Annotated in this window: 58 protein-coding genes and 1 pseudogene (2 of these 59 only partly in view); 31 read left to right on the top strand and 28 right to left on the bottom strand. The window is 38.2% G+C overall.

Annotated features, from left to right (window positions below; all coding sequences use genetic code 11):
- Positions 1–26 carry the 5' end (the start) of an ABC transporter ATP-binding protein gene (locus tag HJC33_RS03190; protein ID WP_171657349.1) on the bottom strand. It extends 1,726 nt beyond the left edge of the window, so 26 of the gene's 1,752 nt are visible here — the first part of the coding sequence; the start codon lies at positions 24–26; its stop codon lies off the left edge, out of view.
- A 176-nt stretch (positions 27–202) separates the two neighbouring features.
- On the opposite strand from HJC33_RS03190, the gene nusB reads away from it, so the two are divergent.
- From nusB to HJC33_RS03170, 4 genes are all read left to right on the top strand, one after another.
- Entirely contained in the window at positions 203–1,150 is a 948-nt protein-coding gene (gene nusB, locus HJC33_RS03185; RefSeq protein WP_171657348.1) for a transcription antitermination factor NusB, read from the top strand.
- 38 nt (positions 1,151–1,188) lie between these two features.
- Entirely contained in the window at positions 1,189–1,668 is a 480-nt protein-coding gene (locus HJC33_RS03180) for a DUF1573 domain-containing protein (RefSeq protein WP_171657347.1), read from the top strand.
- A 13-nt stretch (positions 1,669–1,681) separates the two neighbouring features.
- Complete coding sequence (yajC, locus tag HJC33_RS03175; protein WP_171657346.1) at positions 1,682–1,972, top strand: preprotein translocase subunit YajC; 291 nt, start codon at positions 1,682–1,684, stop codon at positions 1,970–1,972.
- A gap of 85 nt (positions 1,973–2,057) precedes the next feature.
- Positions 2,058–3,407 (top strand): Gfo/Idh/MocA family protein, encoded by a 1,350-nt coding sequence (locus HJC33_RS03170; RefSeq protein WP_171657345.1) that lies wholly within the window; start codon positions 2,058–2,060, stop codon positions 3,405–3,407.
- 87 nt (positions 3,408–3,494) lie between these two features.
- Here HJC33_RS03170 and HJC33_RS03165 read toward each other — a convergent pair whose 3' ends face one another.
- The 3 genes from HJC33_RS03165 to pepT all read right to left on the bottom strand — a co-directional run bounded on the left by HJC33_RS03165 (position 3,495) and on the right by pepT (position 6,550).
- Complete coding sequence (locus HJC33_RS03165; protein WP_171657344.1) at positions 3,495–4,571, bottom strand: toll/interleukin-1 receptor domain-containing protein; 1,077 nt, start codon at positions 4,569–4,571, stop codon at positions 3,495–3,497.
- Positions 4,572–4,728: 157 nt separating this feature from the next.
- A complete protein-coding gene (locus HJC33_RS03160) occupies positions 4,729–5,319 on the bottom strand; it encodes a YdeI/OmpD-associated family protein (protein ID WP_171657343.1) in 591 nt (196 codons plus the stop codon).
- A 1-nt stretch (position 5,320) separates the two neighbouring features.
- The gene (pepT, locus tag HJC33_RS03155) at positions 5,321–6,550 is read right to left on the bottom strand and encodes a peptidase T (protein WP_171657342.1); all 1,230 of its coding nucleotides are present in this window, start codon (positions 6,548–6,550) and stop codon (positions 5,321–5,323) included.
- 99 nt (positions 6,551–6,649) lie between these two features.
- Here pepT and HJC33_RS03150 point away from each other — a divergent pair, with 99 nt between their 5' ends.
- From HJC33_RS03150 to HJC33_RS03120, 7 genes are all read left to right on the top strand, one after another.
- The gene (locus HJC33_RS03150) at positions 6,650–7,069 is read left to right on the top strand and encodes a hypothetical protein (RefSeq protein WP_171657341.1); all 420 of its coding nucleotides are present in this window, start codon (positions 6,650–6,652) and stop codon (positions 7,067–7,069) included.
- 53 nt (positions 7,070–7,122) lie between these two features.
- The gene (locus tag HJC33_RS03145) at positions 7,123–8,163 is read left to right on the top strand and encodes a quinone-dependent dihydroorotate dehydrogenase (RefSeq protein WP_171657340.1); all 1,041 of its coding nucleotides are present in this window, start codon (positions 7,123–7,125) and stop codon (positions 8,161–8,163) included.
- A 4-nt stretch (positions 8,164–8,167) separates the two neighbouring features.
- A complete protein-coding gene (locus HJC33_RS03140; RefSeq protein WP_171657339.1) occupies positions 8,168–8,827 on the top strand; it encodes a LysE family translocator in 660 nt (219 codons plus the stop codon).
- A gap of 21 nt (positions 8,828–8,848) precedes the next feature.
- The gene (locus tag HJC33_RS03135; protein WP_171657338.1) at positions 8,849–9,712 is read left to right on the top strand and encodes a hydroxymethylglutaryl-CoA lyase; all 864 of its coding nucleotides are present in this window, start codon (positions 8,849–8,851) and stop codon (positions 9,710–9,712) included.
- Positions 9,713–9,849: 137 nt separating this feature from the next.
- Positions 9,850–11,028, top strand: coding sequence for a hypothetical protein (locus HJC33_RS03130; protein ID WP_171657337.1), 1,179 nt, complete (start codon positions 9,850–9,852; stop codon positions 11,026–11,028).
- A gap of 81 nt (positions 11,029–11,109) precedes the next feature.
- A complete protein-coding gene (locus tag HJC33_RS03125; protein WP_171657336.1) occupies positions 11,110–11,655 on the top strand; it encodes an FMN-binding protein in 546 nt (181 codons plus the stop codon).
- Positions 11,645–12,136: a hypothetical protein gene (locus HJC33_RS03120; RefSeq protein ID WP_171657335.1), complete on the top strand. Its 492-nt coding sequence runs from the start codon at positions 11,645–11,647 to the stop codon at positions 12,134–12,136. Before HJC33_RS03125 ends, HJC33_RS03120 begins: the two co-directional genes overlap by 11 nt.
- A 38-nt stretch (positions 12,137–12,174) precedes the next feature.
- Here the strand turns inward: HJC33_RS03120 and HJC33_RS03115 are convergent, their stop codons facing one another.
- Entirely contained in the window at positions 12,175–12,525 is a 351-nt protein-coding gene (locus HJC33_RS03115) for a DUF6686 family protein (protein WP_171657334.1), read from the bottom strand.
- Positions 12,526–12,679: 154 nt separating this feature from the next.
- Here HJC33_RS03115 and guaB point away from each other — a divergent pair, with 154 nt between their 5' ends.
- Entirely contained in the window at positions 12,680–14,152 is a 1,473-nt protein-coding gene (guaB, locus tag HJC33_RS03110) for an IMP dehydrogenase (protein ID WP_171657333.1), read from the top strand.
- Between the two features lie 6 nt (positions 14,153–14,158).
- On the opposite strand, the gene HJC33_RS03105 is transcribed toward guaB, so the two are convergent.
- The 3 genes from HJC33_RS03105 to lysA all read right to left on the bottom strand — a co-directional run bounded on the left by HJC33_RS03105 (position 14,159) and on the right by lysA (position 16,396).
- Positions 14,159–14,674, bottom strand: coding sequence for a thioredoxin family protein (locus HJC33_RS03105; protein ID WP_171657332.1), 516 nt, complete (start codon positions 14,672–14,674; stop codon positions 14,159–14,161).
- Positions 14,675–14,745: 71 nt separating this feature from the next.
- Entirely contained in the window at positions 14,746–15,156 is a 411-nt protein-coding gene (locus HJC33_RS03100) for a DUF3995 domain-containing protein (RefSeq protein ID WP_171657331.1), read from the bottom strand.
- A gap of 1 nt (position 15,157) precedes the next feature.
- Entirely contained in the window at positions 15,158–16,396 is a 1,239-nt protein-coding gene (gene lysA / locus HJC33_RS03095) for a diaminopimelate decarboxylase (protein ID WP_171657330.1), read from the bottom strand.
- 156 nt (positions 16,397–16,552) lie between these two features.
- Between lysA and HJC33_RS03090 the strand changes: the two genes are divergently transcribed.
- The 5 genes from HJC33_RS03090 (at position 16,553) to HJC33_RS03070 (ending at position 20,253) form a co-directional block, all read left to right on the top strand.
- Entirely contained in the window at positions 16,553–17,191 is a 639-nt protein-coding gene (locus tag HJC33_RS03090; RefSeq protein ID WP_171657329.1) for an LON peptidase substrate-binding domain-containing protein, read from the top strand.
- 133 nt (positions 17,192–17,324) lie between these two features.
- Complete coding sequence (sucC, locus tag HJC33_RS03085) at positions 17,325–18,518, top strand: ADP-forming succinate--CoA ligase subunit beta (RefSeq protein ID WP_171657328.1); 1,194 nt, start codon at positions 17,325–17,327, stop codon at positions 18,516–18,518.
- Positions 18,519–18,854: 336 nt separating this feature from the next.
- Positions 18,855–19,190, top strand: coding sequence for a hypothetical protein (locus HJC33_RS03080; RefSeq protein WP_171657327.1), 336 nt, complete (start codon positions 18,855–18,857; stop codon positions 19,188–19,190).
- 115 nt (positions 19,191–19,305) lie between these two features.
- On the top strand, positions 19,306–19,707 hold the full coding sequence (locus tag HJC33_RS03075) for a TerB family tellurite resistance protein (RefSeq protein ID WP_171657326.1): 402 nt from the start codon (positions 19,306–19,308) through the stop codon (positions 19,705–19,707).
- A 120-nt stretch (positions 19,708–19,827) separates the two neighbouring features.
- Entirely contained in the window at positions 19,828–20,253 is a 426-nt protein-coding gene (locus HJC33_RS03070; protein WP_171657325.1) for an Hsp20/alpha crystallin family protein, read from the top strand.
- 100 nt (positions 20,254–20,353) lie between these two features.
- Here HJC33_RS03070 and uvrB read toward each other — a convergent pair whose 3' ends face one another.
- Genes uvrB through HJC33_RS03045 form a run of 5 tightly spaced genes read right to left on the bottom strand, consistent with a single transcriptional unit; the run spans position 20,354 to position 28,650 of the window.
- Positions 20,354–22,342, bottom strand: coding sequence for an excinuclease ABC subunit UvrB (gene uvrB / locus HJC33_RS03065; protein WP_171657324.1), 1,989 nt, complete (start codon positions 22,340–22,342; stop codon positions 20,354–20,356).
- Between the two features lie 47 nt (positions 22,343–22,389).
- Positions 22,390–24,108, bottom strand: a complete 1,719-nt coding sequence (locus HJC33_RS03060) for a T9SS type B sorting domain-containing protein (RefSeq protein ID WP_171657323.1) — start codon at positions 24,106–24,108, stop codon at positions 22,390–22,392.
- A gap of 59 nt (positions 24,109–24,167) precedes the next feature.
- A complete protein-coding gene (locus HJC33_RS03055) occupies positions 24,168–26,879 on the bottom strand; it encodes a T9SS type B sorting domain-containing protein (RefSeq protein ID WP_171657322.1) in 2,712 nt (903 codons plus the stop codon).
- A 29-nt stretch (positions 26,880–26,908) separates the two neighbouring features.
- Complete coding sequence (locus tag HJC33_RS03050) at positions 26,909–27,742, bottom strand: ABC transporter permease (protein WP_171657321.1); 834 nt, start codon at positions 27,740–27,742, stop codon at positions 26,909–26,911.
- A gap of 11 nt (positions 27,743–27,753) precedes the next feature.
- On the bottom strand, positions 27,754–28,650 hold the full coding sequence (locus tag HJC33_RS03045) for an ABC transporter ATP-binding protein (protein ID WP_171657320.1): 897 nt from the start codon (positions 28,648–28,650) through the stop codon (positions 27,754–27,756).
- Between the two features lie 74 nt (positions 28,651–28,724).
- Here HJC33_RS03045 and HJC33_RS03040 point away from each other — a divergent pair, with 74 nt between their 5' ends.
- A complete protein-coding gene (locus tag HJC33_RS03040; protein ID WP_171657319.1) occupies positions 28,725–29,801 on the top strand; it encodes a hypothetical protein in 1,077 nt (358 codons plus the stop codon).
- On the opposite strand, the gene HJC33_RS03035 is transcribed toward HJC33_RS03040, so the two are convergent.
- The 5 genes and pseudogenes from HJC33_RS03035 to HJC33_RS17285 all read right to left on the bottom strand — a co-directional run.
- Positions 29,798–30,856: a nucleoid-associated protein gene (locus tag HJC33_RS03035; RefSeq protein WP_171657318.1), complete on the bottom strand. Its 1,059-nt coding sequence runs from the start codon at positions 30,854–30,856 to the stop codon at positions 29,798–29,800. The genes HJC33_RS03040 and HJC33_RS03035 overlap by 4 nt on opposite strands.
- Positions 30,857–30,892: 36 nt before the next feature.
- Positions 30,893–31,390, bottom strand: coding sequence for an IS1096 element passenger TnpR family protein (locus HJC33_RS03030; protein WP_171657317.1), 498 nt, complete (start codon positions 31,388–31,390; stop codon positions 30,893–30,895).
- Positions 31,391–31,434: 44 nt separating this feature from the next.
- Positions 31,435–32,448: a COX15/CtaA family protein gene (locus tag HJC33_RS03025; protein ID WP_171657316.1), complete on the bottom strand. Its 1,014-nt coding sequence runs from the start codon at positions 32,446–32,448 to the stop codon at positions 31,435–31,437.
- On the bottom strand, positions 32,445–33,875 hold the full coding sequence (locus HJC33_RS03020) for a CCA tRNA nucleotidyltransferase (protein ID WP_171657315.1): 1,431 nt from the start codon (positions 33,873–33,875) through the stop codon (positions 32,445–32,447). The genes HJC33_RS03025 and HJC33_RS03020 overlap by 4 nt, the downstream gene beginning before the upstream one ends.
- Positions 33,875–33,991: pseudogene (locus HJC33_RS17285) on the bottom strand (L-threonylcarbamoyladenylate synthase); the annotation flags it as partial. The pseudogene HJC33_RS17285 and the gene HJC33_RS03020, both read right to left, overlap by 1 nt.
- A 129-nt stretch (positions 33,992–34,120) precedes the next feature.
- On the opposite strand from HJC33_RS17285, the gene HJC33_RS03015 reads away from it, so the two are divergent.
- Entirely contained in the window at positions 34,121–34,915 is a 795-nt protein-coding gene (locus tag HJC33_RS03015) for a hypothetical protein (RefSeq protein WP_171657314.1), read from the top strand.
- A gap of 97 nt (positions 34,916–35,012) precedes the next feature.
- Here HJC33_RS03015 and HJC33_RS03010 read toward each other — a convergent pair whose 3' ends face one another.
- Genes HJC33_RS03010 through HJC33_RS02995 form a run of 4 tightly spaced genes read right to left on the bottom strand, consistent with a single transcriptional unit; the run spans position 35,013 to position 38,673 of the window.
- The gene (locus HJC33_RS03010) at positions 35,013–35,585 is read right to left on the bottom strand and encodes an L-threonylcarbamoyladenylate synthase (protein ID WP_171657313.1); all 573 of its coding nucleotides are present in this window, start codon (positions 35,583–35,585) and stop codon (positions 35,013–35,015) included.
- Positions 35,586–36,455, bottom strand: coding sequence for an N-acetylneuraminate synthase family protein (locus HJC33_RS03005; RefSeq protein ID WP_171657312.1), 870 nt, complete (start codon positions 36,453–36,455; stop codon positions 35,586–35,588).
- On the bottom strand, positions 36,455–37,618 hold the full coding sequence (locus HJC33_RS03000; RefSeq protein WP_171657311.1) for an acylneuraminate cytidylyltransferase: 1,164 nt from the start codon (positions 37,616–37,618) through the stop codon (positions 36,455–36,457). The genes HJC33_RS03005 and HJC33_RS03000 overlap by 1 nt, the downstream gene beginning before the upstream one ends.
- Before the next feature lie 11 nt (positions 37,619–37,629).
- Complete coding sequence (locus HJC33_RS02995; protein WP_171657310.1) at positions 37,630–38,673, bottom strand: glycosyltransferase family 52; 1,044 nt, start codon at positions 38,671–38,673, stop codon at positions 37,630–37,632.
- Between the two features lie 77 nt (positions 38,674–38,750).
- Here HJC33_RS02995 and HJC33_RS02990 point away from each other — a divergent pair, with 77 nt between their 5' ends.
- Positions 38,751–39,563: a glycosyltransferase family 2 protein gene (locus HJC33_RS02990; RefSeq protein WP_171657309.1), complete on the top strand. Its 813-nt coding sequence runs from the start codon at positions 38,751–38,753 to the stop codon at positions 39,561–39,563.
- On the opposite strand, the gene HJC33_RS02985 is transcribed toward HJC33_RS02990, so the two are convergent.
- Together HJC33_RS02985 and glf are read right to left on the bottom strand one after the other, a co-directional pair.
- Positions 39,545–40,348: a glycosyltransferase family 2 protein gene (locus tag HJC33_RS02985; RefSeq protein WP_171657308.1), complete on the bottom strand. Its 804-nt coding sequence runs from the start codon at positions 40,346–40,348 to the stop codon at positions 39,545–39,547. The genes HJC33_RS02990 and HJC33_RS02985 overlap by 19 nt on opposite strands.
- 129 nt (positions 40,349–40,477) lie before the next feature.
- Entirely contained in the window at positions 40,478–41,602 is a 1,125-nt protein-coding gene (gene glf, locus HJC33_RS02980) for a UDP-galactopyranose mutase (RefSeq protein ID WP_246245472.1), read from the bottom strand.
- A gap of 78 nt (positions 41,603–41,680) precedes the next feature.
- Here glf and HJC33_RS02975 point away from each other — a divergent pair, with 78 nt between their 5' ends.
- Positions 41,681–42,718, top strand: coding sequence for a glycosyltransferase (locus HJC33_RS02975; RefSeq protein WP_171657307.1), 1,038 nt, complete (start codon positions 41,681–41,683; stop codon positions 42,716–42,718).
- Here the strand turns inward: HJC33_RS02975 and HJC33_RS02970 are convergent.
- A complete protein-coding gene (locus tag HJC33_RS02970; protein ID WP_171657306.1) occupies positions 42,715–43,530 on the bottom strand; it encodes a 2,3,4,5-tetrahydropyridine-2,6-dicarboxylate N-succinyltransferase in 816 nt (271 codons plus the stop codon). The two genes, HJC33_RS02975 and HJC33_RS02970, sit on opposite strands and share 4 nt — an antisense overlap.
- Before the next feature lie 99 nt (positions 43,531–43,629).
- Here HJC33_RS02970 and ruvX point away from each other — a divergent pair, with 99 nt between their 5' ends.
- The 4 genes from ruvX (at position 43,630) to HJC33_RS02950 (ending at position 46,903) form a co-directional block, all read left to right on the top strand.
- Complete coding sequence (ruvX, locus tag HJC33_RS02965; protein ID WP_171657305.1) at positions 43,630–44,040, top strand: Holliday junction resolvase RuvX; 411 nt, start codon at positions 43,630–43,632, stop codon at positions 44,038–44,040.
- Between the two features lie 3 nt (positions 44,041–44,043).
- Positions 44,044–44,634, top strand: coding sequence for a peptide deformylase (gene def, locus HJC33_RS02960; protein ID WP_171657304.1), 591 nt, complete (start codon positions 44,044–44,046; stop codon positions 44,632–44,634).
- Positions 44,635–44,686: 52 nt separating this feature from the next.
- Positions 44,687–45,121 carry a DUF5606 family protein gene (locus tag HJC33_RS02955; RefSeq protein ID WP_171657303.1) on the top strand — a complete coding sequence of 145 codons (435 nt, stop codon included), beginning with the start codon at positions 44,687–44,689 and terminating at the stop codon, positions 45,119–45,121.
- A gap of 267 nt (positions 45,122–45,388) precedes the next feature.
- Positions 45,389–46,903, top strand: a complete 1,515-nt coding sequence (locus tag HJC33_RS02950) for an NADP-dependent isocitrate dehydrogenase (protein WP_216366642.1) — start codon at positions 45,389–45,391, stop codon at positions 46,901–46,903.
- 79 nt (positions 46,904–46,982) lie between these two features.
- Here HJC33_RS02950 and HJC33_RS02945 read toward each other — a convergent pair whose 3' ends face one another.
- From HJC33_RS02945 to bglX, 3 genes are read right to left on the bottom strand one after another with little or no spacing between them, the layout of a single operon-like run.
- Positions 46,983–48,563 carry a family 20 glycosylhydrolase gene (locus HJC33_RS02945; protein WP_171657302.1) on the bottom strand — a complete coding sequence of 527 codons (1,581 nt, stop codon included), beginning with the start codon at positions 48,561–48,563 and terminating at the stop codon, positions 46,983–46,985.
- A complete protein-coding gene (locus HJC33_RS02940) occupies positions 48,560–49,213 on the bottom strand; it encodes an SGNH/GDSL hydrolase family protein (RefSeq protein ID WP_171657301.1) in 654 nt (217 codons plus the stop codon). The genes HJC33_RS02945 and HJC33_RS02940 overlap by 4 nt, the downstream gene beginning before the upstream one ends.
- A gap of 4 nt (positions 49,214–49,217) precedes the next feature.
- Positions 49,218–51,473 (bottom strand): beta-glucosidase BglX, encoded by a 2,256-nt coding sequence (gene bglX / locus HJC33_RS02935; RefSeq protein ID WP_171657300.1) that lies wholly within the window; start codon positions 51,471–51,473, stop codon positions 49,218–49,220.
- 106 nt (positions 51,474–51,579) lie between these two features.
- Between bglX and mazG the strand changes: the two genes are divergently transcribed.
- The 6 genes from mazG to HJC33_RS02905 all read left to right on the top strand — a co-directional run.
- On the top strand, positions 51,580–52,353 hold the full coding sequence (mazG, locus tag HJC33_RS02930) for a nucleoside triphosphate pyrophosphohydrolase (RefSeq protein ID WP_171657299.1): 774 nt from the start codon (positions 51,580–51,582) through the stop codon (positions 52,351–52,353).
- Positions 52,354–52,378: 25 nt separating this feature from the next.
- Complete coding sequence (locus HJC33_RS02925; RefSeq protein ID WP_246245470.1) at positions 52,379–53,956, top strand: sulfatase family protein; 1,578 nt, start codon at positions 52,379–52,381, stop codon at positions 53,954–53,956.
- Between the two features lie 82 nt (positions 53,957–54,038).
- The gene (locus HJC33_RS02920) at positions 54,039–55,406 is read left to right on the top strand and encodes an MATE family efflux transporter (RefSeq protein ID WP_171657297.1); all 1,368 of its coding nucleotides are present in this window, start codon (positions 54,039–54,041) and stop codon (positions 55,404–55,406) included.
- Between the two features lie 9 nt (positions 55,407–55,415).
- Complete coding sequence (locus HJC33_RS02915; RefSeq protein ID WP_171657296.1) at positions 55,416–55,643, top strand: hypothetical protein; 228 nt, start codon at positions 55,416–55,418, stop codon at positions 55,641–55,643.
- Positions 55,643–56,212, top strand: a complete 570-nt coding sequence (locus HJC33_RS02910; protein ID WP_171657295.1) for a phosphatase PAP2 family protein — start codon at positions 55,643–55,645, stop codon at positions 56,210–56,212. Before HJC33_RS02915 ends, HJC33_RS02910 begins: the two co-directional genes overlap by 1 nt.
- On the top strand, positions 56,209–57,671 hold the 5' portion of the coding sequence (locus HJC33_RS02905) for an ArnT family glycosyltransferase (RefSeq protein ID WP_171657294.1). 196 nt of this gene lie beyond the right edge of the window; 1,463 of the gene's 1,659 nt are visible here — the first part of the coding sequence; it begins with the start codon at positions 56,209–56,211; its stop codon lies beyond the right edge, outside the window. The genes HJC33_RS02910 and HJC33_RS02905 overlap by 4 nt, the downstream gene beginning before the upstream one ends.

Raw genomic sequence — 57,671 nt, 5'->3', positions numbered from 1 at the left:
TTGTTAAGGTGCTTAAGTTCCTTCATGAAGGGAAAGATGGTTTCTAGGCGGTCTTTCTTAGATGATTGAACAAATATATATCATTGTCCACAAACTAAATGTTATAAAACTGATAAGAAAATCACTTTGATGGAATAGGAATGAAATATAAGATTACTTTTGCGCTGTGAAAGCCAACAACGACTTTAAAGTTCTTTAAAACATGCTTACTAGAAGGCATATCAGAATAAAAGTGATGCAATGTATATATGCATTGATCCAATCCAAGGATGATTCCTTGGAAAAACAGGAAAAATTCCTAAAAGTGAGTATAGAGAACATGTATGTACTCTATTTACTTGTCCTTAGCCTTTTGGTGGAACTCCATAAATTGGCCGAAAAGCATGCGAACCATGCTTCCAAGAAATATTTGGCCACTGATGAGGATAAGTACCCAGACCCCCAGAAGTTCATAAAGAACCGCTTACTTCTTCAAATTTCAAATAACGAAGCCCTTGCCAAGGAGCTTTCTAAAAGAAAGCTCAACAATTGGTATTTGAATGAGGAGTACATCAAAATCATCTATAAAGAAGTTGTCGCTAGTGATATTTACAAGGATTATATGTCCAATGGAAAGAACGGTTATGAAAATGATAAAGATGTGGTCCTAGATCTTTTTAAGAATATCATAGCACCTAATGAAAAGATTTACGAATACTTTGAAGATGATAAACTTACTTGGGTAGATGATTTTCCAATTGTGAATACTTTTTTGGTGAAGCGGTTGAAAAAAGCCGGTGAAAGTTCTGGTGCAGGATTCTTTTTGCCAGCATTGCTCAAAGATCAACAAGATATGCTTTATGCCAATGAACTATTGAAAAAGACTTTGTTGAATGATGCCAAATGGGAAAAAGAAATTGAAGGAAAAACCCCCAATTGGGATAATGACCGAATTGCAGAGATTGATTCCATCATTTTAAAAATGGCCATTTGCGAATTATTGAATTTCCCATCTATCCCAGAAAAAGTAACCCTGAATGAATATTTGGAAATAGCGAAGGAGTACTCCACTCCTAAAAGTAGCATCTTCATCAACGGAGTTTTAGATAAACTCGCAAAAGAATATAAATCTAATGGGAGACTGCAAAAAGTAGGCAGAGGACTACGATAAACAATATTTGTTTAATTTTGGAAAAATTAATTAAAACCATGAAAAGAATAACAACAGTATTAAGTTTGATCTTGACAGTTGCCTTGGTAAGCGTTTCTTGTAAGGAAAAAGCTTCTGATAAGGTAGTTGCCGACAATGTTGAAAATGCCACGGACAGGGATGCAGCCCAAAAAAGCCTTCCTGTAATGAGTTTTGAAAAATCTGAACACGATTTTGGTGCCATAGAAAAAGGCACGCCACAACAGACAATTTTTAAATTTACCAATACAGGTAATGCCCCTTTAATAATCACAGATGCAAAAAGTAGCTGTGGATGTACTGTTCCCGAGTATCCAAAGAATACCCCAATTGCTCCAGGAGAGTCTGGAGAATTATTGGTGAAGTTTAATGGTTCTGGGCAAAATCAAGTGACCAAGACCATCACCGTGACCGCAAATACAGAAAAAGGTTCTGAACTATTGAGAATCAAGGCCTTTGTTAACCCAAAGGATGCTGCACCAGTAGGCCCTACCAAGTAAGCTAAGCTTTAATATGGAAAATTTAGGACAGTTTTTACCACTGATATTGATTTTTGTTGTGGCGTATTTTTTCATGATTCGCCCACAGATCAAGCGTCAGAAGGATGAGAAAAAATTTACATCGGAATTAAAAAAAGGAGATCGCATCATTACCAAGAGCGGACTTCATGGCAAAATTGTGGATTTGAATGACAAGGACCTTTCCTGTGTTATTGAAACCATGGCAGGTCGTTTAAAGTTTGACCGTTCTGCAATTTCCATGGAAATGAGCAAGAAGTTGCAAGCTCCTGCCGACAAAAAATAATAACAACCAAATATATGGATGGGACATCCCTCACAATTTAAATTGTGAGGGATGTTTTTTTGTACCTTATTCAAAAATTAAAAGTATGGGTACAAGAAGACAATTCGTCAAAAAAACATCATTGTATATGGCAGGTTTGGGAACTTCATTAATGTTTCCTCCTGAAATTTTGGCTTCGGTCCGGAGAACAATCAGTCCAAATGATAAGATTCAAGTTGGATTGATTGGATGCAAAGGAATGGGATTTGCCAATTTGTTGTCCATACTAAAAAATAGTGAGGTAGAAGTAGTCGCCCTTTGCGATGTTGATGAAAATGTTCTCCGTGCAAAAACTGCAGAACTTACAAAAGCTGATATTAAAAAACCCAAGTGGTATTCCGATTACCGAAAATTGTTGGAGGATAAAGATGTTGATGTAGTAATCATTGGAACTCCTGATCATTGGCATTGCTTGCAGTTGGTTGATGCTGTGGATGCCGGTAAAGATGCCTATTGCGAGAAACCCATTGCAAATTCCATTGCTGAATGTGAAGTCATGCTTTCCAAAGTCAATTCTAGTGACCGCATGGTTCAGATAGGGCAGTGGCAGCGTAGCCAACCCCATTTTGTGGATGCGATTAACTATGTTCATTCAGGAAAATTGGGTCAAATACGATTGGCCAAGGCCTGGGCATACCAAGGTTGGATGAAACCTGTTCCAAAATTACCCGATGGCCCGGTGCCAGAAGGTGTTGATTATAAAATGTGGCTCGGTCCAGCTCCAGAACATGCATTTAACCCCAATAGGTTCCATTTTAATTTCAGATGGTTTTGGGATTATGCAGGTGGATTAATGACGGATTGGGGGGTACATTTAATTGATTATGCATTATATGGGATGAAGGCCTCCCTTCCAAAGTCAGTAATGGCGTTGGGAGGCAAATTTGCCTACCCTAATGATGCTTCTGAAACTCCCGACACGTTACAGACCGTTTATGAATTTGATGGTTTTTCCCTGCTATGGGAACACGCCACTGGCATTGATGGTGGAAATTATGGCAGAAACCATGGAATCGCATTTATAGGTAACAACGGGACACTTGTATTGGACCGCGGCGGATGGGAAGTGATTCCAGAAAACGATAGACCCGATTGGAGTCAGGACCTTGGTCCTAAAATAGAAGTTGTACCCGTACAGAAAGTTGAAGCCAATGGTTTGGATTTGCATACTACCAATTTTTTAGAAGCTGTTAAAAAACGAGACGAAACCATTCTAAATGCTCCAATTAAAATAGGATACGATGCCGCAATGGTCTGCCATATGGGTAATGCAGCGTACAAAACTGGGGAGCGATTGTTTTGGGATGCTGAAAAAGGAAGTTTTACGAATGCGGGGGCTAATGTACACTTAGGGAAAACGTATCACAACGGATGGGAGTTGCCAAGAACAGAGTAAGCTGTGCTTTGTAGTAAAGGAGTGTGGTTTTTTGGAGATTCACTTATCGATTGTTGTGTCTAGTTACTTATCAAGCAAAATTAACTTCTAATAGAATGAGGACCTGCCAGTTCCTATTTGGTGTTCTTCACTTATTATCCTAGGAAACTCAGAGTTTCTAGTGAAGTATGTGCTGTAACCAATAATTCCTTCAAAAACAGGTTCCTGAGTTTTAAAGAATGCGAATGCCTTTGAGATACTATCACTTTTTTTATTTTTTCCAGTGAGAACGTAAGACAATGTTTTGGGATGAATTCTTGAAGAAATATGTCTCATGTTTTTATGAAAAGTTTTGAAGCCTACGAATTGGTCTCTAACTATTCTTTGGCCATGGTTATATTCTTCGTTACTCCGATAAGCAGTTAGATCGATTGGAGTCATTTCAAAATTCATAAACCCAAATACGGTAACTGAATTTTTGGAATACCAAGATTCATCTACTTCAGATGCTTTTGTAAATGGAGAGTTTATCCACTCTGCAGGAAGTGCAAATAGAGGGTAATCCCCACCTCCTTCAGATTTTCTACCTCTAGGACCTATTTCCAAAGCCCAATTAAGTCCGTAAGAGTATGGAGGGAAGTCGTCAATTAACAAGTTGATATACACCTCATGCAAAACTTGAGAAACAGTTGTGAATCTAAAGCGATTTAAAAGAAGTCTTTTGTTATTCCATGAAATTTTATAGTGAGTCCAAAGTTGTTCAGTTGTCAACTGATTGTCCTGAAGTTTGGATAATTCCGTTTTCAAACTATCTATTATTAATTGAAACCCTTTCTGTCTATTCCTTTTTCTAAGGTCTATATATTGATTTAACGCTATGCTACTGGGGGAACATTCAATCCAATTTTCACCATCCACCCAAATTGGAATAATTCTCTTGTTCTTGGCCTTGGATAATTCTAATTCGATCCTTACATATTCCGAATCAGGGACATCCGGTGCACAAAGAACAAAAACAAAAAATGAATTGCTAATGGCTAACCTAATTTCATTATCCCAACCGCTTGTTCCAGGGGTTAAATCTCCAGTATCCATCCAGACTTTAATTCCAAGAGTATCCAGAACTAGACGGAGCGCTTCACAAGTATTTTGGTTTTTTCGAGAATAACTAAGGAAAATGTGCATTAACTAAGATTTAGAAAGTCTTATAATTGGACACAACTAAAAGGATATGAATCGTTTTAATGAGTTATATCCTACGATAAGTGAAGTTAGGGTTTTTTGGCTTAAAAATGCAGGTTTAATTGGTGAAGTAGCCCATTGGATTGATGGGTGTCCATATTTATCGATATGCATCATTAAGCCCAATCCCCTTTTTGATCATAGGGATGATTTTTGCTAATCTTTTGATTTTTGTTTGTTCTTGTTTGGCCGAAGCAATGTATTTGCTGAACTCTTTTTGTTTGTAGGGAGAAAAGCTTTCAAAAGCACTTTTTAAAGATTCATTTTGGACCAATTGGTCCTGAAGAAGTTGTGGTGTTTCAGTATTTGTGTCTTTTTTAATCTTAATTTCCTTGCCTTCTTTTTGGTTTTGTATGGATTCATGTATGTAATCCAATACGTCGTTTACTTCAATCTCTTCAATGCTATAGAACTTCCAGTGGCGCATGCCTTTGGTTTTTCCTTCTTGTGCATTTTGCAATACTTTTTTAGGGTCTTTCAGAAAAACTCCATTAAAAAACCAAAGACCAAAATGGTTTTTGAACCTGCAAATACCAAATACATTTTTATTGTCGACCGTGTAGACAGGGAAATTCCATTTGTAATCTTCCTTGCTTTCTGTTTTAAGGGCCAGACTTCTTAACAGTGCTATGCCATCCTTAAATGGATGCTCCTTTTGGTAATACGCTTCAAGTTTTGCTGTTTTTTCCATATTACTTTATTTGGGTGGCGGTGAGCTCACAGATTTTAACAATGACCTCAACCGCTTTTTGCATGCTTTCCAATGGAATATACTCATACTTTCCGTGAAAATTATGTCCTCCAGCAAAAATATTGGGACACGGTAATCCCATAAAACTTAACTGGGAACCGTCTGTGCCACCCCTTATAGGTTTTATGATTGGTTCAATACCCACAGCTTCCATGGCATCTTTGGCAATTTCAACAATATGGAAAACAGGTTCCACTTTCTCCCGCATGTTGCTATATTGATCTTTAATGTCTAGAACAAAGTAATCTCCATGTTTTTTGGTCAGTTTTTGAATGATGTCCTGTAAGAGCTGTTTTCTGGCTTCAAAGTGACCTGCATCGTGATCACGAATGATCAATTCAATTTCAGCTTTTTCAATTACCCCTTTAAGTTTGTGCACATGAAAAAAGCCTTCTCGACCGGAAGTTTTTTCAGGAACTTCTTGTTGGGGCAGCAAAGTCAAGAATTCATTGGCTATTCCAATAGCATTGACCATTTTTCCTTTAGCGTAGCCAGGATGTACACTTTTACCATGCACGGTTATTTTGGCACTGGCCGCATTAAAGTTCTCATATTCTAGTTCACCTATTTGGCTTCCGTCCATGGTATAGGCCCATTCAGCTCCAAATTTTTCAACGTCAAATTTGTGTGCCCCCCGACCAATTTCTTCATCCGGGGTAAAAGCAATTCTGATTTTACCGCGCTTTATTTCTGGGTGCTCTATCAAATATTCCATAGCAGATACGATTTCTGCGACTCCAGCTTTATCATCTGCACCCAAAAGTGTGGTTCCATCAGTGGTGATTAAAGTTTGACCTTGGTACTGTAACAAATCCTCAAAATAATCTGGAGAAAGTACAATATTCTTGGATTTGTTGAGTGTAATGTCCTTTCCGTTATAGTTTTCCACAATTTGTGGATTTACATTTTTTCCTGAAAAATCAGGAGAAGTGTCCATATGGGCAATAAATCCTATAACTGGAACTTTTTTATCCATGTTTGAGGGCAAGGTTGCCATGATATAGGCATTTTCATCTATAGAAACCTCTTGCATTCCTATTTGGTGAAGTTCCATGACCAATTTTTTGGCCAAAGACCATTGTTTATCGGTACTAGGAGTTGTTTTAGAGTAGGGGTCGCTTTGAGTATCCATAGCAACATATTCAAGAAAGCGGGGTAGTAGTTTTTCCATAAAAGTGCGTTTCATCAAAAATAATGCTTATTCGGTCGTGATTTTGTCTAAAACCAGTTTCGAAGGCATATATTTCGCTCGCGCCTAAAACCAACACTATTGAAAAAACCACTCCTCTGTTTATTCCTATGCTTTACTTATTTTGGATTCTCCCAAACCGAATGTCTTTTGGGTGTGGGAGGAACAAATGACGATACAATTGCTGAGGTATTTCAGCTAAGTGAAGAACAGAAGGAAAGTTTAAGGAACTGGAGTGCAGAGCTTAAGGTGCGAAATAATATTTTAAAAGATAAAGCCAACTATATGCTTAAGAAACATAAAGAAAGCTCTCCTGAAGTTTTAATGACATTTTCACGTGAGTATAAAAACATTTTGGATAGTATGAGACAAAATGCAAGAATGATTGACAAAAGAATGCTTTCCATTTTAAATGAAAAACAGTATGAATTCTATCTTAAACTTTGTGGACAACTTACATTGACCCCTATTTATGTAGATGGGTCAGTCAACGAAAAATAGTCAATTTCTTACATGCTGTATTAAGAGTTTATATTTTTGTCAAAATTTTTTGGATGTACAAATTCCTCATTCGCCCGCTTCTTTTTTTGCTTGATGCTGAAACTGCTCATCATTTTTCCTTTGAAGCTATAAGAACGTTTTCAAAATTTGGGTTGAATCGTCTTTTTCGCAAAGCTTTTGAAATCAATGATCCTAGATTGGAAAAAGAGGTTTTTGGAGTAAAATTTAAAAATCCAGTAGGTTTGGCTGCAGGATTTGATAAGGATGCCAAGTTGTACAATGAGTTTTCAGATTTTGGCTTCGGATTTGTGGAAATAGGAACTTTAACGCCTAAACCACAAGAGGGGAATCCCAAAAAGAGACTTTTTAGGTTGTTGGAAGATGAGGCTATCATCAACCGAATGGGATTCAATAACCAAGGGGTTTTTGAGGCGGTGGACCAACTGCAAAAAAAGCATCGTGTAATTGTAGGGGGAAATATTGGGAAAAATAAAATAACGTCCAATAAAGATGCCATCAAAGATTATCTTATTTGTTTTGAGGCACTGTTTGAGTATGTGGATTATTTTGTGGTCAATGTAAGTTCGCCCAATACGCCCGGACTCAGAGAGCTTCAGGATAAGGAGCCTTTGTCCAAGCTTTTGAAAAAACTTAAAAGCCAAAACGGGAAATTGGCCAAGAAACTGCAACTCAAGGAAAAGCCCATCTTGTTGAAAATTGCTCCGGATTTGAGCAATGATCAGCTGTTAGATATCATAAGTATAATAAAAGAAACAAAGATTGATGGTGTAATAGCCACCAATACCACCATTTCTAGAAAAGAATTGAAATCTCATCTCATTTTAACTGAGGAAAAGGGGGGTCTTAGTGGAAAACCTTTGAAGAATAGAAGTACAGAAGTTATTCGGTTTTTAGCTGAAAAAAGCAAAAAGGCCTTTCCAATCATTGGAGTAGGAGGTATACATACCCCTGAAGATGCTTTGGAAAAGTTGGATGCTGGTGCTGATTTGGTGCAATTGTACACAGGCTTCATTTATGAAGGACCGGGACTTATCAAAAAAATCAACAAGGCCATTTTAGCACGGATGTCCTAACAACATGCATATTTTATTTGTTCAACAAGCTGAAATCATCAATTACCCAGTGCTAGTTGGGTTTTTTGTTGCTTCAGCTGCATTGGCCATCTCTCCTGGACCCGATAATATTTTTGTATTGACCCAAAGTATTTCCAATGGGATAAAATCTGGATTGGCAACTGTTATGGGATTAGTGAGCGGTTGTTTGGTGCACACTACTTTACTGGCCTTTGGTGTTTCAGAAGTGATCAAAAGAAGTGATACCTTATTTTTTGCCATAAAATTGTTTGGAGCACTTTATCTGCTGTATTTAGCCTATAAGATTTACCAAAGTGATGCTTCCATTCTATTGGATAAAGAAAAAAGTCCCTCAAAAAGTGTATCTCAACTATTCCGGATAGGTTTTACCATGAATGTGCTTAATCCTAAGGTCACTATTTTCTTTCTAGCTTTCTTTCCTGGTTTTTTATTTAGCAAGGAAATAAGTACAGTTGCTCAGTTTTATGTGCTGGGCCTTATTTTTATGGTGACTGCCTTTGTGATTTTTGGGTTGATAGCTGTACTGGCGGGATACATTTCCAACTATCTTACAAAATACCCCAAAGCAGGATTGTATCTCAAATGGCTTCAAATATTTGTTTTTCTGGGGATTGCCGGTTACTTACTTCTATCGGAGAAATAATGGTAATTTTACGGTCAGTCTATGTCAAAAGTCAAACTAATAGAATGTCCCAGGGATGCCATGCAAGGCATAAAGACCTTTATTCCCACCAAGGAAAAAGTACGGTATATACAATCGCTTTTAGGATGCGGGTTTGATACTTTGGATTTTGGCAGTTTTGTGTCCCCTAAGGCTATCCCGCAAATGCAGGATACGGCAGATGTGCTCGCTCAATTGGATTTGTCCAAAACCAAAAGCAAACTATTGGCTATTGTGGCAAATATTAGAGGAGCTCAGGACGCTTGCCAGCATGGAGCCATTGATTATTTAGGGTTTCCTTTTTCTATTTCTGAAAACTTTCAAATGCGGAATACCCATAAAACTATTGCACAATCAGTGGATACCCTAAAGGGTATTTTGGAAATAGCAGATGCTAATGGAAAGGAAGTGGTTACCTATATTTCCATGGGGTTTGGTAATCCTTACGGGGACCCATGGGATGTGGATATAGTAGGGGAGTGGACGGAAAAATTGGCAGCTATGGGAACCAAGATTCTTTCCCTTTCTGATACCATTGGGAGCTCTACCCCTGAAGTGATAGATTATTTATTTTCAAATTTGATACCTAAATATCCTCACATAGAATTTGGGGCACATCTCCATACAACACCTGCCAAATGGCATGAAAAAGTAGATGTGGCCCATAAGGCTGGTTGTAGGCGTTTTGATGGAGCGGTGCAAGGTTTTGGAGGATGTCCCATGGCTAAGGATGAGCTGACTGGCAACATGCCAACAGAAAAAATGTTGTCCTATTTTACTTCTAACAAGGTGGATACTGGAGTTAACTGGATGGTATTTGAAGCTGCCTACAATAAAGCTACCGAACTTTTCACAGTTTATCATTAGACGTTTAACGGCAGATTACCTAAGTGTTAAATTTTAAATTGTATTTAAATCAAGTCTAAATAAATTTGGTGACTTACAAAGAGGGAAATATATTTGCGCGCCTTATTTAATCCTAATATAAATAGCATAGTTCGCTCATGAAGCATCTTTTTCTTTCTCTTGCATTACTTTTTTCAACGGTATTTTATGCACAGACCAAGACAGATTCAATCCAGTTAGATCCACAAAAACAGTTGAATGCTGCCCAACGGTTACTCTCTGGAAATTATGCCTCCGCTGTTACAGTGGGTGCATATGGGGAAATGCTCTACAATCAACCAGAAGGTGAAAATGGTGAATTGGATGTGCAAAGGCTGGTTGTTCTTTTTGGATATCGATTTGATGATCGGACACAGTTTGTTACTGAGATTGAATTTGAGCACGTAGAGGAAGTCTTTGTGGAGCAAGCTTTTGTCAATTATAATGCTGCACCAAATTTTAATATTCGAGGAGGATTGATGTTGGTTCCTATGGGAATCATCAATGAATTTCATGAACCCACTACGTTCAATGGTACAGAGAGACCTACCTTGGACAACGTAATTGTGCCTACCACTTGGAGGGAATTGGGGGTTGGTGTCACTGGAAGGTTCAATTCCATTTCCTTAGGATACCAAGCTTACCTTTTCAATGGTTTTAAATCTTCTGAATCTGATGGAGAAGGTGGTGTAACAGGGATTTTAAGAGGTTCAAATGGATTAAGAAGTGGAAGACAAAAAGGGATAAGATCTACCATAGACCAGCCAAACCTATCCACTAAGTTGGATTATTATGGCATTCCTGGACTTCGATTGGGCTTTTCCACTTATTTTGGTCGTACGCAGGCTGATGACGATGTTGAAGAATTTGACGGTGCTGATATCGGTATTGCCATGATTGGATTGGATGCTCGTTACGCCTACCAAAAATTTACCGCCAGAGGACAATTTATACATGCTTCTTTAGCTGATACGGAGGATTACAATAATTTGACGGGAAGAGATTTGGGCAGTGCCTTGCAAGGCTGGTATTTAGAAGGAGCCTATAATGTGCTTCCCGCTGGAAAAAGACAAAAATTATTTGCTTTCGCTAGATATGAAACCTATAACACTCATGCAGATACAGATGGAAGTTTAGTGGAAAATGAGGCTTATGACCGTACGGATGTTACCACTGGGTTAACCTACCATATTGCACCAGGGGTTGTCGTAAAAGGGGATTATCAGTTTAGAAGTAATGCTTTGGATAGTGGGGATGTGACAGACCGACTCAATTTTGGCATAGGAGTTTGGTTTTAATCAATGCTCAATTTTTGATTTGATAAGAGAAAATCAGAATTGTTTTTATTCCTAATAAGTCTAAATTAATATATTTGGAAGATGAAAATGGTAAAGCCATACAGCCTAGCTCTTGTTGCTCTTGTTTTTTTTGGGTTTGGAATCCCAAAAGGAGTTAACAAAAGAGTGCTGAAAGAAGTTGAAAAAACTTTTGAAGTGGCAGATTTTACCATGGATCCAATTCTTGTTTCTAAGGAAGTCAACGCACAACTGCCTACCAAAATTTCTGAAAATAATCTATTTCAGATTCTTCAAGGTGAATCTCTTCTGGGATATGCTTTTGTTGACCAAGCTCCTAGTAAAACAGCAAAGTTTGATTATTTGGTGTTATTTGATAAAAATCTTAAAGTAGTGAATACAAAGGTTTTGATTTATCGGGAAGAATATGGTGGTGAAATAGGAAGTAAGCGATGGTTAAAACAGTTTTTGGGAAAAACCGGAGGTGATCGCGTTAGCAGCGAGACAAATATAGATGCAATTTCCGGAGCAACTATTTCTGTAAATTCCATGACCAGAGCAATGGATAATCTTTTTCAGACTATAGGAATACTTCAGACTGAAGGACAATTCAGCAGCGATGGTCTATAACGGTTTATTGACCACCCTCCCCAAAGAAATACGGCTTTTTATAGCCACATTTGTAGTGATTCTTTCTGTTGGATTTTATACTGGACTACTCTTTGTAAAACAAACAGAGGCTACTTCCCCAGCAGGGGTAGAGGAAAATTATCTGGGGAATGAAGATGATGTGGAAGCTACTGTAATGAAATTTAAAAAAGGGGACAGGGAAATGCTAACCATTGTACACACACATATACTTTCCATGTCCTTAATCTTTTTTTTGTTGGGCGGATTGGTCTGGATAAGCAGGTTCCCTAAAAAATGGAAATATTTTTTGACCATAGAACCCTTCCTTTCGGTAATACTGACCTTTGGGGGAATTTATCTCATGTGGATGGGAATCACATGGTTCAAGTATGTCGTTGTTTTTTCAGGCATTCTCATGACCCTCACTTACACTTTTTCAGCAGCTTTGGTACTTTTGAATTGCTTCAAACCAACTAGATAGCATAAAAACCACTAGGTAAGTACTTTTATAATCAGAACCTAATTTTCTATAAAGCGGTAATTGATATCCTTGTGATTCAATAACTCAAAATTGAGGGTTTCAAAAGAAATGAGTTGCAGCATTTCGTAAATCTCTTCTTTATTTACCAATATGATGAAATGATCTTTACCGACAGATATTGGAATTTTACGCTTGTTGGTCCAGTCACTCATTTTTTGCTCCCAATAAGGAATGTCCAGTTTTTTCAGGTGTTCCGTAAATGCTTCCAATTCCCATTCGTACAGTTCAAAACAGAGGTTGTTAAAAATCAATTGAAAAAGCTTGCTGCGATTACAGAATGTTAAAACACCATTTCTGGATTGGTTGACAATAGTTAGTGGATTGCACATAATTATCTAATTCTAGCCCTAAAGATATTAATTATTTATAATAAGTCTAAATAAAAATAAATAACTTCTCATAGTAGTATTCAAAGAGTAATTGGTAATTGGATAATTGAATTAAAATAGTGGTATATTTGCACGCAATTAATCCGTAATTGCAATGGAAGCCCACCTCAATAAAATTGTCGGCGAAGGACTCACTTATGATGATGTACTTCTTGTGCCCGCTTATTCCGAAATACTTCCTAGAGAAGTCAGTATTCAATCAAAATTTACCCGAAACATTAGTATCAATGTGCCCATTGTATCAGCAGCGATGGATACCGTCACAGAGTCCCGGATGGCAATTGCCATGGCGCGTGAAGGCGGAATAGGGGTTTTGCATAAGAACATGACGATGGAACAACAGGCCATAAAAGTTAGAAAGGTGAAACGTGCTGAAAGTGGAATGATCATGGATCCTGTTACACTTCCTTTGGAATCTGTGGTACGAGATGCTAAGGCCAATATGAAAGAACATAGTATTGGTGGAATTCCTATCGTGGATGCAGATAAAAAATTGATTGGAATAGTTACCAATCGTGATTTGCGTTTCGAAAAAAATGATGATCGCCCCATTGAAGAGGTCATGACTTCTGAAAATCTAGTTACGGTTAGTGAAGGCACTTCCTTGACTGAGGCTGAAGTAATCCTTCAGAAAAACAAAATAGAAAAACTCCCTGTTGTTAATGACGATTATACCTTGGTAGGGTTGATTACATTTCGTGATATCACCAAACTTACCCAGAAACCCATCGCCAATAAAGATAAATATGGACGTTTGCGCGTTGCTGCTGCCATTGGAGTCACCCCAGATGCTGTGGAAAGGGCAGGGGCTTTGGTCAATGCAGGTGTTGATGCCATTGTTATTGATACTGCACATGGACACACCAAAGGAGTGGTTAGCATTTTGAAAGAGGTAAAAAAGAATTACCCCGATCTTGAAGTGGTTGTTGGAAACATAGCAACCGGTGAGGCTGCCAAATATTTGGTAGAAGCTGGTGCAGATGCGGTCAAGGTTGGTATCGGTCCTGGTTCCATTTGTACCACCCGAGTTGTGGCAGGTGTAGGTTTTCCCCAGTTTTCTGCTGTTTTAGAAGTGGCTGCAGCTATTAAAGGTTCTGGAGTTCCTGTTATTGCAGATGGTGGAATTAGATATACTGGTGATATTCCAAAAGCTATAGCTGCTGGAGCCGATACTGTAATGTTGGGGTCATTATTGGCGGGAACTAAAGAATCTCCAGGAGAAACCATCATATATGAAGGTAGAAAATTTAAATCTTATCGTGGAATGGGTTCCGTGGAGGCTATGAAAGAGGGGAGTAAGGACAGATACTTTCAAGATGTGGAAGATGACATTAAAAAATTGGTTCCAGAAGGAATTGTTGGTCGTGTACCTTATAAAGGAGAACTGTATGAAAGTATGCATCAGTTTATTGGAGGTCTCAGAGCAGGAATGGGTTATTGCGGAGCAAAAGACATTGAATCCCTAAAGGAAACCGGGCGTTTTGTAAAAATAACAGCGAGTGGAATCAACGAGAGCCACCCTCATGATGTTACAATTACCAAAGAAAGTCCAAATTATAGTAGGTAACTGAATTTATTTACCTGCGTAAGTCTCCCAGTCTTTGTCCTTATAGATATTATCTCCAAAGTATTTGGCAATCTGTAAAAAGGGCTTGACTTTTTGATAACCGGGAACAGGTGAAAGCATTTTGAGGTCTTCATCCAAGAAAACAACTGTTGGATAGCTCATTTTGCCTTGCAATAAGGCTGCTGCAAATTCATGGTAACCTCTTCTACCAGAAGGTACAAACTTGAAGGTTTTTCCTTGGAACTCAATAGGGTCTTTACCTTCAGCGTCCAACTTTACCATATAATAGTTGTCTTTCATATAAGCAGAAACCTCAGGATTTTGGAAAGTGTCTTTGTCCATTTTTTTGCACCATCCGCACCAATCCGTGTACACATCAATAAAAATTTTCTTGGGCTGGGCATCGGTCTTGGACAATTCTACGGCTTCTTCCCAAGTTAACCAATCAATATTTTGGGCTTGGGCCTGCAATCCAATCAAAAGAAGAAAAAGTAAGCTGATTTGGGTAATAATTGTGCGCATAGTTCCTGTTTTTATGACGATTTCGTCGTGCTGTCACTACAAAACTAACGAAAATTGTGCCAAAAAAGTATTTAGCCAAAATACTCTAAAATGATAATAAGTACACCAAATAAAAGACACAAAGGAGGATAATAACGAGGGTTTAAAGCGGTAAATTTACTGTTCTTGGCAGTTCTAAATGAACCAACATTTTTAAACCCCCCAAAAGCGCGTAGTATAAAAATGACACCTATACCTATGGATAGATACTTTAGCCATGGATGATTGGTATAGCCCATTACTTTGTTGATAAAGACAAAAGCGAAGAGAAATAAAATTACTCCAACCACTACCGCCACAAATTTATTTGGAGGCCTAACCGTTTTGTTGACACTGATTGATGAAGGTGAAGAGGGTTCTTTAATTCCGTAGATGGACCAGTAAAAATGAAGAGCCGCCAGAAAAATCATTACGATGAAGATAATGACGGCTAATACATCCATACTATTTTATAGTTTCCGCTTTCGGTTTTTTAAATAAATCTTTTACGTCCACCTGGTTTCTCAGAATATCATCAAATGTTTCACGTTCTCTGATCAAATGAGGCTTTCCTTTTAGCCATAGTACCTCTGCGGGTCTATAGCGTGAATTATAGTTGCTGGACATGGTAAAACAGTACGCCCCAGCATTGTTAAAACAAAGGATGTCCCCTTCTGATATTTCGTTGATTCTGCGATTACTGCCAAAGGTATCTGTTTCACAAATATAACCCACAACGGAATAATACCGTTCTTTCCCCTTGGGGTTTGAAATATTGATGATTTCGTGAGTGGCTCCATACAACATTGGACGAATCAAATGATTGAAACCAGAATCCACGCTTGCAAAAACTGTAGAAGTGGTTTGTTTTACCACATTGACTTTTGCCAAGAAATGCCCCGCCTCACTTACCAAAAATTTGCCCGGTTCAAAAGCAAGTGTAAGTTCTTTTCCGTACTCAACGCAAAATTCGTTGAAGCGAACAGTCAGTTTTTTTCCTAATTCCTCAATGTTGGTTTGAATGTCTCCCTCTTTGTAAGGTACCTTGAATCCGCTTCCAAAATCAATAAACTCTAAATTCTTAAAGTTTTTGGCAGTTTCAAATAAAATTTCCGAAGCATAAAGGAAAACATCAATATCCAAGATGTCGCTACCGGTATGCATATGGATGCCGTTAATGTTCATTTGCGTCAACTCCACTATCCGAAGTAAATGTGGAATTTGATGAATGCTAATGCCAAACTTGGAATCGATATGCCCGACAGAAATATTAGAGTTGCCCCCTGCCATCACATGAGGATTGATGCGTATACAAACAGGAATGTCTGGATGCTTACTTCCAAATTGTTCTAAAACAGAGAGGTTATCAATGTTGATTTGCACCCCTAATGCAGCAGCTTCTTCAATTTCTTCCAAGGATACTCCATTTGGAGTGTAGATAATGGATTCTGGTTTAAAACCAGCCATAAGGCCAAGTTTTACCTCTTGGATGGAAACGGTATCAAGTCCGCTTCCTAAATTGTTCATCAAACGAAGAATACTTATGTTGGACAGTGCTTTGACCGCATAGTTTAGGCGTAGATTGCTAACCCCTTTAAAGGCATTGGTCAAACGTTGGTATTGTGAAGCAATTTTTTCGGCATCATATACATAGAGTGGAGCACCAAATTGCTTTGCAAGTTTCAATAGAGTTTGGGAATCCATATTTTATAGGTCTTTTGAGCAAATCTAACCTATGTATGGGTGTTCCGCAAGCGAATAAGACAAATTAATACATTTATAACAAATTGTTTTAAAAATAACAATAGCTAATGTTGTTCTATTGCTTAGTGGATTGTAAATTTAGAACAAATTCTAAGGATGAAATTACCTCTATTTCCACTTCAAACCATTTTTTTTCCAGGGGAGACCGTACCATTGCACATTTTTGAAGATCGTTATAAGCAATTGATGAACGATTGTAGAAAAGAAGCAGCAACATTTGGCATTCCTGTGTTTATTGATAATAGTCTTTCATTTGGTACTGAGGTGCAATTGGTAGAGGTTGTTACCACATACGAAAATGGCGAAATGGATGTGGTTTGCGTTGCAAGAAATGTATTTAAAATCCTATCATTTGAAAATCAAATGGAAGGGAAGCTATACGCTGGTGGCGATGTGGAATTTTTGGAAATGGTATATGATGCCAGTGATGAATTGAGGAAAGAGATCTTGAATAAAGTGGAAATCTTGTATGATCTAATGGAAGTGCCCTTTACCAAAATTTCTCCCAAACAATTCAACAGTTACTCTTTGGCCCATAAAATGGGTCTTTCCTTTGAGCAAGAATATGAATTGCTTCAAATTGTAAAAGAGACCGATCGTTTGTTGTTCATTGAAAATCATCTTGACCACACGATTAAGGTGCTGGAACAGGTGAATAGAACAAGGCTGATAATTGAACAAAATGGACATTTTAAAAATTTTGACCCTTTGGACTTCAAGGATTTTAATGCCTAGTTTCAAGGATAGCATAGCCATCTTTTGAATATTTTTTTGATTCTCTGTTGCATTCCTCATAATTCTTGCTCATCATTTTCCTTTTGTCGATGTCGTTTTCTATTTTTGTCGCCAAACAAAAGTTACTTCATAGATGAATCTTCACGAATATCAAGGAAAAGAAATTTTGGCAAGCTTCGGAGTACGTATCCAACGTGGAATAGTTGCCCGAAATGCGAAAGAAGCAGTTGACGCTGCCAAACAACTTACTCAAGAAACAGGAACCGGTTGGCATGTAATCAAAGCTCAAGTCCACGCCGGAGGTCGAGGAAAAGGTGGTGGAGTAAAATTGGCCAAAAACTTGAAGGAGGTCGAAGAACTTGCTGGAAGTATTATTGGGATGAATTTGATAACTCCCCAAACTTCTGCTGAAGGGAAAAAAGTGCATCAGGTTTTGGTTGCGGAGGATGTGTATTATCCGGGCGATAGTGAAACCAATGAATTTTATATGTCCGTTTTGTTGAACCGTGCTTCAGGAAGGAATATGATTATGTATTCAACTGAAGGTGGTATGGACATTGAGGAAGTGGCGGAAAAGACCCCACATCTTATCTTTACGGAAGAAATTGATCCAGGTACTGGACTTTTGCCGTTTCAAGCTAGACGCGTTGCTTTCAATCTAGGATTGTCTGGAGCAGCTTTTAAGGAAATGGTGAAGTTTGTGTCCGCTTTGTACAAAGCTTACGAACAAAGCGATGCCACACTTTTTGAAATCAACCCTGTGTTGAAGACTTCTGATGATAAAATTATGGCGGTTGATGCCAAGGTGACCATTGATGACAATGCGCTGTATAGAAGAAAAACATATGCTGAAATGCGTGATTTGCGCGAAGAGAATCCTATTGAAGTTGAGGCTCGTGAAGTTGGATTGAACTATGTGGATTTGGATGGTAATGTTGGTTGTATGGTGAATGGTGCCGGATTGGCCATGGCTACCATGGATTTGATTAAAATGGCCGGAGGAGAACCTGCCAACTTTTTGGATGTTGGAGGTACGGCAGATGCCAAAAGAGTTGAAGAGGCATTCCGGATTATTTTAAAAGACCCTAATGTAAAAGCTATTTTAATTAATATTTTTGGTGGAATAGTAAGGTGTGATCGTGTTGCGCAAGGGGTTGTGGATGCTTATAAAAACATGGGAGATGCGATTAAAGTACCTATTATTGTACGTTTGCAGGGAACCAATGCTGAATTGGCCAAAGAAATTATTGATAATTCAGGTTTGGCCGTTCATTCTGCAGTCCAATTCCAAGAAGCTGCGGATAAAGTAAAAGAAGTATTGGGATAAGTTTTCTAACCTAATTATAGAAGGGCAACGTTGATTTAACGTTGCCCTTTTTTGTTTTTCTTACCTATATGGGGTTTCTGCTTCACATTTTGAAGTGTTTCATCATCTTGGATTGCGGGATTTTTTGAATAAACGCGAAGGTGTTGAAGGATTCCTGTTATCATATTTCATCACGTAAAAGCGTGGAATATTAGCTAATTGTTACATAATTTAAACCTCGGTTAAATGATACTTTTTGATGAAAATAGTTGGGGAATTTGCGCCTAATTTTGTCCTGTCATTAAAAACAAAGGTTCATTAATCATCAAATTTTTTTAATCAAAAAACGGAATTACCATGAAGAAAATCAGTGTTATTTTATTGACTGCTGCGTTAATGGTTTCAATCGGGGTTCAGGCGAACGAAAAAGCCGAAATCAATCCCCAAAAGAAATTGGTTTCGCAAATCCATGAATTGCTTAAAAACAATTCTTTGGATTTTGGTACAGGTGAATTGACAGCTACTATTCGTTTTACCGTTAATAAAAAAGGTGAAATGGTAGTGCTTTCTGTGGAAACCAAGGAAGACATTTTGGATGGATTCTTAAAGAGTAGATTGAATTACAAAAAAGTGGAATTACAAGCATTCAAAGAAGGTCGTGTTTACCTTCTGCCTGTTAGGTTTACAGCGTAAAAAGCTGGAATTATTTGAGTTAGTCGTAGAAAACCCCGAATTTTCGGGGTTTTCTTGTGTAATAAAAGGTATACTTTTGGAGTTATCATAAGAAAGCATAACCTAATCTCAACCAATGAGTGCCTATCAGGAAAAATTGAGTATTCTTTCAGAAATGATTGCATTTGCAAGGGTGGACCAATCCCTTAAGCAATCTGAATATCAATTTTTATTGAAAGTAGCCTCTAATTTGGGAATTGATAAAAGCACCTTCGAAGGATTGTTGAAAGAGAAGTCTCCTAAAGTCATTCTAAAATCCCAAGCAGAACGCATAGTACAGTTTCATAGGTTATTGTTATTGATGAATGTTGACCAAGAACAACATAAAAAAGAAATCAATACATTGTATAATATTGGACTTAAAATGGGTCTTCCGCCCGCTGCCATTGGCCAGGTTTTGGAAGTAATGCATAACTATCCCGATATGGTGGTTCCTGCCGATGTCCTTATTAATATCTTCAAGGCTCACTACAATTAATGTCATTTTGACATAATTTTTCACCAAGTAAACGCCATAATGACATGTTTTTTGGTGTTGGTACATCATTTGACTATGTATGGGTGATTCGCATGTTTAACAAAAAAAATAGTAAACACCATGAGTTTAGTTAAAAGAAATAAGTTGTTTTTCCCATCAATGATCAACGATTTTATGGGTCCCGATTGGTTTGGGGGCATAGATAACTGGAACAAACCCCTGCCAGCAGTCAATATTAAAGATAATAAAGAGAATTTTGAATTGGAACTTGCTGTACCAGGTTTAAAAAGGGATGATTTTACTGTAGAAGTGGACAATGATATTTTAACCATTTCCAGTGAAACAAAATCTGAAAACGAGGAAACAAAAGAAAATTATACCCGAAGGGAATTTTTTCATACTTCATTTAAAAGAGCTTTTACACTTCCAGAATCTGTGGATGGTTCTAAGATAGATGCAAAATACGAAGATGGAATTCTAAGAGTTTTCTTACCCAAAAGAGAAGAGGCTCTGCCTAAACCTAAAAGGTTGATTTCAATAGGATAAGAAAAAAATAAAGACACCAACTTAGGTGTTTCATGATGGTTGATTGAGTTGGTTGGTTTGTGGGTGCGCTCCAGCACATTTGTGCGGAGCGCGCTTTCTTTTATTCCTTTTCCTGTAGTTGCTTTATTGCATCCCTTAATTTAGCGGCCTCCATAAAATTGAGCTCTTTTGCCGCTTTTTCCATAGCTTTTCTTTTGTCTCGTATCAGCTTTTCGCGTTGGTCTTTGGTCAAATACTCCAATTCTGGCTCGGCGGCTCTAAGTTCTTCTTTTTGAAAATGATAAGTGGAGACGGAGTTTTTGGCTAAGGCATTGTCCAAACTTTTATTTAAGGCCTTGGGGACAACATTGTGTTTTGTATTGTAGGCCATTTGCTTTTCCCTACGGTAATTGGTCTCATCAATGGTTTTCTGCATACTTTCGGTAATCGTATCAGCATACATAATAGCTTTTCCGTTCAAATTTCGTGCAGCCCGACCTACGGTTTGTGTTAAGGATCGGTTGCTGCGTAAAAAACCTTCTTTGTCTGCGTCCAATACTGCGACTAACGAAACTTCAGGTAAATCCAACCCTTCTCGCAATAGATTGACACCAATCAATACATCAAAAAGACCTTTTCGAAGATCTTGCATAATTTCTACACGTTCCAGAGTATCCACATCACTGTGAATGTAACGACATCTTACATCAATTCGAGTTAGATACTTGGCCAATTCTTCAGCCATTCTTTTGGTTAATGTGGTTACGAGCACTCGTTCATCAACTTCAACCCGTTGCTGGATTTCCTCGACCAGATCATCAATTTGATTTAAAGTAGGTCGTACTTCTATGATGGGGTCTAACAGACCGGTTGGTCTTATCACCTGCTCTACATAAACGCCTTGACTCAATTCCAGCTCATAGTCGGCTGGAGTTGCACTTACATAAATGGTTTGATTTTGAAGTGTTTCAAACTCTTCAAATTTTAAAGGTCTATTGTCCATGGCAGCCGGAAGGCGAAACCCATATTCAACCAAATTTTCTTTTCGGGAGCGGTCTCCACCATACATGGCGTGGACTTGAGGTATGGTAACATGACTTTCGTCGATAACCATTAAATAATCGTCCGGAAAATAGTCCAATAAGCAAAAGGGTCGAGTACCAGGTTCTCTTCCATCTAAATAGCGGGAATAATTTTCAATTCCTGAACAATAGCCCAATTCCCGAATCATCTCTAAATCAAAATTGGTTCTTTCCTCCAAACGTTTAGCTTCTAACGGACGGCCTATTTCTTTGAAATAATCTATTTGTTTTACCAAATCATCCTGAATCTGATGAATTGCATTTTGTAGGATGTCCGGAGAGGTGACGAACATATTGGCAGGGTATATGTTTAGCGAGTCGTAGATTTCAATCACCTTGTTGTTGAAAGGATCCAAAGCTTCTATTTCTTCAATCTCATCACCAAAAAAGTGGATGCGAAAGGCATGGTCGGCATAACCGGGGAAAACATCCACAACATCACCTTTTACCCTGAAATTTCCGTTTCTAAAATCAGCAGTTGTTCTGGAATAAAGACTTTGCACCAATTGTTTTAAGAATTTTGTGCGTGATATGACTTGGTCCCTGTGGATGGAAATCACATTTTTCTGGAACTCAACTGGGTTTCCAATACCATACAAACATGAGACAGAGGCAACGACCAAAACATCTCTACGACCAGAAAGCAATGAAGAAGTTGCACTCAAACGAAGTTTTTCAATATCCTCATTAATGGAAAGATCCTTTTCAATATAAAGTCCACTGGTTGGGATATAAGCTTCAGGCTGGTAGTAGTCATAGTAAGACACAAAGTATTCCACTGCATTTTTAGGGAAAAACTGCTTGAACTCTGAATATAATTGTGCAGCTAGTGTCTTGTTATGTGCCAAAACCAAGGTAGGCCGTTGTACGGCTTCCACAACGTTGGCCACCGTAAATGTTTTGCCAGAACCTGTGACCCCAAGCAAGGTTTGATGGGGCTCTCCAGTTTCAATGCCATTTACAAGTTGTTTGATAGCTTCTGGCTGGTCCCCGGTTGGACTGAACTCCGATACAACTTCAAATTTCATCAGATAAAAATACTAAAGGAAGTTGCTAAAAAGAAGCAAACACGGGATTATCTCTTTAAGGAAAAATGGCCATGTATTTCGCGGTTCATCTCGTCCACTGCTTTGAACCAATAATCTCCTGACGGTAGTGGTCGTCCTGCTATATTTCCATCCCAACCCATGGAATACTGTGAAATTTCCTTTAGTAATTTTCCATAACGGTCAAAAATACGGATGCTCTGCAATACAATCATATCAGAGTTTGGGGGTTGAATGAATTGCCAAAAGTCATTGATGCTGTCTCCATTAGGGGTGAAGAATTTAGGGAATCCTTCCACGGTCAAATCTTGTAAAAAAGCTTCTGAAACCACACCACAACCGTTTTTGTCCCTTACATAGAATACATGGGAGCCGGGTTCCAAACCGTCAAAAATATTACTGTCTTGATATGGGCCATCAATATTGTCTATTGCATATTCAAAATTACCATTCCCTGATGTTTCCACTGTTATTTGTAACCCGAACCCATCGCTTCTTGGTCTAAGTCGATCAATGGATGCAATCTCTGATGAAATGACGTTGAATATTTTCGTAGTGGGGCATTCAATCGTATTTCCTGATTGGGAAACCAAATTGTAGGCTTCATAGCGATAAGTGCCATTTTCAAAAAGTTCAACTTCATCTGATTCTGAAAGAAGGGTTTCGTTGCCAAATTGGTCCAACTGGTACCATCGATAACCATCTGCGGTATCTTCAGTAGTGACCAGAAATGGGGCTTCGTTCTCACAGAATGACAACGTGTCTGGGAAGTTACTTTCTGGGTTTCTGGTTACAAACTCTCCGGTTGCCAAATCCAAATAAGGCCCGCAACCTAATAAAGTTGAAAAACTTTCTTGTACGCACCCAATTGCTTCCCCCGCATCATTAAAGGGTACAATGGTTATGAAAAAGGTTCTGTTGGGTTCAAAATCAAGCACTAAGGTTGAATTTGTAGTAAATGTGGCATTATCTAAAACATCAGATCTGTCAGGTGCTGAACCTATGGTAACTCTGTATCCCGTTGCGCCAGCAACAGGGTTCCACTCGATAAAAGGGGTCAAAGGCACATTAATGGCTCCATTTACAGGGTTTATTAAATTGGTGCAACCAGGTAAAGCAGCCAACTCACCGGTAGTAAAACTTATAATTTCGCAGTTTAAAGCGGAACCATTTTCGTTGTAAGGAATCACAGTAGCGTATAGCAACGTATTGGGAGGTAATTCTCCCGGAGGGTCAAAAGAGAGGGAATTTACATCACCAGAAGCAATGTCACTGCTTCCAGGGGAAGTTCCTATGTTTACAATATATCCGGTTGCCGTTGGGGCATAAAACCAAGAGATATTACTAAAAACACTAATGTCACTGGCACCATCTAGTGGATTCCTAATGGTGGTGCAACCAGGTGCGGTTGTTACATCTTCTGTGGTAAAAGACTGGCTGGAGCAAACAATATCATCACTTCCTTGAAATAAAAAGTCCAGAATAATGGTAACATAAATCTGTGTATTTTCTGGAAGGCCCAATGCTGGGGTATAGGAAGTTGAGTTACCTACGGACTGCTCCAAAATTTCAGAACCACCAGAGGTAGTTCCCAGTCTAATGCGGTAACCGGGGATTCCAACAACGCTCTCCCATGTTATGGTCGTATTTACCGGGACATTAATGGCGCCATTCGTTGGGCTCAAAAGGTCTGGGCACTCTTGAGCCATCCCAACAATGGAAACGCAGAGAATCAATATGAACAGCAATTTTTTTAACACTTGACCAAAATCAAACCATTTAAGTTACCAATTTTCTTTTTCAAAACCTACCGTTTCAATGCAAAATGCCCTTTAAATATCCTACCATCTTCCAGAGCCACTTTGAACCAATAGTCGGATGCTGGAAGTTCATTATTATTGAAGGTGCCATCCCAACCGTTTGTTGTTGGGCTAATTTGGGCCATTAACTTACCGTATCTATCAAATATTTGAATGATACTTTCAGCTTGAAATTGACCGTCAACCCCTATAATTTGCCATGTATCATTATAATTGTCTCCATTGGGGGTGAAAAACTTGGGGTAACCTATTACTGAAATCATTCTTTTGGTAATACCACAGCCATTTTTGTCCCGAACCGCTACTGTAACAAATCCAGGCTCAACATTTTCGAATATTGAAACATCTTGATAGTTGGTGCCATCCAAGCTGTATTCATAGTCCCCATCGCCATAAACAAAAATCTCCACAATATTGTTATCTGAAATATCCTGAACCTCTATGTTCTCAATTGTGGCTCTATTGGAAGGTATTATTTTAAAATCGCTTTGATTCCAACATTCCAAAATTTCATTATTGGCTGGGTACATATATCCTACTGCCAAAACATAATCCCCAAGTGATGAAATTTCAACGGTGGATTGACCACCCAAGTCAACCAATCCATTTTCTGTTCGCTGGTACCACCTGTATATGTCAAAACCTGTAGGAGCATCAATGGAAAGTGTGGGGCCATCTGTGCACCAAACAAACTCTTCATTAAATGAAAGGGAAGGTGTAGGGTTGACCACTAAGTTTATCCTGTCCACATCTTCACAAGCGTTATTGTCTTCAATTCTTGCATAAATAGTGGTAGAAGAAGTTAGAAACTCCCCAGATAAGGGATTTTCCTCTAAACTGGCATCTTCTAATGAAGCATATAATGTTGCATCTCTACCTGAATAATCAACTTCCAAAATTCCGTCAAGGTCAAAAAAACTTTCTAAAAACCCATCTTCTGGATTATCATCGCACCCATAGTATGACTTTTCATCTTCTGTCAAAACAATAGGGAGTACCTGTAGTTGCAGCTCATCGGAATCTTCGCAACCGTTGTTATCCACAATTTTATAATAAATGGTTTGATTGAATGGAGTTGAGTTTGCATAACCGATTGGGTTTGAAATGGGATTATCAGCATTCAAGTCTGTCAAAGATTCATAAAAGTAATAACTGAAAGATTCGTCATAGATGCTTTGTTCCAAATTGAAAGTGGTGATTCCATCTGTTGAATTTGTGGACGCTGCATCACATTGCACCAAAAGTAACGGTTCTGCTTCGGGCAAGGGATTTACAGAAATAAAAGCTTCTCCGATAATTGGGCATTCACCTGGGTCACTTGGGTTTATTTTCAAGGTATAGCGACCTGAATCAGAAATGTTGGCCGGGTCTATTGTGAGGAAATAATCACTGTTTACCAAGGGAACACCATCCTTTTCCCAAGAGTAGGTAGCACCCGGGAGGTTGTCTCCTTCCAAAGTAAACGCTTCGCCATTACAAAGTGCCAGTGAACTATTGGTGGTGCCATCTGGAAACCTTACCAGTTCAATTCTATCAAAAAATGATTGCACAAATGGAGGTAAGCCTTGGGTTGCGTTTTTTCCATTAAGGGAAATGGCATTATGTACGTAGTTGGCTGCTGTACCTTTTTCATTCGGATTTTCTATAACACCCAAGAAAGGGGTTCCTACTAAATAACTTTGTGCTATGGTGCGGTATATTTTGCCATTTTGCCCCATTTGTAAAGCTCCCCTAAAAATGGGTCTTTTGTCCAAAATTACTTCGGAAGCAGCAATATCCGTTTCGGTTAAATCATACTGAATTAGGGAAGAAGATTGCTGTTGTGGAGTATCTGGATTTGGAATGCCCGAGGAATGCACATATAAAAATTGTTGGTTGGTTGAGAATTCAATACCGTAGGAGGCATTGTTTTCATCTGAAATTTGTAATTCCTGTTGGTTGGAAAAAATTCCAGAGGTTACGTCAAAATCATATAAGAAAAGACCAGAATTGGCATTGGCACTTGCCAGAACACTACCATCAGGAGAAAACTTTAAATAGCCCCTTGGATCTATAATTTCCAGGTCATCGAAAGTGCTTTTTACCGGAACTGTATTTACTCCACTATCATTAATTTCATAAGCGTAATACGTATTAAAAAAGGTAGGTTCATCTGTTTCAAAGCCCAATGCCACCACCCAAATGGATTGGTTGAAGCAATCTTTTAGTACTGCGGATATTTTTTCTGAACAATCTGCCAAGAGGTTCACGTTTTTTTGTGTTACTGCACCATTCCCACCGTTCATGGTCATGTCCACTACAGAGTAGTTTAACCCAAAGTCGGGGTCTTCCTCAAAAGTTTTGGTGTCTACGGTAAAGATGTAGAGAATGTTAGGGTCATCAGGTTTTTGTACAATTATTGCTGATTGGGTACTGGAAGGGTCTCCGTAAAGTCCTGTCCCGTTTTCCATGATGTTGTGATTTCTATCGTAAACAAGAATCCCGTCGGTATAAAGCATAAGATTACCGAAAGCATCGGATATGGAAGCGCAGCCTTCAAAGGTATCCAACTGTCCATCAGTTAACGGTGTAACTGTGCCATCATTGTTAAAGGTAATGCCAGCACCGTTTCCAAAATACCAGTTGGCGGTTTCTCCCTGTCCAAAAACGGTAAGGGAAAAGAGGTGAAATAGAAGTAAATACCGACGTTTATATAGCATTCTTCGTGAGTTCGGCACCTCACAAGATACTATAAATCACGCTTTTTTAATAATGCGTAGGATAAATAGATGAAAATAGCTGTCCAAAAGATGACAATCAGGAATTCATACCAATAGACTTGGTAGTCAAAATTCATATTTTCCCCAATTTGCTGTCCTATATTTTGAACGGCTGACAGTCTAGTGAACGGTTCTTTGATCAAATTGGTCATGGATTGCAAAGGAAAGAAGTCCTTAACTATTTTAGCGCTATCCCAACTCATGACCTTCCAACCCAATAGTCCAAAAACCACCTGTTCCAGAATGGCCCATAGAATCAAAAAACCAAGCGCAAAAGCAGACCGTTTTACAAATATGCCCAAGAATAAGCAAAATGAGAAGAAGCCTACCAGTTTTACAAAGAATGCCAATAGAAACTCCAAATCTGAAAAAATGATGGAAATTTCATTGTAATCTGAATAAATAAGTCCCAAAACCATTGAGACCACAAAAACGAACGCGGTGGAAATCAATGCAAAGGAAATTACCGTTAAGAACTTGGAAAGGATAAATTCCTTTTTGGATAGTCCGTCTATCAAATTCTGTTTAATGGTCTTGTTGCTATATTCATTGGCCATCATAGACACGATGACAATAGCTAAAAATAGTTTGAAAATGGCTGTGATAAAGGTGTTGAAATGCCAGATGTAAGGAAAGTTGAAAATTCCTTGATCTGCCAAATGGAAGTTGACGGGGCCAATATCGAATTTAATGGCCGCGATCAGCGCAATTGAAGTGAGCAAAACAAAATAGGACGTAATCAATATTTTACTGGCCCTATTGTTCCAAAGTTTGATGAATTCTATTTGAAGTAAGCGTACCATTCGTTTTTTGATTAGTTGTTCTTGGTCAAGGTTAAAAATTGTTCTTCAAGACTTTCTTTGCGTTTTACAAGGTGTGAAAGCACAATTCCTTTCTCAAAGAGCATTTTGTTGAGCGATTCCGAATCCATTTCCTCTTTGAGGTAAGCTGTTAGCGTGCCGTTGAAACTTTCAATTTTGCCGAAACTTGCATTTTTTTCCAGCAACGTCTTCAATTTTTCCATGTCTGCGGAGCGAAGTTCAAAAAATCCATGGCTCGCCAACATACTGTCTACCGGTCCAGAGTATAGTTTCACTCCTTTTCGAAGAATAACAACATGTGAACATACTTTTTCTACCTCGTCAAGTAAGTGGGAAGCCAACAAAATGGTAGTGCCTTGGTTGGCAATTTTTTTGATGATTTCCCGAATTTGATGAATACCTTGGGGATCCAGTCCGTTAGTGGGTTCGTCCAGAATTAGGATTTCCGGGTCATTGAGCAGGGCAGAAGCTATGGCCAATCGCTGTTTCATTCCCAAAGAATAGGTTTTAAACTTGCTATTGCGTCGATCCCAAAGCCCTACCAATTCCAGTTTTTCTTGAACCTTGGTTTCAGGTACTTCTTTGATTTTACAGACCAGCTTCAAATTTTGTATGGCGGTCATGTACGGATAAAAATTAGGGCGTTCAATAATAGCCCCAACTTTTTTAAGGGCTTCATGGGTGGAAAGGTTGCCATCAAACCAGTTGAATTCGCCAGAAGTTCGGTTGACCACATTCAATATAATGCCCAATGTAGTGGATTTGCCACTGCCATTGGGCCCCAAAATACCATAGACATTACCTTTTTCTATGGTAAAGGAGAGATCATTTACTGCGGTCAGATAACCGAATTTTTTTGTTAGATTGGTTACGGTGAGTATAGTTTCCAAGACGGAATCGTTTTTTGATTTGTTTATAGTAACTTGACGAGGATTATTGAAATTTGTTACAAAATAAGGAAAGAATGTCCGAGGAAAAATTAATGTCGAAGAAAAAACCTGCCTATCCAGTGAGTAAAAAACTGGACGGGTACCTGCATAAGTATAGTCGAAAAATCGAAATTCCTATATTTTATGAAGACTTGCTACGCTTTTCCGGTTCTGTAGTAGTTTATGATTCGGAGGGCAATGATACGCTATGGGTACGAGTGTATTATTCTGATTTTGAACGTGAAGAAATTGACTTGAGCCTCAAGAAGGTCTACTCCATATTGCACTCAGATGGTAGCAATAGGATTTTAGAATACCTGAACATTGATGCAGTGGATTATTGCACTTTTGGAAATTCTAAACCTTTCCGGATTAAGGTTAGAAACATTCTCAATGATAACTACACCTATTTTTATGTAAAGAAAACAGATGCTTCAAGAGTTTATGGATTAGAGTTGGAACATATGCTTTCTCCATACAACCTCAACTTTTTGGTTTATGAGGATACCTTGATCGAGGAGCACATTGCTGGCATCCCCGGTGATGTTTTCATCAGTGAAATGCTTCCTAAATGCACTGAAGCGGAAAAAGCGCAACTAGCTAAGGAGTTTGTAAAGTTCAACGAACGCTGTATGATTAGATTACTTGGCGATATGCGCTCGTACAACTATGTTATTGTACCTACTCACGATTTTGATCATGTGGTCTATAAAATCAGGGCCATTGATTTTGATCAGCAATGTTTTGAAGGGAAACTCAAGGTATATCGTCCTCAATTCTTCAAGGAAAACTTTTTGATGGTGGAACTGGTGCGAGGCAAATTGCAAAAAAGTTCTGTGGATCAATATAAAATTGAAGAGCGTTCCATTGTGGCCAAACGTATTTTGAGTTCCGGGAACCGAATCAAAAGATTAATGGGCATTGCCCGAACAGATCATATTTCTTTGCCAGAAAATATAGACCGCCTAAAGCTGGAAATTTATGACTTGACCCTTGATATGAACTTTAAAAAATGTACTGGTATGGGGCAAGTGCTATCCTTGGCCTTGGATTTTGTAAAGCGCAATTACGAGGATGTTAGTATGAAAGAAATTTTAGATGGTGAGGTCTAACTTTTTTGCTCTTTATTAAAGTAGACAAGGTAGTAATACATCTGTCGTTCCTCATCCCAGCCCTTTTCCACAAACTTTTCGGCAGATTCTGGGTTGATGAAATCCATTTTTATCTGAATGTTGGTATCCAGATTGATGACGTTCTTGATTTTTTTCCGTGCATCTGAGACCGCTTTGTTGGCAATATCAAAATTGGAAACATCTTCAATGCTATATTTTGGTCCTTTTTCGACCTTATAATGCTTAAATTCTGGTATAAGTTCAGGGTTTTCCATCACTTCATTTAAAAATGAAGTTTCTTCAAACGCATCATTTTTGGCAAAATGGTTCACGGCCCTGTTCATGAACAAAACTTCTTGCTGTTTATCTTCAGCTGGTAACACAACATCTTTGGCGAAGTTTTGGCAGAACTTTAAATAGTTCTTGGTGTAAAAGTTTTCATCGGTCAGGGGGATCAATCCTAGAAAATTCTCCAGCCAATATTTAGCATCGTAACGGTTACTGTCCACAGATAATACTTTGTAACCTTCTTCCTTATCTTGGTTAAATACGATACAGCCCTTGTCCAGTTTATTGATGTTGATGCCTTGGCGTATCAAGATTTCCAAATTCTGTTCATTTTCCTTGAACTGAAGGAAATCGTGTTTTAGTTCACTTTTGAAAATGCCGACAGCGTCCGTTTTTTGGTTGTCGATGACCAAATCGGAAAAATGGACAATATAAACTTCTCCACTTTTAATATGGGGGTGATTGGATTGCTGGAAAAGATGTTGGGTAATTTTTTTGGAAACTTCATGTGAAGTGGATGGGTCACCAAAAAGCCCAGAAATTGCGGTGTAGACTTCATTGAATTCCAAATCGGCTTCATGCCAAAACCGATAATAATTCTCTTCCTTTTCCCTAAAGGGCTTAAAAAAATATTCCTTGAGTAATCCAGCCATCTCATCATTAAGAGAAAATGGCTCTGATGATAAAAATACCGATTCATTTTTGCTCTGGTTGCCGACTCGGTGCAATGAGATACTTTCTATTTGGGCGGAATATAGGTTTAGCATGCGGGTGTTAGGTTAATGGGTTTAAGATATGGAATCTCAGTTCCAGTTTTCATCAAAATCGAAGTCGTCATAGTTGTCCAGTGGACCTTCCAATTCAATAGATGGGTCTGTTGACTCAAAATTTTTCTCAGGAGGAGAATCGGGCAATTCACCAAAACTGAACAATAAGTTTGGATAAGCTCTTCCGTCTTCTTTCTCAATAATATCGGCCAATTCCACAAAAAATGTCCACATGCTGAAAAAATCATACACATAGATCATTTTGGGATTTTGTTCTGTTATAACATCTTCAAGGACGGTCTCATTCATCAATTTAATATCAGAACCTGTTTCGCTCATGTCAAAAAGAGCAATTTCCTCGTCTTGGTTCCATTCTTCATCACAGGTATAAAAGGATGCCATCTCACCACCTTCAAAACCAAATGCTTGGGTAATGGCATTGTGGAATTCTTCCAAAGTATTGCTATCCTCAATTTCGATATCCCTAAAGATATCTTCCTCAGCATCAAGAATAATCCTGATTTTATAAATCATTCAAAAAAAATTAGAGTGGGAGCAAATTTACGACAAATACTTGTTCATTTGGTGAATCTGTGCAACGTAAAGGTCATGGCAGCCAAAAGAAAAAACGCCCCTATCTGATGCACAACCCCTAACCACAATGGTACAGCGTAAATCAAGGTGAGCACGCCCAGCAAAAATTGCAACAGCACTATAATTAAAAGCGATTGTACCCCTTTGCGCTGCCAGTGGGTGAGCTGTAGATTTTTGGTTCTGTACCATATCAAAACAATAAATCCGACTACAATATATGCCATGTAGCGATGAATGAACTGTACTCCACTTTTACCTTCAAAAAAGTTTTTGATCCATGGTTGTTGTTCAATATAAACGGTTTCATGTATCAATTTTCCCTCACTCATCAATGGCCAGTGATTATGGATAAAACCAGCGTCCAGTCCTGCAACAAAAGCTCCCCAAATAATTTGTACAATGAGCACAACCAAAGCAAACCTTATGAGGTTTTTCAAGGAGGTATTGATTTTCTTTATTTCTGGGTAGATAAGGTCCAAAGCCACCCATAGGCTGTACGCAAAGGTCAAAAATGCAGTGGTCAAATGCGCTGCCAGTCTGTAGTGCGATACATCTGGACGGTCCACCAAACCACTTTTGACCATATACCATCCCAAAAAACCTTGAAATCCCCCAAGGAGCAATAGGATCAAACACTTTTTTATAGTTGGCCCATCCAATTTTTTGGTGAATAAAAAGAAAAGAAAAGGTAGCATGAAGACAACCCCGATGAACCTTCCGATGACCCTGTGCAGCCATTCCCAAAAATAAATGCTCTTGAAGTCTTCCAGTGTAAAATGATAGTTCAGTTTTTGATATTCTGGATATTGCTGGTAGAGCTCGAAGGCTTCTTGCCATTCCTGTTCGTTCATTGGAGGAATGGTGCCTTGTATCAGTTTGTAATCCGATATGGAAAGTCCGGAATGGGTAAGCCTCGTAATGCCCCCAACAATTACCATGATGAAGATGAGTAGACAGCCCGTTAACAACCAATAGATTACATATTTGTTTTTCTTCATTCAGAATGGACTTTTAGGTTCATCTTTTTGCCTTTTTTCAGCATAAATTGATAAGCGGCTTCATATTCGTTGGGAATTTCTCCCTCCAGAATAGCTTCCTTTATAGCATCTTTAATGACACCAATTTCTCGAGAAGGTTTTAAATTGAAGGTTTGCATAATTTCTTCACCGGAAACTGGAGGTTGAAAGTTTCTGATTTGGTCGCGTTCTTCAACCTCAACAATCTTTTGTCGAACTATTTGAAAATTGTTCTTGTACCTTTTTTGTTTTTTTGGATTCTTCGTGGTGATATCTGCCTCACAAAGAGTCATGAGATCATCGACATAATCACCTGCATCAAAAATTAGTCGGCGCACGGCGGAATCTGTTACGTGATCCTCCGCCAGAATGATGGGTCTTGAACTCATCAGCACCATTTTTTGTACAAACTTCATTTTGTCATTCAACGGTAAACGGAGCCGCTTGAATAGTTTGTACACCATTTTTGCTCCTACAAACTCATGCGCATGAAAGGTCCATCCTATTTTTTTGTCGAAGCGTTTCGTGGGCGCTTTGCCAATATCATGAAGCAATGCAGCCCAGCGTAACCAAAGGTTATCTGTGGCTTTTGCAATATTATCCACCACCTCCAGCGTGTGCCAGAAGTTGTCCTTGTGCCGCTGCCCTTCAATTTCCTCGATGCCTTGCAAGGCTGTCAATTCAGGAAGAATAATGGATAAAAGCCCTGTTTGATGCATCAATGCCAACCCAGTAGAGGGTTTTTGGCTCATCATAATTTTATGCAGCTCATCCACAATACGTTCTTTGGAAACAATTTTGATGCGCTCCTTGTTCTCCGTTATGGCCCGGAGGGATTTCAGTTCTATGGTAAAATTCAATTGGGAAGCAAAACGAATGGCCCGCATCATGCGTAGAGGATCATCAGAATACGTGATGCCCGGTTCCAATGGGGTGCGTATAATTTTTTTATTTAAATCTGAGATGCCTCCAAAAGGATCTAACAGTTTTCCGAAATTGGCTTTGTTCAAAGAAAAAGCCATAGCGTTTATAGTAAAGTCACGCCTGTTCTGGTCATCCTCCAGAGTGCCATCTTCAACAATCGGTTTTCTACTGTCCCTTTGGTAACTTTCTTTTCGAGCCCCTACAAATTCAACCTCCATTGCTTCATGCTTGATCATCGCCGTGCCAAAATTCTTGAAAACGGATATTTCTGGCTTGCCTTTCAGTTTTTCGGCCACTTTTTTGGCAAGTTCAATACCACTCCCAATGGTTACAATATCAATGTCTTTTGGTGTACCTCGTTGCAAGAGATGGTCACGTACATAGCCACCAATAACATAGGAAGTCATGCCCAATTCTTCTGATGTCTCGCCGATAAGTTGAAAAATAGGATGTTGTATGGCCTCTTTATGGAATTCCTGCGTCATTATTCCCGGATTACCTTCACCTGACCATCATTACTTAGTTTGATGATGGAGGAAGGGGAAGGGTTTTTGTTATCATCTGGCAAATTTACCACATAGTCCACTCCTTTTAAAATTTCTATTTAGAAGTTTGTTAATATTAATATGCTAAAGATGAATAAAAAATAAATTAACAAACAATCCTTGTTTTTGAAAATTTAATCTTCTTTTTTTGTAGGAAAATGGTTATTAATTAAAAATGTATCATCATGAAAAAAAATCTTATTCTTTTAACCTGCACTATTGCAATTATGGGGCTTGTTTCTTGTGAAAATGAACAGACATTAAACAATGACATTGATAATGTAGTATCAGAAAGCTTGATAGAACGTACCTTATACGTGGACGGAGAAAGTGTTACGGCCTTTACAGATGAAAGTGGTAGTGAGCCAATGGTATTACAAGATGGACTCTATATACCTTTATCTGAAGTTCAGGGCAATGAACAACTTGTTTATTACCTTAATGCAGAATTAGAAGACTATATCTTTTTCACTTCAAAGGATAAAATGCTAAGCATTATTGAAGATACTGACCAATACTCAAAACTTGTGGACAAAATAAAGAAAGAAAATCCATCTATGATTAAAACTATTTCAACCAAGGGAGCAAGTGCTAATTCCGGTTCACCAAGCTTTACTATTGCAACAGCTAGTAATTTGGGAGGTTATACATTTACAAAGGCCTTACCGTACCCTTCAAGATATGGTAATCCACATTTAAGATGTAATCAATATGAAACAGGTTGTATTAATTTTAATGATGAAATCAGTTCTGTTAGATTGAGCGGAGGCGTCTCTGCAGAATTTTACGATGGTAGTTTTCCAAGTCCAGGTGCTCGAATTTATTTACAGGGTCCACTTCAAGTAAATTTAAATAATTGGAACGATAGAATCACTTCGTTCTGGGCTAGTACAGCTTCAACCTATGAGTCAAATTTGAACATTATTTTTCCAGGGAATACTACCTGTGGACATAATTATAATGATCCCCTGTGTCCATAACTGTTAATAAACATTTATTGGTGTACAACATAAAAACCACTTCAAAGAAACTGAAGTGGTTTTATGTTTTCACATTATCGATATTGAACAGGTTGATTTATGGCCTAATGATTTTTATGATACCGTTGTTGGTTAATTTTATAACTGAGGATGGTGAGGTCATTACTTTGTCGTGATAGAGATTTACCACATAGTCCACTCCTTTTAAAATTTCAGGACTTGTCTCTTTGAATTGTTTTGGGGTGGGCATGCCTGAAATGTTTGCCGAGGTTGAAACAATGGGTTTTCCAAACTTATTAATAAGGTATTGACAAAACTTATCTGAAGCCACTCGAATGGCCAAGGTGTTGTCTTCTGCAATCAAATTTTTAGCTACTTCTTTAGGTTGGTCAAAAACGATGGTCAACGGTTTTTCTGATAAATCTATAAGGTCATAAGCCACATTTGGCACCTCTTTAACATGACGTTCCAACATGGCCTGATTGGCCACTAGGCAAATCAATGCCTTGCTGTCCTCTCTGTTTTTAAGGGCATAGACTTTTTTTACAGCATCAGGATTAGTGGCATCACATCCAATGCCCCATACGGTATCTGTAGGGTAGAGGATGAGTCCACCATTTTTAAGGATGTCGATGCAGTTGGAAAGTTCTTTTCCAAAATCTGGTTTCATTTATTTTTTGTACTTGAGTTTTTCCCTTTGCACATGTTCTATATCCAAAATATCCTTTGACTTATAGGTCAAGGCTTGATGAGTTGCTCGAAGATCACGACATAATTTCCTGAGCCCGATAGGTTCTAGGGAAGCAGCATGATCAGTTCCTTTCCAAGTCCTATCCAGCGTAAAATGCCTTTCTATAATATTTGCGCCTAGGGTGTACGCTGCAATGTCAACGGCAATCCCCAAATGATGCCCTGAAAAACCAATGTGTTTTGTTTTGTCCCCATACTTTTCTTTGAGTTTCAAAATGTCCAAAAGACAAATATCTTCAAAAGGCACAGGGTAACCTGATGTGCAGTTGTAAATTACTAGGTCTTTGCTTCTTCCATGTTCGTGGAAAAAATCAACAATGCCCTCAATTTCATCTTTGGTGGTCATTCCAGTTGAAATATGGATTTCCCCTTTATAATTTTCACATAGCCATCCCAACATGTCAAAATGATTGTTGCAGGCTGATGGTATTTTTATAAAACCAGGGTTGAGGCCAGCTATTTCTTTGGCAGAAGTAGTATCCCATACAGATGTTGAGTAGGTAATGCCTACCTCTTCACAATATTTTTTTAGTTCTTGATGTTGTGCTACATCAAACTCAAGGAACTCCCGGTGTTCTCCATACGTTTTGCCATAAGAATTGGAGGGGTTGGGATGTGGTGCCTCATATTGTTCTTTGGTCAGTAATTCCTTGTTATTTCTTTTCTGAAATTTTACAGCATTGGCTTTACAAAAGATTTTTGCCATGTAGATCATTTCTTTGGCAATTTTCATATCGCCTTTATGATTACATCCAATTTCAGCAATAATGTAAGGTTCTTTATAAGTCATTAAAATCTTGTATTATAGTTGATGATGAACTCGGCAGCTTCTCGGATAGCTCCATGTCCTGAAGAATTTTTAAGTATGATATCGGCATGATAGAGAATGTCTTTTTTGCCGTTTGAAGGACAAAAAGACCATCCAACCCTGACCATATTGCTTAGATCATTGATGTCGTCTCCTATATAAGCCACTTCGTGGAGGGCAATGTTCCGTTCCTTGCAAATGTTCTCTAGGCAAGAGTATTTGTCTTTTATGCCAAGAAAAACATCCTCAATTTGAAGTTTCTTCATACGCTGCTTTACTACTTCCGAGTTTTCAGAAGTCATGATGATTACCTTTACATGAGATTGGCGCAGGATTTCAAGACCCATTCCATCTCGCATATCAAAGGCTTTGGAAAACTCTCCATCCTTGGTGAAAGTTACGGTGCCATCAGTGAAAACGCCATCCATATCAAGTACTAGATGGTTTATCTTGCTACAAGATTTTTGTTTTTTAAAGGTAGCCGCAAGCAACTGCTCAACAACCAACCAATCGCTAGATGAGTCTATTTCAACAAATGAATCTTCATCCATTTCTATTGTTCCGATGGAGCCGCTAATACGGTTTTTAGATGCTTGTAATGCTTCTTTGGTTGTACAGTAGATGGCCCCATTTTCTACCAAGAGCCCTTCAAAATCCTGTCTCCTAGGTCTGTTGTGGATATCATAGTTCAAGCTTTTTCCTTCTTTGGACCATATAAACCGATGGGTTTTGACTACACTTAATATTGCATCTAGATTTTCTTCTTGTAATTTGGTCAATGCTTTATCAATATCTGCTCTATTAGTAAGGGGAGAGGTAGCCTGCAACAAACAGAATACGTCAAAATCATAAGATATTTTATCGCAAAATTCTAAAATGGCATCTTCGGTTGATGAGGTGTCTTCTGCGTTTTCCGATGAGCGTTTTAGGCAAGAAACTCTTGCGGTCCAATTAAAGTGTTTCTCAACATAGTCCAAAATCTCGTCATCATCAGTAAAGATGTATATTTCATCGAGTTTTGAAAAAATAGCCTCGGTCAGTACCCAAGTAAAAAGGGGGCGCCCCAATAGCTTTTTTTTATTTTTGCTTGGGATGCCCTTGGAATTTTTCCTCAGTGGTATGAAACCTACTGTTTTTTTAGTCATAAATTAAGGTTCTATTGGTCGAATGACATATTTTTCACTAGGTCTCTCGTGCCTCTGGCGGTAAATTTATCTAAATAATTCTTACCTAGAAAAAATCGCTCCTGAACAATTTCCAAGTTGGACAATGCCGTTGAGAATAGTGTATAGCCCTGTTCAAAGTGAAAACCTTGGCGCAGTCCCAGAATTTCAATAGGAAAAAGGGCGGGCAATACGACAATATCTCTAAAATAATGTTCGTATTTGGTTTTTTCCCTTGGATGCGTTTTTAGTACCAAGGTCATGTCTTTTGGCACTTTGGAAATCATGTCTCGGTAAATTTCCAGTTTTACATTTTCGTCTTTGACCACTTTATCTTCGGAAAGGGGTTGGGTAAGAATCAAAGCCAGTTTTGTGCCTTGTATGGAAATGGAATCCGTTGGGATAAAAATATTGAAGATTTCATGTTTGCTGGCTTCGTTTAAGAGTTCGGTTTCTTTTTTGATGTTGAGTTCAACGGCCTTTTTTTGAATGGGGAAGGGGAGTTTTTGCGGAAATTGTGCATGTAAGGTCTTAATTTCCTTGTCAAACCCTCCACCAATAGGTGTTTTGGTGATGTGTGATTTTAAAAATTGCTCAAATCCAGTATGCCTTTGTCTATATGTTCTTGCTCCATCTTCAATCATGTTCAAACCTTTTTTTCCATACTTGTATAAGAAATAACTTTTTGAGGAGTCGGAATCACAAAGATAAAAATCAGATGAGTTCATGAATTCAGCTTCTAGGATCAGCTCTGGATGTGTTTTTTCCAAGTAGGGGATAAGTTTCTTTTTTCTTCTAAGGGCATAATTGAATTTCCCCAGCGCTTTTACATGATCTTTGCGTTCAGAGATTATATAAATATCCCGAAAAAAGTGATTTTTAAGGTTGGGAATCAGTTTTTCGATCATTGGGGTACTTTCTACCAAAAAGAGGATGTTTTCCCCGACATTTTCAGTGGCATGACCAGAATCTTTTATAATATGGAGAATAGAAAGGTAGATATGATAGATTGTGGATCCCACATAAGTACGGTTCATCGAATTTTGGGAATTATATTGAAGATGGAAATCAAAAAACTACATTTGTAAAATTAGTTAAAATTAAATCATTGCGGATGGTCAATGTAAGTGTTATTGTAAGCACATATAATAGTCCAGATTGGTTGGAGAAAGTGTTATGGGGGTTTAATTGTCAAACATACAAGAGGTTTGAGGTGATTGTGGCAGATGATGGCTCAGGGCCAGAAACAAAAAAAATGATAGAGGGCCTCAGTACTAGATTGTTTTACCCACTAAAACATGTATGGCATGAAGATGATGGTTTTCAAAAATGCAAAATACTGAATAAGGCCATAACCGCTTCTACTACGGACTACATTATTATGACAGATGGGGATTGTATTCCTCGAGAGGATTTTGTAGAAGTACACTATATCAACAAGGAACCTGGTTACTTTATATCAGGGGGGTATTATATGTTGCCTATGAATATATCAAGAGCTATTTCCTTGGAGGATATTGAGAAGCAAAAATGCTTCGATATAGATTGGCTTAAGGACAAAGGATTGCCCAAAACATTTAAAAATAATAAGCTTACTGCAAAAGGTCTTATCTCAAGATTTTTGAACGCCGTAACTCCTACGAATGCTAGTTGGAATGGACACAATTCATCTGCATGGAAAAGAGATATATTGAACGTTAACGGTTTCGATGAGCGAATGCAATATGGAGGAGAAGACAGAGAACTCGGAGAGCGACTTTTTAATTTTGGAATAAAATCCAAGCAATTTCGCTATAGTGCTGTTTGTGTTCATTTGGACCATCAACGTAGTTATAAAACGCAAGAGGCAATTGCAAAAAACCAAGAAATAAGAAAGAATACTCGAGCTAAAAAGGAGGTTTGGACGTATTATGGCATAACCAAATAATAGGCAAGCTCATTCTTTTTTTCCAACCTTTTGAGTTCACGGCACCTTTCCAGTACACCTAATGCGTTTAGGTAACAAATAATGGCACCTTTTTTGCCATCTAAGAAACCGAGTCTAAGGATAAAGTGGTTGAAAAATTTCCACAGGGGTTTAAGTACCATCAGGAAATAGTTAAACTGTTTTTCTTTATAAAAAGCTTCTTTAGCCTTTAATTGACCATAGCGGAGCATTTTTCCTTTATAGTCGTCATAATTTTTATAACAAAAGTGGGTGAGCTTTTCTTTTAGGATACATGAACTGCCATTTACCTCCAAAGTCTCATGTACAATTTTCTTATCGGTAAATTTGGCTTTACTTTTTCTGAAAAGTCTATGGTTTTTATCTGTTTGCCATCCGCTATAGTTCAAAGGTTTGTTTTGGAACATAAACTTTCTGTAGAACCAATATGCTTCACATGCATTGGGATTATTGATTGTGTCAACAATTTCCTCTTGAAGCTCTTTTGTGACTACTTCGTCAGCATCTACAAAAAGAATCCAATCGTTAGTGGCTTGCTTTAACGTAAAAGATTTTTGAGCTGTAAAATTTTCAAAAGGATTCTGGATGACTTTAACTTTGGGCTGATTTTTGAGATACTCATAGGTCCCATCTGTACTATAAGAATCCACAACAATAATCTCATCGGCAAACGAAATGGAGTCCAAACATTTTTCAATGTAACCCATTTCGTTGTAGGTGATTATCAACGCTGATAATTTTTGCTTTGGGGTGCTCAATTCAGCCATATTTATTGGTACGAGGTTTGATGGTTACAAAACTATAACAATAAACCAATTAAAAAATTGTGTTATTTAGGAAAATTCTTATAAATGTCAGTTCTAAATTTTAGATGCGAAAACATGATATGGGTTGCTTTACGGAGAATCTTTTTTTAGTTCCGATTTTGTTTTTGTCAGGGCAGAAGCTATCACCTGATGCATATCATAATATTTATACTCGGCCAATCTACCGCCAAAAATCACATTCTTTTCTTTGTCGGCCAGTTTTTTGTAACTGTTGTAAAGTTTTTGGTTTTTATCATTGTTGATAGGGTAGTAGGGTTCTTTGTCCGATTGCCATTCCATAGGATATTCCTTGGTAATAACAGTCTTTTTTTGTTGTCCAAACTCAAAATGCTTGTGCTCTATAATACGGGTAAAGGGCGTTTCTGCATCTGTATAATTTACCACGGCATTACCTTGATAGTTTTGTTGCATCAATATTTTATTCTTAAAATCAAGGCTTCGATACTCAAGTCGGCCAAAACGGTAATCAAAATATTCATCTATTTTTCCGGTAAACACGATTTTCTTTGCTAGAGAACTTAAGACTTGTCGGTCGTTAAAAAAATCGATATTGATTTTGGTCTCAATGCCACTAAGTAATTTATAGGTTAACTGGTTGTATCCCCCAATAGGAATACCTTGATAATGATCATTAAAATAATTGTTGTCATACCTGAATCTTAGGGGCAATCTTTTTATGATAAAAGCAGGTAGGTCGGTTGCTTTTCGTCCCCATTGTTTTTCGGTATAACCTTTTATCAGTTTTTCATAGATATCGCGGCCCACTAGTGCTAAGGCTTGTTCTTCTAGGTTATTGGGTTTTGTTTTTTTATAAGGTTCGGTCTGTTCTTCTATTTTTTTTTGGGCTTTATCTGGTGATTTAATACCCCATAGCTGATAAAACGTATTCATGTTAAAGGGTAGGTTGTAGAGTTGTCCTTTATAATTGGCCAAAGGAGAATTGGTATAGCGGTTAAAATCAACAAATTGGTTCACATAATCCCATAGCTCTTTATTGTTTGTATGAAAAATATGGGCGCCGTATTTATGTACGTTAATGCCCTCTATGTTCTCACAATAGACATTACCGCCTAGATGATTTCTTTTGTCGATGACCAAACACTTTTTTCCTTTTTTTGTCATTTCATGAGCAAATACACAGCCAAAGAGTCCTGAGCCAACAATAAGGTAATCGTACATTTTAGGGTCAATCATTACATGGTTATAGTTTGCTTTAAAAATACTACTTTGGAGTGTGTCAAATAAAATTATTTTTGAACGCAAATACTACTCATGTTGAATTCACGGTACTATATTTCTAGAAATTATAAGGCGACTACCAACGCGGCATCAAAACCAAAAATGGATTGTGAAACGGTCATGGCCACATACGGGTATAAAAACTTAGGGTTTGCCCAAACCAATCACCCCAGTTCAGCAGTTGGGGCGATTATAAGTTTTTTAGGAATTACAAGAGGCTTATTGCGCCTTCCATTTAAGAGTACTTTTTGTATGCAATACCCTTTGAGTAAGTTTTATGGGTACGTTACCACAATGGCGAGGTTAAAGGGGTGTAAGGTACTTATGGTCGTTCATGATGTAAAATCACTAATGGGAAAATCAAAAGACATAGCCAAGGAAATGAAAAAATTCAATAAAGCAGATATATTGATTTTACATAATGATGCAATGATTAAGTGGTTTTATGAAAATGGGTATAAGGGAAAGACCGTGCCCCTTTATCTTTTTGATTATTTGCCCGAAGGTAAATTGCCCAAAATGCAAGCAATGGAAGTTGGAAGAGATATAGTTTTTGCAGGTGGACTAGGTATGGAGAAGAGTGCTTTTCTATATAAAATTGACGGACTGCCATTAAAGTCGTTTTGTTTTAAACTATTTGGTAATGGTTTTCAGGAGCATTTACTTAATATGGATGAAACCGTATTGAAGTATGGTGGTAAATTTTCGCCCAACGAAGTAATGCACCATTTAAAAGGCAATTTTGGTTTGGTCTGGAATGGAGACTCCATTACGGAATGTTCAGGTAATTTTGGGAAATACCTTTTGTACAACAATCCACATAAAACCTCGCTATACATACTGGCTGGTTTGCCTATTATTATTTGGACAAAGGCAGAGATGGCAAAATTTGTAGAACGGGAGCAAATAGGCCTTAGTATTGAATCACTTGAAGAACTCCCTGAAAAAATCCAAGGATTATCTAAGGAACGTTATGAAAAAATATTGGCCAATGTAGCAAGGGTTCGTACTAAATTGGCCAATGGAGGTTATCTTACCGATGCTTTGCAGCAAGTAGAAGAACTCGTTTAAACTGCTACATCATATTCTCTTAGGGCATCATTTAGCGATGTTTTTTTATTGGTACTTTCTTTTCGTTTTCCAATAATCAAGGCACATGAAACATTATACTCGCCAGCGTTGAACTTTTTGTTATAACTTCCGGGAATTACCACTGATCCAGCGGGTACCCGCCCTTTCATTTCAATAGGTTCATTGCCGGTAACATCAATAATCTTGGTCGAAGCCGTCAGCACTACATTGGCACCCAGAACGGCTTCTTTTTCTACCCTGACACCTTCAACAACAATACAGCGAGAACCAATAAAAGCATTGTCTTCAATAATTACAGGAGCAGCTTGCAAAGGCTCTAAAACTCCTCCTATGCCAACACCTCCACTTAAATGTACGTTTTTACCAATTTGAGCACAACTGCCAACGGTAGCCCAAGTATCCACCATAGTTCCCTCGTCTACATAAGCACCTATATTTACATAACTTGGCATTAGAATAGTTCCTTTGGAAATGTATGCGCCATGTCTGGCCACTGCATGAGGAACAACACGGATTCCTTTTTGTTGATATCCTTTTTTCAATGGAATTTTATCATGGTATTCAAAAATCCCAGCTTCCAATACTTCCATTTTTTGTATCGGAAAATAAAGAACAACTCCTTTTTTGACCCATTCATTAATATGCCAACCATCACCTGTAGGCTCTGCACATCTCAACTCCCCAGCATCAATCAAATTGATTACTTCCCGAATTGCCGTTTGCGTTTTTTCCTCTTTCAATAATTCACGGTTATCCCATGCTTCCTCTATAAGTGCTTTTAATGCGGTCATTGTGTATTCAAATTTTGACAAAGATAGTTTCCTTGGTACAATATTACAGGTAATTTTAAAGGCATAACATTTTAGGTTATTTTTGCCAAAAATTTTGGATTGGCAAGGATTTTGGCTTTAGATTACGGAAAGGTAAGAACGGGAATTGCAGTTACCGATGAACTTCAGTTGATCGCTTCTGGACTTACTACGGTTGAAACCAAGGACTTGTTACAGTTTCTTGAAGATTACTTCAAAAAAGAAAATGTGGAAAGGTTGGTCGTAGGGCTACCCAAGCAGATGGATAACACTCCATCGGAATCTGAAACATTGATTCAGTCCTTTTTAGTAAAACTGTCGAGAAAATTTCCAGAGATTCCAGTGGAACGACAAGATGAGCGTTTTACATCCAAGATGGCGTTCCAGACCATGCTGTATAGCGGAATGAAAAAGAAAAAGCGGCAAAACAAAGCCGTAATTGATGAGATAAGTGCCACACTGATTTTGCAGGCCTACCTTAACAGGATTTAGTTTATGATTTTACCCATTGTTGCTTACGGAGAACCGGTTTTACGAAAAATAGCAAAGGACATCAACCAAGATTACCCTAAATTGGATGAATTGATAGCCAATATGTGGGATACCATGTACAATGCCCATGGTGTTGGTTTAGCTGCTCCCCAAGTAGGATTGCCCATCCGTTTGTTTTTGGTGGATACCACCCCTTTTGCTGATGATGAAGAGTTGGGCAAGGAAGAACAAGAAGCTTTGAGTGGTTTCAAAAAGGTTTTTATTAATGCTAAGATTGAAGAGGAAACAGGAGAGGAGTGGAATTTCAACGAGGGATGTTTGAGCATTCCGGATATTCGTGAAGATGTCAAAAGAAAACCAGAAATTACCATTACTTACTTGGATGAAAACTTTAATTCCCACACAGAAACATATGATGGGTTATTGGCTAGAGTAATTCAACATGAGTATGACCACATACAGGGTATTTTGTTTACAGATAAACTTTCTTCCTTAAAAAAACGTCTTCTAAAGACTAGATTAGAGAAGATTTCCAAAGGAAAGATCAATGTAGATTATAAGATGCGGTTTCCAAGTATCAAAAAAGGACGTTAAAAAAGTCTGCAATTGGAAGAAAAATATAATTTTGCCCGCATAAACAATTTACATGGCACTTGACAAAATTTTATCAATAGGCGGCAAGCCCGGATTATATCGATTATTGACCCAAACTAGATCTGGTTTTGTGGGAGAGTCCCTTCTGGACGGAAAACGTATAACCGTTAGTATGCGCAGCAATGTTAGTGTATTGTCCGAAATTGCCATCTATACCCTTGAAGAAGAAGTGCCGCTTCGCGAAGTTTTCCAAAAGATAAAGGAAAAAGAAGGTGGTGAGAAGACTCAAATTAGCCATAAAGCTGAGAAAATAGCACTAGAAGAATATTTCTTCGAAATCCTTCCCAATTATGATGAGGACAGGGTTTATGCCAGTGACATCAAAAAAATCATTCAATGGTACAATATCCTTATTGATAACAAGCTTACAGATTTTGTTGAGGAGGATAATGAAGATGCGGTTGCAGCATCTTCTGAAGAGGAATAGCAATCTCCTTTCATAGTACTTAAAATACTTTTATATAATAATTTTGAAAATGCACACATCGTTTATGTGTGCATTACTTTTTTAGAGTTGCTCAGCTTATTGGTATATAAATTTTATATGGCAATCTATACTTTTTACAACTGATTCATCTGTGTGCTTTTAAAGGAAACCATAAATAATATTTATGATTTTTATGAAATAATTAAATAATGATTTATCAATTATTTGATTCAATTTTGTGAACGTTAACCTTTTAAGCCATTATATATGAGAACAAGAACTTTAACAAAAGAAGATTCCGGCCAAGCAATAAACAGAATAGTAAAAGTTGCTGTAGCTATGGGTGACGGCATTGGACCAGAAATCATGAAGGCTACTTTGGATATCCTCAAAGCATCTGGTGCAAATATTGAACCTGAATTTATTGATTTAGGTAAGGAAGTCTATCTCTCAGGAGAAAGTTCGGGCATAGCTGAAAAAGCTTGGGATACTATTGCCAATAACAAACTTATTTTTAAAGCACCTATAACAACGCCTCAGGGAAAAGGCTTTAAAAGTTTAAATGTGACTTTGAGAAAATCATTGGGACTATTTGCCAATGTTCGACCAGTTTCTGCCTTACATCCATACGTAGCGACCAATTTTCCAGATATGGATGTAGTTATCATCAGAGAAAATGAGGAAGACTTATATGCTGGTATTGAACATAGGCAAACCCAAGATGTTGTTCAGTGCTTAAAGCTCATTACTAGACCTGGTTGTGAGCGTATTATCCGATATGCCTTTGAGTATGCTGTTGCTTTTGGTCGAAAAAAGGTTACTTGTATGGTGAAGGATAACATCATGAAATTGACTGATGGTTTGTTTCATCAAGTTTTTAAAGAAATTGCAGTTGCGTATCCCCAAATTCAGCACGATACCCAAATAATAGATATAGGTTCCGCCCGCTTGGCCGCAAAACCTGAAAATTATGATGTAATAGTGACCCCAAATCTTTATGGCGATATCATATCTGACATTGCTGCAGAAATAGGTGGTTCCGTTGGTATGGCTGGTTCTGCCAACATCGGAAAGAATGTGGCCATGTTCGAAGCTATTCATGGTTCTGCACCAGATATTGCTGGTCAAGGAATAGCCAACCCTTCAGGTTTAATAAATGCTGCGGTAATGATGTTGGCTCATATAGGTCAACATGAAAAAGCTGATCTTATAAAAAATGCTTGGCTGGTTACTTTGGAAGAAGGATACCATACGGCTGATATATATTCCGAAGGTTTAAGTATTGAGAAAGTAAATACAAAAGAGTTTGCCCAAAAAGTGATTGAAAATTTAGGAAAGACTCCGAATAATTTAGGTGCAAGTCAATTGGGGAAATCCAAAGGAGTAGTAAGTATTCCTGAATATAGTAGAAAAGAGGAGAAAAAAGAGCTGGTGGGTGTGGATGTATTTTTAGATTGGCCCGGCAATGATGCGCATGAGCTGGGAGCTATTTTAGCTGCTCTGGATGTTTTCAAACTGAAATTAAAAATGATAACCAATCGGGGAGTGAAAGTTTATCCAAAAGGTTTAAAAGAAACTTTTTGCACAGACCATTGGCGTTGTCGCTTTGTTGGTGTAGATGCCAATATCGATCAAAAAGAACCAGAATATTCCACTGTTGGATTTGAGCAGGTGGTTGCTTTGCTTTCAAGACTCAACCATGATGGTTTTGATGTGATTAAAACCGAAAACCTCTACAAATTCAATGGTAAACGTGGTTTCTCCTTGGGGCAAGGGGAATAATGGTTAAATAGAACAATAAAAAGAACCTAGTGCCGCCACTAGGTTCTTTTTATTCTTACTTCAGTTTTTCCAAAGTTTTTTATTCTTCCCAGTCAATCAATTTAGAGGGGTAATACTTCACATTCTCTCTTTTTAGATAAGCTGTTTGTGTAGCAAGACGTTTTTTATAATCTTCCCAATCGCATTGTGCCGCTTCTGACCAGCCCAGTTCTGCATACCCAATGGCGCGCGGGAAAGCCAAATATTCCAGTTCTTCAATGGTACTTATAGTTTCAGACCATAACGGAGCTTCAATCCCAAGAATTTTTTCTTTGGGAAGTCCTTCAACATAGGTTTCAGGGTTCCAATTATAAGCAACGTCTACAGGAATAAGCCCTGCCCAACTTAAACCATATTTAGAAATGGAATCGTACTTCATATCCAAATAGGCTTTTTTAGCTGGCGAAATAATAATCTGACTTCCTTTTTTTCCAGCTTTAAGGGCACTTTCCGGCTCGTTCCAAAGTTGACCAATGGTTGTGGAGTCAATATCGGCTTGAGCAATTTCGTTCCAACCTATGGCTCTTTTACCATGTTTTTGAACGATTTTCTCCACTTTCTCCACAAAGATCAGGTAATCTGACTTTGGAGTTACGTGACTTTCATCTCCTCCAATATGAAAATAAGGACCAGGAGTTATAGAAGCAATTTCTCCAATAACATCATCCAAAAAAGCATATACGGTATCTTTTCTGGCACTGAAAGAACTATACCCTACTTTCATATCGGTTCTTACCCTAGGCTTATCTGCTTTTCCCCCTGCGTGTAAAAAAGGATAGCTCAATGATGCGGCATTGGTATGACCCGGCATATCCACTTCTGGTATGATAATCATATGTCTGTCAGCAGCATATTGCACCAATTCTTTATAATCTTCTTGGGTGTAAAAACCACCTTTGCCACCACCAACTTCGGATGCACCTCCAATTTCTGTCAATTTGGGCCATGATTTAACCTCAATACGCCATCCTTGGTCATCAGTCAAGTGCAAATGGAGAGCATTGTACTTGTAATAGGCCAGCAGGTCTATGTATTTTTTGACCTCATCCACAGTAAAAAAGTGTCTGGCAACGTCCAACATGGCACCTCGGTACTCAAATTTTGGCCCATCAATTATTTTTCCGGTGGGAATCAACCATAATGGATGGTCTGTAAGGGTGTCGTTGCTTTTTTCGGGAATGAGCTGTCGTAAGGTCTGAATACCCCTGAAAGCCCCAGCTGCAGTATTGGCATTAAGTAAAATTGAATCTTTTTTGATGTATAATTGATAAGATTCTGGCATTTGCAGATTTAAACTATCAGATTGCCCGATATAAATAAAACGACTTGCCTTTTTTTCACCATCTGAGCTGTTCACACCTAGATCCAATCCAATTTTTTTATTGATTTTCTGAGCGAGAAATTGCCCTACCTTTTCAATTTCCGCATCAGTTTGAGAAGTTAAAATGGATGTGTTTTCATCTAAACCAAAAGCACTATTTGTGGCGATGGTTTTTATTGGAATAGGAATAATTGGCGCGGCAGTTAAATCAGTATGTGGGAATTTGATTTCCTCTTTTTTAGGTTGACATGCTGCAATAAATAAAATTCCGATAAAAAGTAGTAATGCCCTTGTTTTCATGATTTAGTGTTGTTAACGTGTTCTTTGAGAACGGCATACCAGAGATCATATCCTTTGACGTTCATATGTAGCCCATCCTCTATAAATAAGTCTTTTTTTAGTTTCCTTTTGTTGAGCATAATGTTCCAAACATCCACAAATTGAACATGAGGCAGGGTAGACGCAAGTTGCTCCAACTTTTTGTTGAACCTCATGTATTTGCGTTTCAGATGCCATCTAGAAATACTTGGTTTGGCAGAGATGAGAACAATTTCCATGTTCGGTCTTTTGGTTTGTAGATATTCCAAAATGTTGATGAAAGTTTTAATGATGGCTCTAGGTCTTCTTTTAAGACTGATATCATTATCTCCTTCATATATAAAGACTTTACTGGGATTGTAATCCAGGATCAATTCATGTAGATAAAGTTCTAAATCCCAAGAAAGTGAGCCTCCAAAGCCCGTGTTCAAGATTTGTTGGTCTGGAAACCTTTCTTGCAGATCTTCCCACATACGAATGCTTGAACTTCCCGTAAAAACTATGGTTTCTTGTGATTCGTCCCAATTATCTGAAACCCTATTTTGAACTTCTTTGACCTCTTCGGCAAAAATGTTCTTTTCTTGAGCGCTTAAGGTCGATACAACAAATAATAATGCAAAAAAATACTTCATAATATTACTTTTTGACGAAAGTACCTTTAATTCCTTGCACCGAACTAGTGCCTACCATTATTTCAAATTCACCAGGTTCCACAATAAACTCATATTGATGGTTATAAAAGCCCAATTCTTTATCAGTTAGAAGAAATTCTACATTTTTAGAAGCTTTAGGTGCCAAATGTATCTTTTTGAAACCTTTGAGTTCCTTTACAGGTCTTGTGACACTGGCTACTTTGTCATGGATGTACAACTGAACCACTTCTTCGCCCGCTACGCTTCCTGTGTTGGTTACTTTCACTGAAACTTTGATGTTATTTTGATCTTGGGTGTCAATTTTTAAATCTGAATATTCAAAAGTAGTATAGCTTAAACCATATCCAAAAGGGAATAAGGGTTCATTTTTTTCATCACTATAATGTGTCCAGAATACGATTGGTTCGGGTTGGGCCCTTCCAGTGCTGTAGTTGTTATAATAAATAGGTATTTGTCCAACGCTACGCGGAAATGTCATGGGAAGTTTACCACTAGGATTGTAATCTCCAAAAACTACTTTGGCAATGGCATTTCCAGTTTGAGAGCCCAGTTGCCAAGCTTCCAAAATTGTGGGAACATTTTCTGCTTCCCAGGTTATGGTCAACGGACGCCCGTTCATCATGATCAATACTACATTTTTATTGACTTTGTATACGGCTTTCAATAAGTCTAATTGTAGTCCCGGGAGTCCTAATTTTGTTCTGCTTCGTGCTTCACCACTTTGAAAACCGTGTTCCCCTAAAACCATAAGCACTACATCCGAAGCTTTGGCCAATGCAACAGCTTCTTCTATTCCTGAAGTATCTGTCGTGTTCACCTTTACCTCATTTAAGAAGTTGGCATCTGCATCAAAAACTTGAGGGCCACGACTGTATGTAATGTTTTCAGAATAACTTTTGAGTCCTTCGAGCACAGTAACAGCAGTATTGTTATCAGAACCTAAACGCCAGCTCCCCAAAGGACTGTTATTATCATTGGCAAGTTCTCCAATGACAGCTATTTTTGACTGATTTTTTTTCAAGGGGAGTAAGTTACCTTCATTCTTAAGTAGCACCATGGATTTTTTGGCCATTTCTAAGACGCCAGATTGATGATCATCGTGATAAATCCTTTCCTTTTCACGTTGTTCATTACAATATCTATAAGGGTCATCAAACAATCCCAGCTCAAACTTTACTTTGAGGATGCGTCGTACGGCTTCGTCAACAAGGCTTTCATCAACTTTTCCTTCTTTTACATTATTGACCAAATGCGTAATGTACGCATACGATTCCATGTCCATGTCCGATCCCGCCTTGACACCTAGTTCCGCGGCATGTTTTAAATTTTCTGCAAAACCATGGGGTACCAGCTCTCCAATAGAAGCCCAATCAGAAATTACATATCCGTTAAAACCCCATTTTTCTTTTAAAATATCTCTTTGGAGATAACTGCTACCGGTTACTGGTACACCGTTCAGAAGATTAAACCCATTCATGATGGTTTTCACATCCATGTCCACTGCAGCTTTGAAAGGAGGCAAAACAGTATTGTAAAGTGTTGATGTGCCTATATCTGCGGTATTGTACTCTTTTCCTGCTTCGGCAAAACCATAGGCTGCAAAATGTTTTGCGCATGCTGCAATGGTATTGTTTTTTGAAAGATCATCACCTTGGAATCCTTTAACCCTTGCTTTGGCAATTGCTGAACCTAAAAAAGGATCTTCACCACCACCTTCCATAACACGGCCCCAGCGAGGATCATGGGAAATGTCCACCATAGGGGCAAAGGTCCAACTTAAACCTACGGCAGAAGCTTCATCGGCTGCAATTCTGGCTGAACTTTCAATGGCCTCCATATCCCAACTAGCAGCTTCAGCCAAGGGAATGGGAGATAGTGTTTTGTATCCGTGGATTACATCAAAACCAAAAATAAGAGGAATACCCAATCTGGACTCTTCCACAACTAATTTTTGTAATTTTCTAACCTCTTCAGTCCCGGTTACATTGAGCATGGAGCCTACCCAACCTTTTCTTAGGTGCTCATATTTATCTGCAGCATTGCCTTCTTTGGGTGCAGGACCTGTTACATCCCAAAAACCATTGTATTGGTTCATTTGACCCACTTTTTCTTCTAGGGTCATCTTGCCTAGCAAAGCATCTACTCTTTGGTCAATAGTAGTGTTTTGTGCCATGATGGAATTATTCAACAGTATTACAACTGACAAACATAACAAGTAAAACAATAGTTTAGTTTTCATCTTTGAAAAGGAGTGTTGAAAAAGTAGTTGATAGTCTCCTAAAATAAGCTAAAAATCCATCATGCCCTAATGTATGGTCTTTGTACTTTTAGATAAAATTTTATAGATGAACGCTAGATTTGAGCAGCTGGACGCATTTGGAAGATTGCTGAACATCATGGATGAACTTCGAGAGCAATGTCCGTGGGACAAAAAGCAGACAATGCAGTCGTTAAGGCATTTGACCATTGAAGAAACCTATGAGCTGGGTGACGCTATTTTGGACAACGATATGGAGGAAATCAAGAAAGAGTTGGGCGATGTATTGCTACATATTGTTTTCTATGCCAAGATAGGTTCGGAGACGGGAGATTTTGATATTGCTGATGTTGCCAATGGAATATGTGATAAACTTATTCATAGACATCCACACATTTATGGTGATGTTAAAGTGGAAAATGAGGAAGAAGTAAAACAGAATTGGGAGAATATCAAGTTAAAGGAGGGCAAGAAAAGTGTACTTGAAGGAGTTCCACAAAGTTTACCGGCTTTGGTAAAGGCCAATAGAATCCAAGAAAAGGTGGCTGGCGTTGGTTTTGATTGGGAAAAACCAGAGCAGGTGTTTGAAAAGCTTCAAGAAGAGCTGGGAGAACTTCAAGAAGAGGTTCAATCAGAAAATAAGGATAGGATGGAAGCTGAATTTGGCGATGTACTTTTTTCCATGGTGAATTATGCCCGTTTTTTGGATATTAATCCTGAAAACGCATTGGAACGCACCAATAAAAAGTTCATCAAAAGATTCCAATATTTGGAAGAAAAGACCAAAACTATTGGAAAGACTCTAAAGGAAATGACCTTGGCGGAAATGGATGTCTTTTGGGAGGAAGCCAAGAAAACATGATATATATAAGTACATAAAAATGAAAATGCGCATAACTTTTTGGAAAATATTTCTCGTTGTAGGATTTATAGCTCTTACCATAGGATGTAAGGAAAAACAATCCAGCACTTCTGAAAGACCCAATATTTTGTTCATATTATCAGATGACCATACCTCACAGTCTTGGGGTATTTATGGAGGTCTTTTGGAGAATTATGTGCAAAACAAGAATATTAAAAGGTTATCCAGAGAGGGAACAGTTCTTAACAATGCGTTTTGTACCAATTCCATATGTAGTCCAAGCAGGGCTACCATACTTACAGGGCAGTATAGCCATATAAATAAGGTTTATACTTTGAGGGAGCCTTTGCCCATAGGGCATCCAAATATTGCCAAAACATTTAGCGAGTCGGGTTATCATACCGCACTCATTGGAAAATGGCATTTATTTAGGCAACCTGAAGGATTTGATCATTTTGAAGTATTGCCAGGACAAGGTACATATCACAATCCTATTTTGAAGACGAAAAAAAATTGGATGGATGGTTCAGATGGAAGTAAGGGAAAGCAGTACGATGGATTTTCCACCGATGTGATTACCGATCTAACCATTGAGCATCTTAAAAATCGTGATAAAAACAAACCATTCTTAATGTTCACTCATTTTAAAGCTACCCATGAGCCTTTTGATTATCCGTCCAGATTTGCTCATCTATATGAAAATCAGGAAATACCGGAGCCCAAATCTTTATTGAATTTTGGCGCGGAGACCAGTGGGAGAACTTTCGAAGGGCAAATCTTGGAAAGGCTTGCCTTAAGATGGGAACAGGCAACAAAAAATCCAGATAAATTCTGGACTTCTTATCCTGGATTACCTTATCCAATGGATGGATTGGATAGTATACAAAAGCGAAAAAGAATCTATCAAAAATTGGTGAAGGATTTCATGCGTTCCGGGGCAGCCATTGATGATAATATTGGTAAATTGTTGGATTATTTGGAATCAGAAGGGATAGCAGAGAATACCATAGTGGTATACACTGCAGATCAAGGATATTTTTTGGGGGAACATGGTTTTTTTGACAAACGCTTGATTTATGAAGAGTCCCTTAGAATGCCTTTTGTGATTCGATTTCCTAAGGAAATTAAAGCTAACCGAAGAATTGATGATATCATCCTGAATATTGATTTTCCAGCTTTATTGACCGACTACGCAGGAATTGAACCTCAAGAATATATGCAGGGGAAAAGCTTCAGACATCTTCTCAATGGCATTGATCCTGATGGATCGGATTGGCGTCAGCAAATGTACTATCGCTATTGGCTCCATCACCCAGATAGACCTGCGCATTTTGGAATAAGGAACAATCGATACAAATTGGCATTTTTCTATGGTCAAGGCTTAGGAATGAGTGGTGCATCTTCAGAGGTTTCAAAACCCCAATGGGAATTTTATGATCTGAAAAAGGACCCTAATGAACTGCATAATGCGTACAACGATTCTGAGTACACGGGCATTATTGAAAACATGAAAAAATCGTTGCTGGAAGAACGAATAAAATATGCCGACATGGACGAGGAATATCCTGAAATGCAACCAATTTTAGAAGACGCTTTTAACTAATTCCATCTTATTTAATTTCAATGATAAGTACATCTCATCAGTAACAAAGATGATATATTTGCCCCTTGTGAATATCTGACGAATGTTTAATAGCTACACCAAGGAATTTAAATACAATCTTAAGCTTGCCTATCCAGTAATATTGGGTATGTTGGGCCATACTTTTGTGGCCTTTGCAGACAATATCATGGTGGGGCAATTAGGAACTGCAGAGCTAGCTGCGGTATCTCTTGGGAATAGCTTTGTGTTCATCGCCATGTCCTTGGGCATTGGGTTTTCTACGGCAATCACCCCTTTGGTCGCAGAGGCTGATGGGGCTGGAAATAAGCTGGCTGGTAAAAGTGCCTTAAAGCATGGTCTGGTACTCTGCACATTATTGGGAATTTCACTTTTTGGAATCATACTGTTGTGCAAGCCGCTCCTGCATTATATGGACCAACCCGAAGAGGTGGTTGAATTGGCCATTCCATATTTGGAATTGGTGGCCTTTTCACTCATCCCTTTGATAATTTTCCAGGCTTTCAAACAATTTTCAGAAGGACTCTCACAGACAAAATATCCCATGTTTGCCACCATTTTGGCCAACATCGTAAATATTTCGATCAACTACTTGCTCATTTTTGGCTCATTCGGGTTTCCTAAATTGGGTATTGTAGGTGCGGCAATAGGAACACTGGTTGCCAGGGGCATTATGGTTGTCTTTATTTGGGTTTTATTGAAACGGAAAAAGAAATTTGAAACCTATGTGACCCGTTTCAATTTTAAAATAATTGAAAAAAAGGTAATCAAGAAAATTATCAGTTTGGGTTTTCCATCAGCCATGCAAATGTTTTTTGAAGTGGCCATTTTTACAGCTGCCATTTGGCTAAGTGGTGTATTGGGAAAAAACGCTCAAGCAGCCAACCAAATCGCATTGAATTTGAGCAGCATGACGTTTATGGTCGGAATGGGACTCAGTGTAGCCGCCATGGTTCGTGTAGGAAATCAAAAAGGTTTACAGAATTTTAAAGAGTTAAGAAGGATTGCCAAGTCCATTTTCTTCCTTACTTTTTTGATGGAAGTGGTTTTTGCCGTGCTATTTTTAGTTGGAAGGCATTGGTTACCCACAATTTATTTGGATGTTGACGACGTAATCAATAAAATGGATAATGCTGAAGTTATCATTATTGCCGCAAAACTGTTATTGGTAGCTGCGTTTTTTCAGATTTCTGATGGATTACAAGTGGTTGTGCTGGGTGCATTGCGCGGACTACAAGATGTTAAGATTCCTACTTTAATTACATTTATTGCCTATTGGTTGATAGGTTTTCCAGTTTCCTATTACTTGGGACTTTTTACAGCATACAAAAGCACAGGAATCTGGATAGGATTGTTGTTGGGTCTTACGGCGTCAGCTATAATGTTGTATATTCGATTCAATTATTTGACCAAAAAACTGATAAATACCTAATTCAATTTTATGGAACTGCCTAAATTTCTTTTGGCCGACAATACGGATTATCCAACTGCCATTTTTATAGTCCATACCGAATATCCAAGGTTCATTATCAATTTGGAAAATGATGAGGTGGAATGGATGGAAGAATTCTCGAAGGAAGATGAAGAAGAATTGTCCGCGGAGGCCGAAAATTTGATTGAAGCCGCCACTGCCTTTTATGATAGAGAAGTGTCTAGATACGATGAGTAATGCTTGAACAACTCATTCAATACGATAAGGATCTCTTTTTGTTTCTAAACAGTTTGGGAACACCCACTTGGGATGGTTTTTGGATGTTCATGACAAAGACCAAAAATTCCGCTCCATTATATATTCTCTTACTTTATTTGACCTTTAGAAATTTTGGATTGAAAAAAACGGGAATCGTTTTAGTGATGGTGGCATTATTGATTACATGTACAGACCAGTTGTCCAATTTTTTTAAATATGGAGTAGGTCGCTTAAGACCCTGTCACGATCCAGAGATAAGTTTAGTAATGCGTTTGGTGAAAAGTTATTGTGGTGGTAAGTTCAGTTATTTTTCTGCGCATGCAGCCAATTCATTTGCCCCGGCAACCTTTTTTGCTATTTTGTTTTCGGGCAAGGTCAAATATATGGGGATGCTACTGTTGTTATGGGCCATAATAGTTGCTTATAGTAGAATATATATTGGTGTCCACTTCCCGTTGGATATCATAACAGGCGCCATAATTGGAACGCTATTTGGCTGGTTATTTGCTAAGTTGGCTATATTTGCATTCCAAAAAATGGGGACATGATATCTTCGGCCAGGTACTGGTTCTTACTTACCCTTGTTATTCTGGTGTATATCGCTGGAATGTTTGTCACCCTTTTTGAAAATGATTCAGCACAGTTTGCGGTCATGGCCATGCGAATGGTTCAGGAAAACGATTTCTTCACCCTTATAAAGGGAACTGAAGAGTATTTGGACAAACCTCACATGCATTATTGGTTAGCGGCAATTTCCTTCAAAATTTTTGGTATCAACGAATGGGCTTACCGAATTCCAGCAATTTTAATCACATTATTAGCGGCATATAGCTGTTTTGGACTAGGGAAACTGCTCTATAATAGGGATGTTGGAAGGTTATCAGCACTTATTTTTATGACGGCACAGACCATTGTGCTATCTGTCATAGACGTAAGAACTGATGCAGTGTTGACGGGCTTTACCATTTTTTCAATTTGGCAACTGGTATCCTATGTGGAAGTGAACAAACTCAAGAATATTCTTTTAGGGGCTTTAGGAGCAGGATTGGCTTTTTCCACTAAAGGACAAATTGCGTTGGTGGTGATAGGAATATCCTTGTTTTGCCACTTGGCCTACACTAGAAAGTGGAAACAGTTATTAAGTTGGAAGGTTCTGGTAGCTTTGTTGGTTTTTGGATTGACAATTTCCCCCATGTTGTATGCCTACTATCATCAATTTGATTTACACCCGGAAAAAGTAATTCGAGGAAAATCTAATAGAAGTGGCATCTTTTTTATTTTCTGGGAACAGAGCTTTGAGCGAATGAGCGGGGAAGGTATTGGAAAGAATAGTAGCGATTTCTTCTTTTTCTTCCACACTTTTTTATGGATTTTTCTTCCATGGACAATTTTGGCTTTAATGGCTTATTGGGAACGCGTAAGAGCATTTATTAAAATGAAATTCGCTTACAGGCACCAATTTGAGTTTTTAACTGTTGGGGGCATCACTTTTTTGTTTCTTTTGATAAGTTTTGCTCAATTTAAGTTACCACATTATATGAACATTTTGGTGCCATTATATGCAATACTGTCCGCTTCATATCTCTACAGTTTATATCGATATGAGAAGCGTGGGGCCATCAAATTGATTTTGGGAGTTCAATATTTTATACTGAGCTTAGTGTTCATTTTTGTCCTCTTGGTTTGCTTCTATATATTTAAGTTCAAACATATACATGGTTATTTTGTCTTATTGACGATTTTGGGGGTTATTATATATTTCTGTCTTAAACGCGAAGCCCATTATAAGAGGATCATAACACTCTCCGTATATAGTTCATTATTATTAAATGGAGTTTTAAATACCCATTTCTATCCAAAGCTACTTGAGTATCAGGCTGGTTCCACTATGGCAGAAAAAGTAGCTGAACAAAACATTCCCGTGGATAAAATCTATAAGCTTTCCGAACGCCATACTTGGGCTTTGGACTTTTATAACCAAGACCCGGTGAATATTGTTTCCATGTC

This window comes from Flagellimonas amphidinii (genome assembly GCF_013090115.1).
In the GTDB taxonomy this organism is placed as follows: Bacteria; Bacteroidota; Bacteroidia; order Flavobacteriales; family Flavobacteriaceae; genus Flagellimonas; species Flagellimonas amphidinii.
The sequence above is the reverse complement of the archived record's forward strand: the minus strand, read 5'-3'. Positions and strand labels throughout refer to the sequence as shown.

What these genes read in the sequence shown, in the direction of transcription:
- HJC33_RS03140 (WP_171657339.1), top strand. Translation starts at nt 8,168, where the DNA reads ATGCATATTTTATTTGTTCAACAAGCTGAAATCATCAATTACCCAGTG.
- HJC33_RS02975 (WP_171657307.1), top strand. Translation starts at nt 41,681, where the DNA reads ATGTTGAATTCACGGTACTATATTTCTAGAAATTATAAGGCGACTACC.
- HJC33_RS03050 (WP_171657321.1), bottom strand. Translation starts at nt 27,742, where the DNA reads ATGGTACGCTTACTTCAAATAGAATTCATCAAACTTTGGAACAATAGG.
- HJC33_RS03090 (WP_171657329.1), top strand. Translation starts at nt 16,553, where the DNA reads ATGAAATTACCTCTATTTCCACTTCAAACCATTTTTTTTCCAGGGGAG.
- HJC33_RS03010 (WP_171657313.1), bottom strand. Translation starts at nt 35,585, where the DNA reads ATGAAACCAGATTTTGGAAAAGAACTTTCCAACTGCATCGACATCCTT.
- HJC33_RS03075 (WP_171657326.1), top strand. Translation starts at nt 19,306, where the DNA reads ATGAGTGCCTATCAGGAAAAATTGAGTATTCTTTCAGAAATGATTGCA.
- guaB (WP_171657333.1), top strand. Translation starts at nt 12,680, where the DNA reads ATGGAAGCCCACCTCAATAAAATTGTCGGCGAAGGACTCACTTATGAT.
- HJC33_RS03035 (WP_171657318.1), bottom strand. Translation starts at nt 30,856, where the DNA reads ATGCTAAACCTATATTCCGCCCAAATAGAAAGTATCTCATTGCACCGA.
- HJC33_RS02990 (WP_171657309.1), top strand. Translation starts at nt 38,751, where the DNA reads ATGGTCAATGTAAGTGTTATTGTAAGCACATATAATAGTCCAGATTGG.
- HJC33_RS03100 (WP_171657331.1), bottom strand. Translation starts at nt 15,156, where the DNA reads ATGGATGTATTAGCCGTCATTATCTTCATCGTAATGATTTTTCTGGCG.
- HJC33_RS03145 (WP_171657340.1), top strand. Translation starts at nt 7,123, where the DNA reads ATGTACAAATTCCTCATTCGCCCGCTTCTTTTTTTGCTTGATGCTGAA.
- HJC33_RS03030 (WP_171657317.1), bottom strand. Translation starts at nt 31,390, where the DNA reads ATGATTTATAAAATCAGGATTATTCTTGATGCTGAGGAAGATATCTTT.
- bglX (WP_171657300.1), bottom strand. Translation starts at nt 51,473, where the DNA reads ATGAAAACTAAACTATTGTTTTACTTGTTATGTTTGTCAGTTGTAATA.
- HJC33_RS03015 (WP_171657314.1), top strand. Translation starts at nt 34,121, where the DNA reads ATGAAAAAAAATCTTATTCTTTTAACCTGCACTATTGCAATTATGGGG.
- HJC33_RS03025 (WP_171657316.1), bottom strand. Translation starts at nt 32,448, where the DNA reads ATGAAGAAAAACAAATATGTAATCTATTGGTTGTTAACGGGCTGTCTA.
- HJC33_RS03120 (WP_171657335.1), top strand. Translation starts at nt 11,645, where the DNA reads ATGGTCTATAACGGTTTATTGACCACCCTCCCCAAAGAAATACGGCTT.
- lysA (WP_171657330.1), bottom strand. Translation starts at nt 16,396, where the DNA reads ATGGATTCCCAAACTCTATTGAAACTTGCAAAGCAATTTGGTGCTCCA.
- HJC33_RS03115 (WP_171657334.1), bottom strand. Translation starts at nt 12,525, where the DNA reads ATGTGCAATCCACTAACTATTGTCAACCAATCCAGAAATGGTGTTTTA.
- sucC (WP_171657328.1), top strand. Translation starts at nt 17,325, where the DNA reads ATGAATCTTCACGAATATCAAGGAAAAGAAATTTTGGCAAGCTTCGGA.
- HJC33_RS03165 (WP_171657344.1), bottom strand. Translation starts at nt 4,571, where the DNA reads ATGCACATTTTCCTTAGTTATTCTCGAAAAAACCAAAATACTTGTGAA.
- nusB (WP_171657348.1), top strand. Translation starts at nt 203, where the DNA reads ATGCTTACTAGAAGGCATATCAGAATAAAAGTGATGCAATGTATATAT.
- HJC33_RS03005 (WP_171657312.1), bottom strand. Translation starts at nt 36,455, where the DNA reads ATGACTTATAAAGAACCTTACATTATTGCTGAAATTGGATGTAATCAT.
- HJC33_RS02970 (WP_171657306.1), bottom strand. Translation starts at nt 43,530, where the DNA reads ATGACCGCATTAAAAGCACTTATAGAGGAAGCATGGGATAACCGTGAA.
- HJC33_RS03170 (WP_171657345.1), top strand. Translation starts at nt 2,058, where the DNA reads ATGGGTACAAGAAGACAATTCGTCAAAAAAACATCATTGTATATGGCA.
- HJC33_RS03125 (WP_171657336.1), top strand. Translation starts at nt 11,110, where the DNA reads ATGAAAATGGTAAAGCCATACAGCCTAGCTCTTGTTGCTCTTGTTTTT.
- HJC33_RS03135 (WP_171657338.1), top strand. Translation starts at nt 8,849, where the DNA reads ATGTCAAAAGTCAAACTAATAGAATGTCCCAGGGATGCCATGCAAGGC.
- HJC33_RS02910 (WP_171657295.1), top strand. Translation starts at nt 55,643, where the DNA reads ATGCTTGAACAACTCATTCAATACGATAAGGATCTCTTTTTGTTTCTA.
- HJC33_RS02950 (WP_216366642.1), top strand. Translation starts at nt 45,389, where the DNA reads ATGAGAACAAGAACTTTAACAAAAGAAGATTCCGGCCAAGCAATAAAC.
- HJC33_RS03040 (WP_171657319.1), top strand. Translation starts at nt 28,725, where the DNA reads ATGTCCGAGGAAAAATTAATGTCGAAGAAAAAACCTGCCTATCCAGTG.
- HJC33_RS02940 (WP_171657301.1), bottom strand. Translation starts at nt 49,213, where the DNA reads ATGAAGTATTTTTTTGCATTATTATTTGTTGTATCGACCTTAAGCGCT.
- HJC33_RS03080 (WP_171657327.1), top strand. Translation starts at nt 18,855, where the DNA reads ATGAAGAAAATCAGTGTTATTTTATTGACTGCTGCGTTAATGGTTTCA.
- HJC33_RS03130 (WP_171657337.1), top strand. Translation starts at nt 9,850, where the DNA reads ATGAAGCATCTTTTTCTTTCTCTTGCATTACTTTTTTCAACGGTATTT.
- HJC33_RS02995 (WP_171657310.1), bottom strand. Translation starts at nt 38,673, where the DNA reads ATGAACCGTACTTATGTGGGATCCACAATCTATCATATCTACCTTTCT.
- HJC33_RS03020 (WP_171657315.1), bottom strand. Translation starts at nt 33,875, where the DNA reads ATGACGCAGGAATTCCATAAAGAGGCCATACAACATCCTATTTTTCAA.
- HJC33_RS02955 (WP_171657303.1), top strand. Translation starts at nt 44,687, where the DNA reads ATGGCACTTGACAAAATTTTATCAATAGGCGGCAAGCCCGGATTATAT.
- mazG (WP_171657299.1), top strand. Translation starts at nt 51,580, where the DNA reads ATGAACGCTAGATTTGAGCAGCTGGACGCATTTGGAAGATTGCTGAAC.
- HJC33_RS03000 (WP_171657311.1), bottom strand. Translation starts at nt 37,618, where the DNA reads ATGACTAAAAAAACAGTAGGTTTCATACCACTGAGGAAAAATTCCAAG.
- HJC33_RS02945 (WP_171657302.1), bottom strand. Translation starts at nt 48,563, where the DNA reads ATGAAAACAAGGGCATTACTACTTTTTATCGGAATTTTATTTATTGCA.
- HJC33_RS03180 (WP_171657347.1), top strand. Translation starts at nt 1,189, where the DNA reads ATGAAAAGAATAACAACAGTATTAAGTTTGATCTTGACAGTTGCCTTG.
- yajC (WP_171657346.1), top strand. Translation starts at nt 1,682, where the DNA reads ATGGAAAATTTAGGACAGTTTTTACCACTGATATTGATTTTTGTTGTG.
- pepT (WP_171657342.1), bottom strand. Translation starts at nt 6,550, where the DNA reads ATGGAAAAACTACTACCCCGCTTTCTTGAATATGTTGCTATGGATACT.
- HJC33_RS02925 (WP_246245470.1), top strand. Translation starts at nt 52,379, where the DNA reads ATGCGCATAACTTTTTGGAAAATATTTCTCGTTGTAGGATTTATAGCT.
- HJC33_RS02915 (WP_171657296.1), top strand. Translation starts at nt 55,416, where the DNA reads ATGGAACTGCCTAAATTTCTTTTGGCCGACAATACGGATTATCCAACT.
- uvrB (WP_171657324.1), bottom strand. Translation starts at nt 22,342, where the DNA reads ATGAAATTTGAAGTTGTATCGGAGTTCAGTCCAACCGGGGACCAGCCA.
- HJC33_RS03055 (WP_171657322.1), bottom strand. Translation starts at nt 26,879, where the DNA reads ATGCTATATAAACGTCGGTATTTACTTCTATTTCACCTCTTTTCCCTT.
- HJC33_RS02920 (WP_171657297.1), top strand. Translation starts at nt 54,039, where the DNA reads ATGTTTAATAGCTACACCAAGGAATTTAAATACAATCTTAAGCTTGCC.
- HJC33_RS03105 (WP_171657332.1), bottom strand. Translation starts at nt 14,674, where the DNA reads ATGCGCACAATTATTACCCAAATCAGCTTACTTTTTCTTCTTTTGATT.
- glf (WP_246245472.1), bottom strand. Translation starts at nt 41,602, where the DNA reads ATGATTGACCCTAAAATGTACGATTACCTTATTGTTGGCTCAGGACTC.
- def (WP_171657304.1), top strand. Translation starts at nt 44,044, where the DNA reads ATGATTTTACCCATTGTTGCTTACGGAGAACCGGTTTTACGAAAAATA.
- HJC33_RS03070 (WP_171657325.1), top strand. Translation starts at nt 19,828, where the DNA reads ATGAGTTTAGTTAAAAGAAATAAGTTGTTTTTCCCATCAATGATCAAC.
- HJC33_RS03160 (WP_171657343.1), bottom strand. Translation starts at nt 5,319, where the DNA reads ATGGAAAAAACAGCAAAACTTGAAGCGTATTACCAAAAGGAGCATCCA.
- HJC33_RS02985 (WP_171657308.1), bottom strand. Translation starts at nt 40,348, where the DNA reads ATGGCTGAATTGAGCACCCCAAAGCAAAAATTATCAGCGTTGATAATC.